Source organism: Tenacibaculum aquimarinum, from assembly GCF_022478115.1.
Classification (GTDB): Bacteria; Bacteroidota; Bacteroidia; order Flavobacteriales; family Flavobacteriaceae; genus Polaribacter; species Polaribacter aquimarinum_A.
On sequence record NZ_JAKGSC010000001.1, the window covers coordinates 865,072 to 922,484 of the forward strand.

At 29.1% G+C, this 57,413-nt stretch carries 62 protein-coding genes (2 of these 62 only partly in view); 21 read left to right on the plus strand and 41 right to left on the minus strand.

Translation table 11 applies throughout. The features are described 5' to 3' along the window. Together L1S33_RS04055 and L1S33_RS04060 are read left to right on the plus strand one after the other, a co-directional pair. A protein-coding gene (locus L1S33_RS04055) for a hypothetical protein (RefSeq protein ID WP_240550841.1) crosses the window boundary here: on the plus strand, window positions 1-102 show its final stretch. It extends 288 nt beyond the left edge of the window; 102 of the gene's 390 nt are visible here — the last part of the coding sequence; its start codon lies off the left edge, out of view; its stop codon occupies window positions 100-102. Between the two features lie 161 nt (window positions 103-263). Beyond that, window positions 264-1,004 carry a M50 family metallopeptidase gene (locus tag L1S33_RS04060; RefSeq protein WP_240561325.1) on the plus strand — a complete coding sequence of 247 codons (741 nt, stop codon included), beginning with the start codon at window positions 264-266 and terminating at the stop codon, window positions 1,002-1,004. A gap of 67 nt (window positions 1,005-1,071) precedes the next feature. Here L1S33_RS04060 and L1S33_RS04065 read toward each other — a convergent pair whose 3' ends face one another. Further along, window positions 1,072-1,668 (minus strand): hypothetical protein, encoded by a 597-nt coding sequence (locus tag L1S33_RS04065; RefSeq protein WP_240561326.1) that lies wholly within the window; start codon window positions 1,666-1,668, stop codon window positions 1,072-1,074. Between the two features lie 201 nt (window positions 1,669-1,869). Between L1S33_RS04065 and L1S33_RS04070 the strand changes: the two genes are divergently transcribed. Continuing rightward, window positions 1,870-2,742 carry an AraC family transcriptional regulator gene (locus tag L1S33_RS04070; RefSeq protein ID WP_240561635.1) on the plus strand — a complete coding sequence of 291 codons (873 nt, stop codon included), beginning with the start codon at window positions 1,870-1,872 and terminating at the stop codon, window positions 2,740-2,742. Window positions 2,743-2,746: 4 nt separating this feature from the next. Here the strand turns inward: L1S33_RS04070 and L1S33_RS04075 are convergent, their stop codons facing one another. Further along, window positions 2,747-3,403, minus strand: a complete 657-nt coding sequence (locus L1S33_RS04075; protein ID WP_240550838.1) for an HD domain-containing protein — start codon at window positions 3,401-3,403, stop codon at window positions 2,747-2,749. Beyond that, the gene (locus tag L1S33_RS04080; RefSeq protein WP_240550837.1) at window positions 3,390-3,641 is read right to left on the minus strand and encodes a hypothetical protein; all 252 of its coding nucleotides are present in this window, start codon (window positions 3,639-3,641) and stop codon (window positions 3,390-3,392) included. Before L1S33_RS04080 ends, L1S33_RS04075 begins: the two co-directional genes overlap by 14 nt. A 51-nt stretch (window positions 3,642-3,692) precedes the next feature. On the opposite strand from L1S33_RS04080, the gene L1S33_RS04085 reads away from it, so the two are divergent. From L1S33_RS04085 to L1S33_RS04100, 4 genes are all read left to right on the plus strand, one after another. Then, entirely contained in the window at window positions 3,693-4,952 is a 1,260-nt protein-coding gene (locus L1S33_RS04085; RefSeq protein ID WP_240550836.1) for a Y-family DNA polymerase, read from the plus strand. Further along, entirely contained in the window at window positions 4,949-5,389 is a 441-nt protein-coding gene (locus tag L1S33_RS04090) for a LexA family protein (RefSeq protein WP_240550835.1), read from the plus strand. The genes L1S33_RS04085 and L1S33_RS04090 overlap by 4 nt, the downstream gene beginning before the upstream one ends. A 225-nt stretch (window positions 5,390-5,614) precedes the next feature. After that, window positions 5,615-5,899: a hypothetical protein gene (locus tag L1S33_RS04095; RefSeq protein ID WP_240561327.1), complete on the plus strand. Its 285-nt coding sequence runs from the start codon at window positions 5,615-5,617 to the stop codon at window positions 5,897-5,899. Window positions 5,900-5,971: 72 nt separating this feature from the next. After that, on the plus strand, window positions 5,972-6,904 hold the full coding sequence (locus L1S33_RS04100; protein ID WP_240561328.1) for a hypothetical protein: 933 nt from the start codon (window positions 5,972-5,974) through the stop codon (window positions 6,902-6,904). Between the two features lie 83 nt (window positions 6,905-6,987). Here the strand turns inward: L1S33_RS04100 and L1S33_RS04105 are convergent, their stop codons facing one another. Next, window positions 6,988-7,323: a single-stranded DNA-binding protein gene (locus L1S33_RS04105; protein WP_240561329.1), complete on the minus strand. Its 336-nt coding sequence runs from the start codon at window positions 7,321-7,323 to the stop codon at window positions 6,988-6,990. A 188-nt stretch (window positions 7,324-7,511) separates the two neighbouring features. Between L1S33_RS04105 and L1S33_RS04110 the strand changes: the two genes are divergently transcribed. Both L1S33_RS04110 and L1S33_RS04115 read left to right on the plus strand, forming a co-directional pair. After that, window positions 7,512-8,054, plus strand: coding sequence for a GNAT family N-acetyltransferase (locus L1S33_RS04110; RefSeq protein WP_240561330.1), 543 nt, complete (start codon window positions 7,512-7,514; stop codon window positions 8,052-8,054). Then, window positions 8,044-8,394, plus strand: coding sequence for a hypothetical protein (locus L1S33_RS04115; RefSeq protein ID WP_240550831.1), 351 nt, complete (start codon window positions 8,044-8,046; stop codon window positions 8,392-8,394). Before L1S33_RS04110 ends, L1S33_RS04115 begins: the two co-directional genes overlap by 11 nt. Here the strand turns inward: L1S33_RS04115 and L1S33_RS04120 are convergent. Next, window positions 8,391-8,861, minus strand: a complete 471-nt coding sequence (locus L1S33_RS04120; RefSeq protein ID WP_240561331.1) for a CBS domain-containing protein — start codon at window positions 8,859-8,861, stop codon at window positions 8,391-8,393. The genes L1S33_RS04115 and L1S33_RS04120 overlap by 4 nt on opposite strands. A 427-nt stretch (window positions 8,862-9,288) precedes the next feature. On the opposite strand from L1S33_RS04120, the gene L1S33_RS04125 reads away from it, so the two are divergent. Continuing rightward, window positions 9,289-9,993 (plus strand): sulfotransferase, encoded by a 705-nt coding sequence (locus L1S33_RS04125; RefSeq protein WP_240561332.1) that lies wholly within the window; start codon window positions 9,289-9,291, stop codon window positions 9,991-9,993. A 24-nt stretch (window positions 9,994-10,017) separates the two neighbouring features. Here L1S33_RS04125 and L1S33_RS04130 read toward each other — a convergent pair whose 3' ends face one another. Genes L1S33_RS04130 through L1S33_RS04160 form a run of 7 tightly spaced genes read right to left on the minus strand, consistent with a single transcriptional unit; the run spans window position 10,018 to window position 17,273 of the window. Next, entirely contained in the window at window positions 10,018-10,833 is an 816-nt protein-coding gene (locus L1S33_RS04130) for a TauD/TfdA family dioxygenase (RefSeq protein WP_240561333.1), read from the minus strand. Between the two features lie 2 nt (window positions 10,834-10,835). After that, window positions 10,836-11,858, minus strand: a complete 1,023-nt coding sequence (locus L1S33_RS04135; RefSeq protein WP_240561334.1) for a glycosyltransferase family 2 protein — start codon at window positions 11,856-11,858, stop codon at window positions 10,836-10,838. Further along, a complete protein-coding gene (locus L1S33_RS04140; protein ID WP_240561335.1) occupies window positions 11,858-12,757 on the minus strand; it encodes a phytanoyl-CoA dioxygenase family protein in 900 nt (299 codons plus the stop codon). Before L1S33_RS04140 ends, L1S33_RS04135 begins: the two co-directional genes overlap by 1 nt. A gap of 3 nt (window positions 12,758-12,760) precedes the next feature. After that, window positions 12,761-13,972, minus strand: coding sequence for a hypothetical protein (locus L1S33_RS04145; protein WP_240561336.1), 1,212 nt, complete (start codon window positions 13,970-13,972; stop codon window positions 12,761-12,763). A gap of 9 nt (window positions 13,973-13,981) precedes the next feature. Continuing rightward, on the minus strand, window positions 13,982-14,722 hold the full coding sequence (locus tag L1S33_RS04150) for a WbqC family protein (protein WP_240561337.1): 741 nt from the start codon (window positions 14,720-14,722) through the stop codon (window positions 13,982-13,984). 4 nt (window positions 14,723-14,726) lie between these two features. Continuing rightward, on the minus strand, window positions 14,727-16,175 hold the full coding sequence (locus L1S33_RS04155; protein ID WP_240561338.1) for a lipopolysaccharide biosynthesis protein: 1,449 nt from the start codon (window positions 16,173-16,175) through the stop codon (window positions 14,727-14,729). A gap of 3 nt (window positions 16,176-16,178) precedes the next feature. Then, on the minus strand, window positions 16,179-17,273 hold the full coding sequence (locus tag L1S33_RS04160; RefSeq protein ID WP_240561339.1) for a DegT/DnrJ/EryC1/StrS family aminotransferase: 1,095 nt from the start codon (window positions 17,271-17,273) through the stop codon (window positions 16,179-16,181). Between the two features lie 129 nt (window positions 17,274-17,402). Between L1S33_RS04160 and L1S33_RS04165 the strand changes: the two genes are divergently transcribed. Then, window positions 17,403-19,706: a M20/M25/M40 family metallo-hydrolase gene (locus L1S33_RS04165; RefSeq protein ID WP_240561340.1), complete on the plus strand. Its 2,304-nt coding sequence runs from the start codon at window positions 17,403-17,405 to the stop codon at window positions 19,704-19,706. A 14-nt stretch (window positions 19,707-19,720) separates the two neighbouring features. Here the strand turns inward: L1S33_RS04165 and L1S33_RS04170 are convergent, their stop codons facing one another. The 6 genes from L1S33_RS04170 to L1S33_RS04195 all read right to left on the minus strand — a co-directional run bounded on the left by L1S33_RS04170 (window position 19,721) and on the right by L1S33_RS04195 (window position 25,031). After that, window positions 19,721-22,357 carry a TonB-dependent receptor gene (locus tag L1S33_RS04170; RefSeq protein WP_240561341.1) on the minus strand — a complete coding sequence of 879 codons (2,637 nt, stop codon included), beginning with the start codon at window positions 22,355-22,357 and terminating at the stop codon, window positions 19,721-19,723. 9 nt (window positions 22,358-22,366) lie between these two features. After that, window positions 22,367-22,834 (minus strand): GLPGLI family protein, encoded by a 468-nt coding sequence (locus L1S33_RS04175; RefSeq protein WP_240561342.1) that lies wholly within the window; start codon window positions 22,832-22,834, stop codon window positions 22,367-22,369. A gap of 96 nt (window positions 22,835-22,930) precedes the next feature. Beyond that, complete coding sequence (locus L1S33_RS04180; RefSeq protein WP_240561343.1) at window positions 22,931-23,614, minus strand: GLPGLI family protein; 684 nt, start codon at window positions 23,612-23,614, stop codon at window positions 22,931-22,933. A 59-nt stretch (window positions 23,615-23,673) separates the two neighbouring features. Then, on the minus strand, window positions 23,674-23,877 hold the full coding sequence (locus tag L1S33_RS04185) for a hypothetical protein (protein WP_240561344.1): 204 nt from the start codon (window positions 23,875-23,877) through the stop codon (window positions 23,674-23,676). 211 nt (window positions 23,878-24,088) lie between these two features. Next, window positions 24,089-24,766 carry a GLPGLI family protein gene (locus L1S33_RS04190; RefSeq protein ID WP_240561345.1) on the minus strand — a complete coding sequence of 226 codons (678 nt, stop codon included), beginning with the start codon at window positions 24,764-24,766 and terminating at the stop codon, window positions 24,089-24,091. A gap of 55 nt (window positions 24,767-24,821) precedes the next feature. After that, window positions 24,822-25,031 (minus strand): hypothetical protein, encoded by a 210-nt coding sequence (locus tag L1S33_RS04195; RefSeq protein WP_240561346.1) that lies wholly within the window; start codon window positions 25,029-25,031, stop codon window positions 24,822-24,824. A gap of 434 nt (window positions 25,032-25,465) precedes the next feature. Here L1S33_RS04195 and L1S33_RS04200 point away from each other — a divergent pair, with 434 nt between their 5' ends. Continuing rightward, window positions 25,466-25,693 (plus strand): helix-turn-helix domain-containing protein, encoded by a 228-nt coding sequence (locus L1S33_RS04200; protein ID WP_240561347.1) that lies wholly within the window; start codon window positions 25,466-25,468, stop codon window positions 25,691-25,693. 143 nt (window positions 25,694-25,836) lie between these two features. Here the strand turns inward: L1S33_RS04200 and pyk are convergent, their stop codons facing one another. From pyk to L1S33_RS04225, 5 genes are all read right to left on the minus strand, one after another. Then, on the minus strand, window positions 25,837-27,264 hold the full coding sequence (pyk, locus tag L1S33_RS04205) for a pyruvate kinase (protein WP_240561348.1): 1,428 nt from the start codon (window positions 27,262-27,264) through the stop codon (window positions 25,837-25,839). A gap of 2 nt (window positions 27,265-27,266) precedes the next feature. Then, complete coding sequence (locus L1S33_RS04210; protein WP_240561349.1) at window positions 27,267-27,737, minus strand: IPExxxVDY family protein; 471 nt, start codon at window positions 27,735-27,737, stop codon at window positions 27,267-27,269. A gap of 66 nt (window positions 27,738-27,803) precedes the next feature. Next, entirely contained in the window at window positions 27,804-28,541 is a 738-nt protein-coding gene (gene rnc / locus L1S33_RS04215) for a ribonuclease III (protein ID WP_240550826.1), read from the minus strand. Window positions 28,542-28,545: 4 nt separating this feature from the next. Further along, entirely contained in the window at window positions 28,546-29,796 is a 1,251-nt protein-coding gene (gene fabF, locus L1S33_RS04220) for a beta-ketoacyl-ACP synthase II (RefSeq protein ID WP_240561350.1), read from the minus strand. A gap of 7 nt (window positions 29,797-29,803) precedes the next feature. Continuing rightward, entirely contained in the window at window positions 29,804-30,040 is a 237-nt protein-coding gene (locus L1S33_RS04225) for an acyl carrier protein (protein ID WP_004569249.1), read from the minus strand. Between the two features lie 178 nt (window positions 30,041-30,218). On the opposite strand from L1S33_RS04225, the gene purN reads away from it, so the two are divergent. Next, the gene (gene purN / locus L1S33_RS04230) at window positions 30,219-30,788 is read left to right on the plus strand and encodes a phosphoribosylglycinamide formyltransferase (RefSeq protein WP_240561351.1); all 570 of its coding nucleotides are present in this window, start codon (window positions 30,219-30,221) and stop codon (window positions 30,786-30,788) included. Beyond that, on the plus strand, window positions 30,781-31,419 hold the full coding sequence (locus tag L1S33_RS04235; protein ID WP_240561352.1) for a ribonuclease H1 domain-containing protein: 639 nt from the start codon (window positions 30,781-30,783) through the stop codon (window positions 31,417-31,419). Before purN ends, L1S33_RS04235 begins: the two co-directional genes overlap by 8 nt. A gap of 71 nt (window positions 31,420-31,490) precedes the next feature. On the opposite strand, the gene L1S33_RS04240 is transcribed toward L1S33_RS04235, so the two are convergent. From L1S33_RS04240 to L1S33_RS04260, 5 genes are all read right to left on the minus strand, one after another. After that, window positions 31,491-34,139: a carboxypeptidase-like regulatory domain-containing protein gene (locus tag L1S33_RS04240; protein WP_240561353.1), complete on the minus strand. Its 2,649-nt coding sequence runs from the start codon at window positions 34,137-34,139 to the stop codon at window positions 31,491-31,493. 3 nt (window positions 34,140-34,142) lie between these two features. Continuing rightward, window positions 34,143-34,889, minus strand: coding sequence for a GLPGLI family protein (locus L1S33_RS04245; RefSeq protein WP_240561354.1), 747 nt, complete (start codon window positions 34,887-34,889; stop codon window positions 34,143-34,145). 74 nt (window positions 34,890-34,963) lie between these two features. Beyond that, the gene (locus L1S33_RS04250; protein WP_240561355.1) at window positions 34,964-35,191 is read right to left on the minus strand and encodes a hypothetical protein; all 228 of its coding nucleotides are present in this window, start codon (window positions 35,189-35,191) and stop codon (window positions 34,964-34,966) included. A 254-nt stretch (window positions 35,192-35,445) separates the two neighbouring features. Continuing rightward, entirely contained in the window at window positions 35,446-36,198 is a 753-nt protein-coding gene (locus tag L1S33_RS04255) for a GLPGLI family protein (RefSeq protein WP_240561356.1), read from the minus strand. 65 nt (window positions 36,199-36,263) lie between these two features. Beyond that, complete coding sequence (locus tag L1S33_RS04260; protein WP_240561357.1) at window positions 36,264-36,575, minus strand: hypothetical protein; 312 nt, start codon at window positions 36,573-36,575, stop codon at window positions 36,264-36,266. A gap of 431 nt (window positions 36,576-37,006) precedes the next feature. Between L1S33_RS04260 and L1S33_RS04265 the strand changes: the two genes are divergently transcribed. Continuing rightward, window positions 37,007-37,234, plus strand: coding sequence for a helix-turn-helix domain-containing protein (locus tag L1S33_RS04265; protein WP_240561358.1), 228 nt, complete (start codon window positions 37,007-37,009; stop codon window positions 37,232-37,234). 6 nt (window positions 37,235-37,240) lie between these two features. Here the strand turns inward: L1S33_RS04265 and L1S33_RS04270 are convergent, their stop codons facing one another. From L1S33_RS04270 to metG, 9 genes are all read right to left on the minus strand, one after another. After that, window positions 37,241-38,044: an AfsR/SARP family transcriptional regulator gene (locus L1S33_RS04270; protein ID WP_240561359.1), complete on the minus strand. Its 804-nt coding sequence runs from the start codon at window positions 38,042-38,044 to the stop codon at window positions 37,241-37,243. Window positions 38,045-38,050: 6 nt separating this feature from the next. Continuing rightward, window positions 38,051-38,563 carry a hypothetical protein gene (locus L1S33_RS04275; protein WP_240550822.1) on the minus strand — a complete coding sequence of 171 codons (513 nt, stop codon included), beginning with the start codon at window positions 38,561-38,563 and terminating at the stop codon, window positions 38,051-38,053. Between the two features lie 4 nt (window positions 38,564-38,567). Beyond that, a complete protein-coding gene (locus tag L1S33_RS04280; protein WP_240561360.1) occupies window positions 38,568-39,095 on the minus strand; it encodes a hypothetical protein in 528 nt (175 codons plus the stop codon). Between the two features lie 12 nt (window positions 39,096-39,107). Continuing rightward, on the minus strand, window positions 39,108-40,109 hold the full coding sequence (locus tag L1S33_RS04285; RefSeq protein WP_240561361.1) for an NAD(P)H-dependent glycerol-3-phosphate dehydrogenase: 1,002 nt from the start codon (window positions 40,107-40,109) through the stop codon (window positions 39,108-39,110). 138 nt (window positions 40,110-40,247) lie between these two features. Then, a complete protein-coding gene (locus L1S33_RS04290) occupies window positions 40,248-43,484 on the minus strand; it encodes an HAD-IB family hydrolase (protein ID WP_240561362.1) in 3,237 nt (1,078 codons plus the stop codon). Between the two features lie 16 nt (window positions 43,485-43,500). Continuing rightward, entirely contained in the window at window positions 43,501-44,673 is a 1,173-nt protein-coding gene (locus L1S33_RS04295) for an alpha/beta fold hydrolase (RefSeq protein WP_240561363.1), read from the minus strand. A gap of 6 nt (window positions 44,674-44,679) precedes the next feature. Continuing rightward, window positions 44,680-45,618, minus strand: a complete 939-nt coding sequence (locus L1S33_RS04300) for an alpha/beta hydrolase (RefSeq protein ID WP_240550819.1) — start codon at window positions 45,616-45,618, stop codon at window positions 44,680-44,682. Further along, window positions 45,618-47,453, minus strand: coding sequence for a wax ester/triacylglycerol synthase family O-acyltransferase (locus L1S33_RS04305; protein ID WP_240550818.1), 1,836 nt, complete (start codon window positions 47,451-47,453; stop codon window positions 45,618-45,620). Before L1S33_RS04305 ends, L1S33_RS04300 begins: the two co-directional genes overlap by 1 nt. Before the next feature lie 181 nt (window positions 47,454-47,634). Further along, entirely contained in the window at window positions 47,635-49,704 is a 2,070-nt protein-coding gene (metG, locus tag L1S33_RS04310; protein WP_240550817.1) for a methionine--tRNA ligase, read from the minus strand. A 178-nt stretch (window positions 49,705-49,882) separates the two neighbouring features. On the opposite strand from metG, the gene L1S33_RS04315 reads away from it, so the two are divergent. Further along, window positions 49,883-50,797 (plus strand): S66 peptidase family protein, encoded by a 915-nt coding sequence (locus tag L1S33_RS04315; RefSeq protein WP_240561364.1) that lies wholly within the window; start codon window positions 49,883-49,885, stop codon window positions 50,795-50,797. On the opposite strand, the gene L1S33_RS04320 is transcribed toward L1S33_RS04315, so the two are convergent. Continuing rightward, the gene (locus L1S33_RS04320; protein ID WP_240561365.1) at window positions 50,790-51,140 is read right to left on the minus strand and encodes a hypothetical protein; all 351 of its coding nucleotides are present in this window, start codon (window positions 51,138-51,140) and stop codon (window positions 50,790-50,792) included. The two genes, L1S33_RS04315 and L1S33_RS04320, sit on opposite strands and share 8 nt — an antisense overlap. A 38-nt stretch (window positions 51,141-51,178) precedes the next feature. Between L1S33_RS04320 and L1S33_RS04325 the strand changes: the two genes are divergently transcribed. After that, the gene (locus L1S33_RS04325; protein ID WP_240561366.1) at window positions 51,179-51,538 is read left to right on the plus strand and encodes a YraN family protein; all 360 of its coding nucleotides are present in this window, start codon (window positions 51,179-51,181) and stop codon (window positions 51,536-51,538) included. Window positions 51,539-51,906: 368 nt separating this feature from the next. Here the strand turns inward: L1S33_RS04325 and L1S33_RS04330 are convergent, their stop codons facing one another. Then, on the minus strand, window positions 51,907-52,404 hold the full coding sequence (locus tag L1S33_RS04330) for a TlpA family protein disulfide reductase (protein ID WP_240561367.1): 498 nt from the start codon (window positions 52,402-52,404) through the stop codon (window positions 51,907-51,909). Window positions 52,405-52,406: 2 nt separating this feature from the next. Next, window positions 52,407-53,831: a TlpA family protein disulfide reductase gene (locus L1S33_RS04335; protein WP_240561368.1), complete on the minus strand. Its 1,425-nt coding sequence runs from the start codon at window positions 53,829-53,831 to the stop codon at window positions 52,407-52,409. A gap of 162 nt (window positions 53,832-53,993) precedes the next feature. Between L1S33_RS04335 and L1S33_RS04340 the strand changes: the two genes are divergently transcribed. Continuing rightward, a complete protein-coding gene (locus L1S33_RS04340; protein WP_240561369.1) occupies window positions 53,994-54,788 on the plus strand; it encodes an SDR family oxidoreductase in 795 nt (264 codons plus the stop codon). Between the two features lie 230 nt (window positions 54,789-55,018). Here L1S33_RS04340 and L1S33_RS04345 read toward each other — a convergent pair whose 3' ends face one another. Then, window positions 55,019-55,375, minus strand: a complete 357-nt coding sequence (locus tag L1S33_RS04345) for a hypothetical protein (protein ID WP_240561370.1) — start codon at window positions 55,373-55,375, stop codon at window positions 55,019-55,021. A 114-nt stretch (window positions 55,376-55,489) separates the two neighbouring features. On the opposite strand from L1S33_RS04345, the gene L1S33_RS04350 reads away from it, so the two are divergent. From L1S33_RS04350 to L1S33_RS04360, 3 genes are all read left to right on the plus strand, one after another. After that, window positions 55,490-56,020, plus strand: coding sequence for a CvpA family protein (locus L1S33_RS04350; RefSeq protein WP_240550810.1), 531 nt, complete (start codon window positions 55,490-55,492; stop codon window positions 56,018-56,020). A gap of 33 nt (window positions 56,021-56,053) precedes the next feature. Then, on the plus strand, window positions 56,054-56,659 hold the full coding sequence (locus L1S33_RS04355; protein WP_240561371.1) for a hypothetical protein: 606 nt from the start codon (window positions 56,054-56,056) through the stop codon (window positions 56,657-56,659). Between the two features lie 155 nt (window positions 56,660-56,814). Beyond that, a protein-coding gene (locus tag L1S33_RS04360) for a DNA cytosine methyltransferase (RefSeq protein WP_240561372.1) crosses the window boundary here: on the plus strand, window positions 56,815-57,413 show its 5' end (the start). 1,117 nt of this gene lie beyond the right edge of the window; only the first 599 of its 1,716 coding nucleotides appear in the window; its start codon is at window positions 56,815-56,817; its stop codon lies beyond the right edge, outside the window.

The following is a 57,413-nucleotide window of genomic DNA, read 5'->3' on the forward strand; positions in this document are numbered from 1 at the left end:
TCTAATGTTAAAGATTTTGATAAAGTAGATTTATTAGAATTAGAATTTGTGAACAAAGAAAAATCTGAAACTGTAATAATAAAAAAAGGTAAAATCCAATAATCATGATAACAATTATAATAAAAATTATTTTAGAAGCATTAGAATTAGTTGCAGACTTAATAGCAACAATTTTTTAAGGAATAAGCGTACAAAATTTATAAACATCTAATTAAACTTTACCTAATATTTTTAATGAGAATTAGATTAAAACTTAAGAAATTATGGAAAGTAATATTGTAGAATTTATAGGCGTTATCTTCACAATACTTTTTGTATTAGGTATACATGAACTTGGTCACTTGGTAACAGGTTTAATACAAGGATTTCGATTTGAATTATTTGTTGTAGGGCCTCTTGGAATTAAGAGAGAAGACAACAGAATTAAGGTGTATTTTAATAAAAATTTAGCCTATTATGGTGGTGTAGCTGCCGTTTTACCTGTTGATGATAATCCTAAAAATATTAAAAAATTTGCAAATGTAATTTTAGCAGGTCCTATTGCATCAATAGTGTTGTCAGTTAGTTGTTTTTTATGTGCATATTTTTTTGACTTTCCAGGAGAATTTTTTACGTTCATGGCTGGGTTTACTTCATTCGGAATATTTTTAGCAACTACAGTTCCTTCAAAAACTGGAACCTTTTTTACTGACAGAAAACGTTATCAAAGACTAATGTCTAATGGGGAAGAAAGAGATACAGAAATAGCGTTATTAAGGATAATCGGAATTTATAGTAGAGATAATTCTTATAAAAATGTAAACATTGAGGATATAGACTTAGTAATTCAAGATACACATCACCAATATTTTGGAATTTTCTGCAAATTAAGTTTTCAACATGAAACAACGGGTAGTTTTGATATTAAAACAAAGACTGAGTTTGATGAGTTAACAGCTACAATGCCTAAATCATTTGTAAAAGTAATTGCTAAAGAATTAGATAAGGTTAATGTGGGTAGCTAATTAATTTTTAATACCAAACAAGAAAAGACGCTATAAAGCGTCTTTTCTTGTTTGGTATTAATATTTATTAAATATTAATTAAAGTAGTAAAAGTTCTTCCGTTAAGCGTAACAATTACTTTGTACTCTTCTTTTTCATTCTTTAATAATTTAAATTCTTTAGCTATTAAAGAAGTATTACTAGTGTTTTCTGAGTAAATTGTTTCAAAAGTGGTATCAATAACATTGTATTGTAATTCAACTTTAGATGGAGTCATATCTGAATTTAGTGCTCTAACATAAATAGTGTTATCTTTATATTCAACCTTTGGTTTAAATATAATTTTTAAACTTTCCTTATCAAATTTTACTGTATTAGAAGTTACTGAAAAAGGATACACTTTTATTTTTGTTTTCTTATCTAATTCAAAAATGTAATTACCATCTGGTAACGTTGTTAAATCAAAAGTTTTAGTATATTCTCCGCTTTTTAAAAGTGTTTCATTGTAAAGAACAACTCCAAAACCATCTTTAATTATAAGCTTTTCACCTTGAACAACATCCTTTAAAATTAAAGTTGTTTTTCCATTTTCTTCATTATTTAATGAAGTTTTTTCTGTTGCGTTGCTGCTTAGTGTAGCAAATACGATTGCTAGGACTAAAATGTTTTTCATAAAGTTTTTCATAATCTAATAGTTTTAATGATTATGGGGACAAAGTTACGTCAGAAGTACAGTTAGGAAAACAAGAATTTTTGCAGGTTTATATGCTATATTAACCAAATTGAATTTAGTTAACCTCGAGTAAGTTAATTTAGCATATATTTAAGGTAAATTACCATACAAACTAAATATATTAATTATGTATATTTAATTAAAGTTTTAATTATTTTGAATACAAAGCCAACATTAAAAAAAATAAAGTTAACCTTTGGTAGTTCTATAGTAGCTATACAAGAAACAAAGAAGCGCAAAAGAAGTGAAGCATTTTGGCATTTTCATCCAGAAGTAGAAATGGTTTATGTTAATAAAGGAAAAGGACGTAGACATATTGGTAACCATTTATCTTATTTTAATAATAGTCAATTAATTTTAATTGGTTCTAATTTACCTCATAATGGTTTTGTAGATCGTTTAACTTCTAAGGGAAAAGAGACTTTAGTACAATTTCATCCTGAGCTTTTAGGAAACACTTTAAATTCTATACCTGAAATGAAAAATATATTGCAGCTTTTAGAGCGTGCAAAAAATGGTATTTTATTTAAATCTGAAATTAAAAAAGTTGTAGGCCCAAAAATTGAAAAATTACCCAAACACGAAGGGATAAAAAGGTTTACAAAATTATTAGAAATATTAGAGCTCTTAGCTTTAACTGATGATTATACTTTATTGAATGAAAATGGATATGTTTTTGAAATACAACCTCAAGACACAGACAAAATAGATGAGATTTTTAAATACGTTAATAAGAATTTTCAAAGTCAAATTACTTTAGATCAAATTGCAGACGTTGCAAATATGACTGTACCAGCTTTTTGTCGTTACTTTAAAAAAGTTACAGGAAAAACATTTACACAGTTTGTAAATGAATATCGTGTGTTTTATGCTTCAAAATTGTTAACCGAAAGCCAAAGTAGTGTTACTGATATTTGTTTTGAATGTGGTTTTAATAATTTTTCGCACTTTAATAAAGTCTTTAATGATGTAATTGGTAAAAGCGCTTCAAAATATAGAAATGAAATAAAATCGTTAGTACAATAACTTATTATTTCTTACCATTCCATTCATTATAGAATTGCTGTAAAAAACCTTCCATATAGTTGTGTCTGTTAGCAGCAATTCGTTTTCCAGAAGTTGTATTCATTTTATCTTTTAGCAACAATAATTTCTCGTAAAAATGATTAATTGTTGGTGCATCAGATTTTTTATATTCTTCTTTAGACATGTTTAAATTCGGTGTAATATCTGGATTGTATAAGGCTCTGTTTTTAAATCCACCATAATTAAAACAACGCGCAATACCAATAGCGCCAATTGCATCTAATCTATCTGCATCTTGGATAACTTCTAATTCGGGTGAAGTAAATTTTTCACCAGAAGACAAACTTGTTTTAAAAGAAATAAAGTTGATTATATTTTCAATATGAATAATAATTTCTTCGGAAACGTTTTCACTTTCTAAAAATTTACGTGCCATTTTAGGGCCAACAGTTTCATCTCCGTCATAAAATTTTGCATCGGCAATATCGTGTAATAAAGCTCCGAGCGAAACAATAAACTCGTCTACATTTTCATCTTTTGCAATTAATAAAGCGTTTTTATAGACACGTTCTATATGAAACCAATCGTGACCGCCTTCTGCGCCTTTTAGTGTTTCTTTTACGAACTTTATGGTGTTATTTATGATGTTATTCTTGTTCATTTCTTCTTTTCATTTCCTTCTTAAAATGCCTCATTTGTAAAACGCCAGCAATAATCATTGGTGTAAAAATTAATGGTAAAAATGTAAACGGATTTACGCCGTTATCTATAGTCATTAATACGGCAAAAACAAGCATAATAAACACCAGTATTGCTTGAATTACAGTTAGTGTTTTAGCTCGTGTGTACGCTCTGTTTAATTCAATATCTGAGATATATTCTAAAGATTTTTTTGCCATTCTTAAAAAGTTTAACACCAATTATTAATGCAAAAATAGTACTTTTATGCCATGTTTGCACTGGTAGATTGTAACAACTTTTATGCGTCTTGTGAGCGGGTTTTTAATCCGAATTTGCAAGGAAAACCTGTAGCTATTCTTAGCAATAATGACGGTTGTGTTATTTCTATGAGCGACGAAGCCAAGAAAATAGGATTACCATTTGGCGCGCCAATTTTTAAATGGGACAAGTTTTGTAAACAACACAATATCTCAGTTTTATCTTCTAATTATCCCTTGTACGGAGACATGAGCGAACGTGTTATGAAAATTCTTGCGCAATTTTCTCCAGACATAGAAGTGTATTCTGTAGACGAGTCTTTTTTAGAGTTAAAAGGATTTGATAACATCAATTTAGAAGAGTACGCAACAAAAATTAGAAGTAGAATTTTACAGTGGACTGGAATTCCGGTTTGTGTTGGTATTGCGCCAACAAAAGCATTGAGTAAAGTTGCTAATAAAATTGCACGTTCTAATATTAAACAATCTAAAGGAATTTGCATTATAGATTCTGAAGAGAAAAGAGTTTTAGCTTTAAAATGGACCAAAATTGGTAAAGTTTGGGGAATTGGAAGGCGTTTAAAAAAACGATTAGAAACTAAAGGAATTGTAACTGCATATGATTTTACACAATTACAAAGTAATTCAGTTTTAAAAGAATTTTCTATTGTAGAATGGCGTTTGCAGAAAGATTTACAAGGAATTTCTAAAATTTTATTAGAAGAAAAAGTTTCTTCCAAAAAAATGATTGCAACTACGCGTAGTTTTGAATATACTTTTTCTGACATTGATAACATAAAAGAACGTGTTTCTACTTTTGCAACAAGTTGTGCAGAGAAATTACGCAAACAAAACTCTAGTTGTTATATGCTAATTGTTATGTTGCGTAGCGATAGAAATAAAAAAGAATTAGAACAACATAGTGTAAGTAAAACGGTTGTTTTTTCGCATCCAACAAGTTCAACTTTAGTAATTAGCAAAGCCGCAGTTAATGCCGTTTCAACCATTTTTAAAAAAGGAATAAAATATAAACGCGCAGGCGTTATTGTAACAGGTATTGTGCCTGAAGATAATTATCAAATAGATATGTTTTCTGCTGAAAATCCAAAACATAAACCGCTAATGCAAACTATTGATAAATTAAATCGTACTTTTAAAGCGGATAAAATAAAATTGGCAAACCAAGATTTAAAACGAACTTGGAAAATGCGTCAAGAACGTTTATCGCCTAAATACACCACAAATATTAACGACGTAATTACTGTAAAATGACTGTAGAAACCCCGAAGAATTTAACTTTTTTCACTCCTGAATTTTCAAAAAATGAAGGAACTATTTTTATTGATACAGGTATTTCTGCTGGTTTTCCATCACCTGCAGACGATTTTAGAGAAACACGTATTTCTTTAGATGATGAGTTAATTAGCAATAGAGAAGCTACTTTTTTTGCAAAAGTTAGCGGACAATCTATGATTGGCGCTGGTTTAGATGATAAAGATTTATTGGTTATTGATCGAAGTATTGAGCCAACTAATAATAAAATTGCTGTTTGTTTTTTAGATGGTGAGTTTACTGTAAAACGTTTACGTGTTCAAGGAGAAGAGGTTTGGTTACAACCAGAAAATCCTGATTATCCTATTATAAAAATTACAGAAGATAATAACTTTGTTATCTGGGGAATTGTTACCAGCGTAATTAAAAAAGTGTAAGTGTACACGTATTAATTTACTTCATAAATAAGCTTAGCCCTGATTAAACGGCTTGTTTGAGCTCGTTGAGGAACGAAACAGCGAGTAGTGAAAGCAGGAAATTGCTTCAAAATAAAATTGTTAAAACACTACAAACCAAATTTGTAACTCATTTGTAACTTTGTAATTGTACGTTTGCATCGTAAATATTGAAAAACTGTTTATTAACGATATAAAAATATAATTATGATTACTAAAAACATTAACAAAATTAAAGAAAGCTTAACTTTAGAAAACGTTTCAGATGCTTTTTCTATGGTAAATACATTTGCATTATCTACTACAGAGAGTGTTGCGGTTAAAGGAATTAATAAAGTTTCTAAATTACAAAATACACTTGATAAGGCTATTAAAAACGGATTAGCATTTAATGCACAAAAACAAGAAGTAATTTTTGATGCTTTAGATTCTGGAAAAGTTATTTTGGTGAAAAACGTAAGTAAAGTAACTAAGAAATTTAGCAAAAAGTAAATTGCAACTCATTTGTAACTTATTGATTGTAAGTTTGCAACACAAAATTTGAATTAATTAAAAAAATATAAAATGGCATCTAAGAAAACAAATAAGATTAGTAAAGCTAGAAAAATAGTAAAAAGAATAAATGCAGATTTAATTGATGCATCTTTTGACGCATTAGAAAATACAGTTAAAACTGGTAAGAAATGGCAAAAATTAGCTGAGAAATTAGTTAAGAAAGCAGAGCCAATTTCTGCTAAACAAAAAGAAATGGTTTTAGAAACTGCTGAAACTATTAAAGGACAATTAGAAACTGGTACAGATCGTTTAAAAACATTAGTTGGTTACGACCCAAAAATGTTAGACATGGTTAAGAAAATGGTTGTTGAGCACCCTTTAGTTGAAAAAGCAGACGAAGTAAAAAACCGTATAGAGAAAGAAGTTTCTAATAATAAAATGGTTAAAAAGGCAGAAAAAATGTCTGCTAAATTAAGTAAAAAACTTACTGATACTATTGAAGACGTTAAAGAAAAAATTGAAGATTATACTGAAGATTTAGTTGACGAGGTTAAAGATAGAGTAGAAGATGTTGTAGAAAAAGTTGAGGATATTGTTGATGGAAAAAAAGCTAAGAAGACAGCAAAGAAAACAGCTAAAAAAGTAACAAAGAAAGTAACAAAAACTGTTGCTGCAAAGAAAACAACTGCAAAGAAAACAGTTGCTGCTAAAAAGGAAGTTGCTAAAAAAGTTGTTGAAAAAGTTGTTACTGTTTTAAAATCTGATAAAAAAGATGACTTAAAAGTAATTAAAGGTATTGGACCAAAATTAGAGGAAACTTTAAATGAAATTGGTTTTACTGCTTATGAGCAATTAGCTAAAATGACTATTAAAGACATTACAAAGTTATTAGCTGATGCAGGTGTAAATACTAAAATTTACGATATTTCTGGTTGGAAAGCACAATCTAAATTAGCTGTAAAAGGTGATATGGAAGCTGTAAAAAACTGGACTAAGAAATAAAATTTAATTTTATAATTAAATAGATTAATAGTTGTTTGAAAACTCCGCACTCATTATGAGTGCGGAGTTTTTTTTGATAAAGCTTATTTTCCACCTAACATTAAAAGTTCATTACAAACAACTTCTGTTATGTATCTTTTTTCACCTTCTTTGTTATCGTAACTTCTAGAAGTTAATTTTCCTTCTATAGCAACTTCACTTCCTTTTTCTAAATATCTTTCAATAATTTCTGCAGTTTTGTTCCAGGCCACAACATTGTGCCACTGTGTATCCGTTATTTTTTCACCTTGAGCATTTTTATAACTCTCATTAGTAGCAATAGAAAATTTTGCTAATTTTTTACCACTCTCTAAAGTGATGATTTCTGGGTTGTTTCCTAAGTTTCCAATTAACTGTACTTTGTTTCTTAACGTATTCATAAGATAAGTTTTATTGCACGTTTATTTTAGTGCATGTTTATAATTTGTTTTTGTCAATTCGTTTTGACACTGCAAAGATGAAACACTATGCAAATTAAAAATGGTTATTAAACGTTTGTTTTCGTTAGTAAATGAATGTTGTCGTTTATTTTTTATTTAATATATTTGTAATCAGTAATTTACATTAAATGAAATTTTATTTAGAAACAGAAAGATTAATTCTTAGAGAGATTAAAGAAACCGATTTAGATGGAATTTTTGCATTAGATGCTAATCCTAAAGTACATTTGTATTTAGGAAATAGACCTATTTCAAGTAAAAAACAAGCTTTAGAAAACATTAAGTTTATACAAGAACAATATCAAAAAAGAGGTATTGGGCGTTTTGCTTGTATAGAAAAAGCTACAGGAGAATTTATTGGCTGGAGTGGTTTAAAGTTTAATAAGGGTGAAAAAGAAGCCGTTAATGGTATTCAAAATTTTATTGATATTGGATATCGTTTTATTCCGAAGTATTGGAAAAAAGGATACGGATTTGAAAGTGCAACTGCTTGTTTAAAGTTTGGTTTTAATCAAATGAATTATAACATTATTAACGCAGCAGCTTTAGAAGGTAATATAGGTTCAAACAAAATTTTAACCAAAATTGGGTTGCAGTTAGTAAGTAAGTTTAACTATGAAGATGTAAAAGCAAATTGGTATGAATTAAAGAAAGAAGATTATGGAAACTAAAAATTGTTTAGAATGTGGTGAGAAAGTTGTGGGTAGAATTGATAAAAAATTCTGTTCAGATTATTGCCGAAATACCTTCAATAATAAAGTAAATAAAGAGAGTAAAAACTTAATTAGAAATACCAATAATAGATTACGTAAAAACTATAAAATCTTAACTGAATTAAATCTTTCAGGAAAAACAAAAACTACAAGAAGAAAGTTGTTTGACAGAGGTTTCGATTTTAGATTATTAACATCTATATACACCACAAAAACAGGAAATGTCTATTTTTACGTGTATGACCAAGGTTACTTAGAACTAGAAAACGAGATGTATTTACTGGTTAAACAAGATTAATCGTTCCAGGTATTTCCTTGAATTTTTAAAGCAGCTTTTAAAACATCTTTTTGGCTTAGTTGCCCAATCAATTTACCGTTTTCTACCACAGGAAACCTTCTTCTACGTGAACTAAGAAACTTAAAAGCTGCATCAAAAATATTCATGTTTTTATCAATAGTATCTACATCAGTAACCATATTATTACCAACCGTATTGTTATTGTCTGTAGGCATGTTATAGTATTTACTTTCCGAAATATGTTTTATACAATCTGTTTCCGAAATAATGCCAATTAGTTCATTTTTATCATTAACAACTGGGCCTCCAGAAATTTTGTTGGTAATTAGTAAATTAATGACATGGTCTAAAGAATCATCTGCTTTAAAAGTGATAAGTTTTTTTGTCATATAATCACCCACTAAAATAGGCACATTCTGCTCGTTTTGCTCATTACTTCTTTTACCTTGAAAATTAATTATACCCATAATTGTTAGTTTTAAAACTAAAAATACTGATTTTTAATTAGTTATGGTAATTTTTTAAGGCGAATTCTTAAAAGATGCCTTTCTTTATCAGAAAACAAACTTCTTCCATGTAATGTGGTTTTGTTATTAATAAAGATTAAATCCCTTTCCTCAAGTAAAAATTGTTCAATTTTAAGGCTTTTTAAAATAACCTTTTTTAATTCTTTATACGCAAAAACTTGTTCTTTAGTACACAAGGTTGGGTTTAGTAGGATTGCCTTTTCAAAAGTATCTATCCTAAATCTAATTTCGTTGTTACTTAGAATTGGGCCATTTTATATTGAGTTTAAAGCCAAAACATAAAATATGTATTACTATATTTACATAAAGATTATTTTGTTTTAGGAGATGAAATGTTTCAGCTAATTAAGAAAGTAATAAAAATTATATGAAAAAAATAGTTCTAAGTTTTACAATGAAATTAGTAAGTATTTATAGCAAGCTTAAGAGACTTGTTTTTGCTTCGCATTACTCAAGAAGTAGAAAGATTTTTTGTATAGGTAGGAACAAAACTGGTACGACCTCAATGGCTAAAATATTTCGTAAAATGGGGTTGTCAGTTGGTCCACAACGTCCTGCGGAATTATTAGTTAAAGATTGGGGGAAGAATGATTTTACTAGAATAATAAAATATGTAAAATATAGCGGAATAGCTTTTCAAGATATCCCATTCAGTTTCCCAAACACTTTTAAAGTTCTTGATAAGGAATTTCCAGACAGTAAATTTATATTAACAATACGTGATTCTCCTGAAATTTGGTATAAATCGTTGATTTCATTTCACTCAAAAAGATTTGGTAATGGGTGTTTGCCAACCAAACAAGATTTAAAAAAAGCTAAATACATTTACCCAGGATATGCTTGGGAAGTAAATAGACTATTACACAATACTCCAGAGGAAGATATATATAATAAACAAATGTTAATTCAGCATTATATTGATTATAATGATTCAGTAATAAAATATTTTAAAAATAAACCAGAACAACTGTTGGTTGTAAATTTAAAAGAACCAGATTCATTGGTAAAAATAAGTAAGTTTCTTGGCATTAGTAAAAACATTGGTAAAGTTCCATGGGAAAACAAGACATAAACTAAATAAAATTAGATTTTAAAGCTAATTATGTGGAATTTTATTTAATCTAATTCTTAAAAGATGACGTTTTTCATCTGTAAATAGACTTCTCCCATGCAATGTTGTTTTGTTATTTATAAAAATTAAATCGCCTTCTTCAAGATAAAAGCTTTCTGTTTCAGAATTATTTAAAATTATTGTTTTTAATTCGTTATATGCTGTAATTTGTTCTTCTGTAACTAAATTAGGTTTTAATTTAATTGCTTTTTCAAAAGTATCTATTCTAAATCTAATTTCATTGTCTCTTAAAATAGGACCAAAATTAAATGAAGGTTTATTAGATTTGTCTTTTTTAAATACATTAGGAACAATAAATGGGTAATTTGTCTCTCTTAATATTGACTCTATTTCTTTACCTTTTTTTAAGCCTCGTAAATCTTTTAAAATGTCTTCTAGTTTTAAGATATAAGAGATGCCTCCACCACAATTTGCTTTTTTTAAAGTTAATAAATTAAAGTAATCTTCAGGGTATTTACTGTATTGACTATCTGTATGTAATTCCGCTTCATGTGAATGCTCGGAATATGTTTTAATAAAACTGTTTGAAGTTGAGTTATATTTTATGTCCCAGATTATTTTATTGTTTACATCATGTCCTATAGGGGTTCCAATAATTTTTGATAACTCTAAAAATTTAGCTTTTGTTTCTTCAAGGTTGGTTCTTTCTTCAAAATTTTTAATGACAACATAGCCTGTTGAATTTAATTCTAATAAAACCTTTTCAGCTAATTTATTATAATCTTCCTTGTAGTTTTTATATGCAATTGTATTAACACTTTTTTTTGACGTAACTTTCATAGTTAATAATTTACAATTTTTCTTTTTCTATTATTCAAAGCATATTTAAAAATTGAAAATAAAGAGGTCTTACTTTTACGAGAATAATGTAAACCTTTAAATAAGTAACCAATAGTAACCTTTTTATCTTTTTTTAACTGTATTAAGAAAAACCAAAAATAATAAACAGCTAAGCTTTCATTTACTGGGTTAACATCCCATTTTTTCTTTTTATAATGGTCTAACAAGTAAAATCTTGCATTAAGTGCTCCTTCTTTAATTTCTTTAAAACTTTTTTCATAACTTATTCCACCAGCATGAACTCTGTATACAGAAGGTTTTATTTCATGTATATATCTAGCTTTACCAAAGTTTGCTAATTTTCCTCTTAAAATAGTGTCTCCAGATATAATATTGGTCATTTTTTCATCAAAAACATCTACCAAACCATTTCTGTACAGTAAAGTAAGGGTAGTAATATTAGAATTTAAGATTTGGTGTTTTTCTAAGCTTACAGATTTAAAAAAAGGTGATTTAAATTTGTCATGGAACTTATGTGAGCTCTGATGATAGATTTTTGCATTGTGAAAACATAGAACATATTCTTTATTCTTTTCTAAAAAATCTACTCTTTTTTGTAGCGAATGTTTATCAGTCCAATAATCGTCACCTTCAATCATTGTTATATACTTTGAATGTATACTGAAGTTCGCATAAACACTATTAAAAGTACCTGAAGGATTTCCGTTAATTGGAATATTATTTTCTCTTGAGTTTAATAGGAGTCTAATTCTGTCAGGATGTTTTTTAGCGTACTCTATGCATATTTCTCTAGTACCATCATTAGATTGGTCTTCAGCAATTAAAATTTCAAAATCAAAATTTGTTTCTTGCATTAAAATAGCATCTAAACATTCTTTTATGAATTTAGCATGATTATATGTAATTACTTTGATTGTAACCAAAGCAGTCTTGCCTTCTCTGTTATTAGGATACTCTTCTATAGGTACTTTTAAATATTTATGTTTAAACTCTTTGAAATTCATTATAAACCTTCTCTGAAAATTACAGGAAACAAATCTACATCTTTATAATCAGGATTCCCAAAAGTATCTTTCTTACAAATTTTATCATACCCAATTTCTATAAGTTCCCCAGTTTCTTTATATGCTTTTTTATATGTATTACTTTTATCTTGAAGATGTATAGCTAATGCTAGTCTATCTTTATTACTTGTATTAGGGAAGCTACCATGTATTGTATTACAATTATGAAAACTTACTTGACCTCTTTTTAAAGTCATCAATGTTTTAATATAATTAGGCTTTTGAGTTTTTAGATAATTTTCAAATTTTGAAAGGTCTTGATTATTAAAAGAAAAAAAAGGTTTCAATTCTTTTTCATCTTTCCAAAGATGACTTTTATTAATATGAATTAATGGCCCCATATTTTTAGTGCAATCTTGTAAAGGAACCCAGGCAGTTATTAGGTTGTCTGAAGAACATGTCGGCCAATATGCTTTATCTGAATGCCAACCAATAATCCCTTTGTTTGTAGGCTTTTCAGGTGATTTATTTATTAAAGAATCTGAAAACAAACGTATTTCTGTTGTTCTTGCTAACGCTGCTGCAATAGCACTTATCATTGGGTAAAAGCCTAGAGCATGTAATTCTTTTTTTTGTAGCGTAACAAATTCATTATTTCGAATAGCTATAGAAGAGTTATAGTTGTCATTTACTATGCCTTTGTTGTTTTTTAATGTAAAATCAATTTTTCCTATATAAAATTCTTCAGCTCCTTTTTTAGCATCATCTAAAATGTTGTCAGGTATTATTTTATCACTGATATACCACCCATTCTGTTCATAGAATCTAATGTCTTTTTCTTTTGGTAACATTAATTTTTGTAGATCTGATAAATCGTCTAAACTATAAATAATATTCATAAATTAGTTTATATAATTTTTTATTGTTGGTAAATCTTTTTTTTCTTCTGATCTAATCAACGAACATGCTTTTCTATGGTCTACTATGTTTGTAACTGGGTGAGAAGAAGTTCTAAAATCACCCATTCCAAAATAATTATTATCAAAAAACAAAAGAGTACCAGTTATAAAGTCTTCAAATTTTTCTGATCCTATTTCTCCTAAAATTCTTTTTTGAGGCACCCATTTTTGTAAAATCATGTCTTTTTTTTCTGGGTCAGAAAATAAAGTTTCCCACTCTTTTTGTTCAGTTAGACTTCCTGCATATACTTTTTTACTTTTCCCTAATGCTCTATGTTTTAAAATCCACTTGTTCTTGTCTTTTTTTGCTTCTTCCCAAATTTTTTTTGCTTCATTTGAAGTATATGTTGGAATATAAAAATTATTAAAAAAATGAATTTCTTCCTTTGTTAAAACTGCATTTAGTAATATCTTTTTTCCTAGTACAGAGAAAAATCTTTTATCATGAATTAAAAATATTGTTCTAAAATCATTTATAATATTTAAAGACATTAATTGTTCTATTGTTTCATCTGAAAACGATTTAATTTCATCAAAAGATAGTTCACTAATAATCCAACTGTTTTTTAATGAGTTAATGTCTTGTTTTATGTTTTTATAATTAATCTCTTTCACATCCAGACCCATTCTTAAAAAAATGTCTTTGTAGATTTTGGATTCGTTTCTTATATCACTGCCTTTTAAGATAACGATTGAATTTACATTTTTTAAATAACCTTCCAGGTGTTTGTAAATTGGGTTATATAAATTTTCTACTTCTAAATATCTTACTTCTTTAGATTTATAATCTTGTGCTACACTATTAATTAAGGCTGGTAAAAAGACACCGTTTAATGCAAATCTACAAGTTATTTCTATAAGTTTAACTTGGTTGTTTTTATCATAAACAAAATCTGTTCTGTAGGTACCTATTTTATACTTTTTTTGATTAAAAAGAGTTATAATCTTATTAACTTTATCATCTACAGGCATTAAATGTTTATATTTATCGTAAGAAGTTACAAACTCATAAATCAATTTATGCATAATTTTCTGAAGCCTAATTAACTTATCGTTGTGACTTTTACTTATGATGATAGGTTCGTTAAACATCCACTGTTTGTAGTATTCTTTTCTATCTAGAACAAATTTTTCTACAGACTCTTTTAAATTCACTCTTATTTTTTAAATTAACGTATATTTTTTTATCATCTCTTTTGTTTTTTCAACTCCTACATGCATTAATAGGTCTATTATAGATAAATAAGGAATGAAGTTTTTATTAAATTGAGGATAATCAAACATTCCAGTTTTAGTAAATAGAAGATTTATATTATTTATTGCAAAATAATCTTTATCATAAAGCTCTGTGCCTCCTATCGGGTTTATATAGGTAGTTGCATTATATTTATTACATAACCTTAAAATTCTTTCTGACTTCTTATTTTCTTTTAATATTTTAGTATCTTCCTGCAAATCAAATTCGATATCTTCTGTTATCGAATTTTTAAAAATTATGGTTGTTTTTATATCTAAAAACTCACATAATTTAATTATAATTTTGGAATTATATACATGTAAGCTGTCTTCGTTTATTTTTATTAACTTTTCTAAAAATGGATAAATTTCATTAAAATGTTTTGCTTTTTTATAATTAAAATAAATTAAATCTAAATTTTTTTTCTTCCATTTAATATTCTTTTCTAGAAGAATATCTTTTATTAATTTGTTAGAACTTTGCTTAATTACTTGTACATTTATATTAACAGGTTCACCTTTTCCTTTATCTAAAATTCTATTACGTGTTACCCAAGATTTTTTTCTAAAAGAAACATATTCATAGATAATAAAAGTGTCAACACTATCTATTAATTGGAAATAACTAATATAAGGAAAGAAATAAGATTGCATGATCCCAATTTTCATTTACTTATCCTTTTTTATTTATTAGCGATAATATAAGGTATTTTACCTCTAAAAAAGACTTTTTATTTAAAAAATATGATAAAATAAGGTATGTAATACCAAATAATATTCCGATTATTATTATAATTAATATATTATGGAGTTCTTTTAATTCAATCAATAAAAAATAACAAAAAGCACTTGAAACAATTCCTATTAAAAAAATTGGAGACATATCCTTTAATTGACTTAATGTATTGTAGTTTATTAATTTTCCGCTATAATATGTATTTACAAGTAGTGCTAAAAACGAAGTCATTACCATAGTAGTTAATAACCCGTAAATGCCAAATTTTATTCCTAAAAACACAGAAATGGTAACCATGAATAACTTTACTATTGCTAATTTTAAAAACAAATCTGTTCTATTATAAATTTTAAAAACATTGATGTTAAATGAATGGATAGGTATTAACATTCCTGAAATAACTAAAATTTGAAAATAAGGCACAGCAGGTAACCATTTTTCTGTAAATAAAACAATAAATAACGGTTTTGCTATTATCATTAAATAAAACATAATTGGACATATAGTAAAAAAAAGATTCTTTAGTATTGAACGATAAACCTGAGAAACTTTTTTACTATCATTTTGAATTTTAGATAATAATGGATATGTTACTCTTGATATTGTGCTAGAAATTAAATTTACAGGGTAACCTCTTAATGCCTTTGCTTGGCTGTAATAACCTAATATATTTATAGAGAAAAATTTTCCTATTATAAAAGGATATACTTCTTTCATTGTTAAACTTAAAAGAGAAGAAATCATTAATTTGTAACCAAACAAAAAATGTTTTTTTAACTTTTTAAAGCAGATTTTAAATTCAGGTATCCAATCTGAATTAATCCAATAGATAATAGCATTAATTGCCTGAGTACTTAAATGCATCCAAACTAAACTCCAAACACCATAACCTAAATATGCTAAAATTAATCCAATAAAAGATCCCAAAATTACACCAGGTAAATTAAATAAAGTAATTTTTTTAAATTTCATTTCTTTTATTAACACACTTTGTTGAATGCTAAAAAAAGCAGATAGAATAAAACTAATACTATAAACTCGTATTAAATTTACAAGCTGTATTTCGTTAAAATAAATGGCAATATATGGAGCTGTTATATATAAGATTGGATAGATAATAAAGCTAAGTATCAGGTTTCCATAAAAGACAGAAGTATAATCAGTTTTATTAGATGTGTTGTCTCTAATAATAGAATTCCCCATTCCTCCTTCAATAATTGCAGTGCCAATCACTATAAAAATAGAAATGATTCCTATTAAGCCAAAGTCTTTTGGAGAAAGTAATCTTGCTAAACCAAGCAATATAATAAAAGTGAAACCTCTTAAAAAAACGTTATCAATAAAGGTCCAAACTAAGCCTTTTTTAAAATGATTTTTTAAAGTCATTTTTTATAAAGCTTTGTCGTTAATTGTTTTTACAAGAATACCAGAAATTAATTTGACATCTTTTTTATCTAAATCATAAAAAAGAGGAAGGCATAAAATTCTACTAGAAATGTCTTCAGCTATTGGTAATTCTTTTTTTTCTTTAATGTAATTCAAGGACGAAGAAAGTGAAGGATAAAAATATCTTCGGGCAAAAATTTGTTCTTTTTCTAGTTCTTTTACACAGGATAATAATTTTTTTTCACTGTCTAAAAGAATAGGATAAAATGAGTAGTTTTTATTAATTCTTTGCTCTATTTTTTGATAAACTAAATTTAAGTTTTTTAATGATTTATCATATAGTTGCGTTAATTCCTTTCTTCTATCTAGAATATTGTTGAAGTATTTTAAATTTAAAATCCCCATTGCTGCATGGAATTCAGAATTTTTTGCATTAATACCAAGATGAGAAAAAGAAACAGAATCTTTAAAGCCAAAATTTCGCATTGACTTTAGTTTTTTAAATAGTGTGATGTTTTTTGTTACTAAAAAACCGCCTTCAATTGTATGGAAAATTTTTGTTGCATGTGTGCTACAAATACTTATATCTCCATAGTCAAAAATTGATTTTCCATTTACTTTAATTCCAAAAGCATGTGCACCGTCATAAATTACTTTTATATTGTGTTTTTTTGCTATTATTTCTATAGCTTCTACATCACAGGGATTTCCAAAAACATGTGTTGCTAAAATAGCAGATGTTTTACTTGTAATTGCTGCCTCTATTTTTATTGGGTCTATATTTAGAGTTTCGTTATTTATATCAACAAAAATAGGCTTACAGTTTTCCCAAACGATAGAAGATGTAGTTGCAACAAAAGAAAAAGGTGTTGTAATAATTTCCCCTCTTAAATCTAAAGCTTTTATAGCTAATTGTAGTGCAGTTGTACCATTGTTAACAAATAAAAGGTTATTAGTTTTTAGGTGATTGGTTAAATCTAATTCTAATTTTTTTACTAGCGAACCGTTATTTGTTAACCATTGAGTTTCCCAAATTTTAGAAATAAGGTTATTGTATTCTTTTTGAGGAGGTAAGAATGGCTTATTTACAGGAGTCAACGTTTTTTTTGTAAATATAAATATAATTACCCAATAGCAGAAATCTGTTTTTATAAAGAATTATGTTTTCCGTTTTAATTAGATTTGTTAGTGTTTTTTATTCTTTATCTTTAGAAAAAATAATTTTAAATGAATGCAATAAGTAAACTATTATATCTTCTACTAATTATAGGAACAATTTACTGGTCTTTTTTAGCATTAAAACCAAGTGTCTCAACAGCTCAGAAATTAGAAAAAACTACAGGTTTTTCAACAGAAAATGCACTTGGACATTTAAAAGAAATTTCTAAAGAAAGTCATTTTCCAGGAACAAAAGCACATAAAGCTGTACAAAACTATCTTGCTAGTGAATTTGAAAAATTAGGTTTAGAAACTGAAATTCAAACCCAAGTAGCTTTTAGAGCAAAGTGGTTTGTTGGCTCAACAACAGAAAATATAATTGCAAAAATAAAAGGAACTGAAGAAGGAAAAGCTTTATTGTTATTATCGCATTACGATAGCAATCCGCACTCTGCAATTGGTTCTAGTGATGCTGGTTCTGGAGTTGTAACAATTTTAGAAGCAGTACGCGCTTTTTTAGCTAAAAATAAACAACCTAAAAACGACATTATAATTTTACTTTCTGATGCTGAAGAGATTGGTTTATTAGGCGCACAAGCATTTGTAGATTTTCATCCGTGGACAAAAAACGTTGGTTTGGTTTTAAATTTTGAAGCACGTGGAAGTGGTGGTCCAAGTTACATGTTAATGGAAACCAACGGAAAAAATAGTAAGTTACTTGCCGAATTTAAAAAAGCGAAACCCAATTTTATAGCAGCAAATTCTTTAATGTACAGCATTTATAAAATGTTGCCAAATGATACAGATTTAACTGTTTTTAGAGAAGATGCCAATATAAACGGATTCAATTTTGCATTTATTGGAGATCATTTTGATTATCATACTGCACAAGATAATTACGAGCGTTTAGACAGAGAATCGTTAATACAACAAGCAGATTATTTAATGGCAACGTTACCATATTTTGCCAATTCCGATTTATCTAATTTAGATTCCGATAAAGATTTAGTGTATATAAATTTTCCGTTTTTAAAGTTATTAACCTATCCTTTTTCATGGGTTTTACCAATGTTACTTATTGCATTAGGCATTTTTATTGTTTTAGTTTTCTTAGGAATCTCTTATGGGAAATTAACCTTTAAAGGTCTTTTTAAAGGCTTTATTCCGTTTTTATCTTCATTAATAATTGCTCCTTTAATTGCTTTTGGTTTGTGGAAATTACTACTGATAATTCATCCACATTATAATGATATGTTACATGGTTTTACCTACAACGGTTATCAATACATAATAGCATTTGCTATGCTAACTTTTTGGATACTTTTTAAAATCTACAATTACTTTTTTAAAGATATTTCTCAAGCAGATTTATTAATTGCGCCAATTACCTTTTGGTTAGTAATTAACGGACTTGTATATCAATATTTACAAGGAGCTGCGTTTTTTATATTACCTGTTTTTATTGCCTTATTAATACTTGCTGCTCTACTATTTATGGATGTTCGTAAAAAATCGAAACCGGTTTTATTTGCGTTATTATCAATTCCTACAATTTATATATTTGCACCTTTGGTAAAAATGTTTCCGGTTGGTTTAGGGTTAAAAATGTTGTTTATTTCAGCGTTATTTATTGTGTTGTTATTCGGATTAATGGTACCAATTTTTCATCAGGAGAAAAAGAAAAATAACTTACAACGTTCTTTTGGGTTTTTAGCAATTTTATTCTTTGGAGTTGCAACTTTTAATAGCGGATTTTCTACAGACAAGAAACGCCCAAACAGTTTGGTGTATTTTCAGAATGAAGAAACAAAAATGGCCTATTTTGGAACTTACAATACTACTTTTGATGCTTATATTTCACGAAAATTAGGAGATAATTATTCTGAAGGAAATATTAAAAATGCAATTACATCAAGTAAATATGGATCTACTTTTAAATACCATACAAGAACTGATAACAAGCAAATAAAATCTTCAGAAATTAGTATGAATTCGGACACCGTTTTCAACGGAAAAAGGCACCTTAATTTTACCATAAAACCACAAAGAGAATTAACCAAAGTAGAAATTTTATCTAAAAAAGGAAGTATGATTGATAGCTTGTTTGTTAATAATGTACTAACTAAAGATAGAGATAAAGCAAAAGCAAAAAACGGTACTTTTTTAATCTATTATTTTGCAAATCAAGACAAGGATTTGAACTTAAAGTTTCAAGTTGAAGAAAATAAAAGTTTAGAATTTATTTTAAACGAAGTTTCTAATGATTTATTAACGCATCCTAAATTTAATATTATACCAAGAGACAGCATAATGATGCCTATGCCTTTTGTTACTAATGATGCTATTATTACTTCTAAAATGTTGAGGTTATAAAAGTAAAAAGAGAATTAAATTTTATAAATAACCTTAAACATAATAGTTCTTGGGAAAACAAAAGTTTTAGTTTCGTTAAATAAAACATTTGACAAATTTGAGTTTATTTTATTGGTGTTATTTAACAAATTCTTTGCTTTGATTTCAAAGCCCCAAGAGCTATCTTCTTTCTGATAAAAAATTGAAGAATTTATTTCATTGAACGAATTTGAGGTTTTACTAACTCTGTTTTTAAAGTAATTATATAAAAACTCTCCTTTAAACTGCCAATCACCTTTTTCATAGTCTATCGTAAAATCCACATTTGTTCTATCGGATGTGCTATTAAAAAATGAGTTTGTATTATCATTATAACTTTGGCTTAAAGAAAAATCTACATTTGGGCCATTAATATAAACAGACCTAAAACCAATTCTTGAAAGAATATTATTATTAGTTGCATTTACTTCTAAGTTATTTAATAAAGTTGAATAATTCATATTACGGTATTCTGTAAATAATAAAGCTTTCCAGTACTTATAATTGTATACAACTCTAATACTACTTGTAAGTTCTTTTACAGGTTCGTTTATATTAATAGGTGATAGGGAATTATAAATTGTATTAGATTGAAAAGTATTTTGAACTGTATTATTCTTTAAACGATAACTAATTCTTGGATAAAAACTCCAACCATAATTTTGATATTTTCTAAAGTTTAATCTAAAAGTATGATAAAAACTCTCCTTAAGGTTAATATTTCCTAAATAAATGGAGTTAAAACTTCTTAAAGAATTATTTATTGCTAGTTCTTTTGTGTCTGGGAAATTGTTAGTGATAGCATAATTAAATGTTAATTTTCTTTTCCTATCAATATCCCATTGAAAATTAACTTCAGGCAAAATAAAGTTTTGATAACGCGTATAAATAGCGTCTTGTTGTTTGTTTACTCTATTGTAGTTTTGATATTTTAATTTTAACGTTAAAAAGGCTTCTCCAATTAATCGTTTGTATTCCACATCTAAATCTGATATAATTTTATTATTTGAAAAAGAGTTATTAAAACCTTGAAAATCATTCACTCGAGATGTTAGTACTTGTTGACTATAATTGTCATAATCATCAAGTAAAATTTGATTTGATATTTTTAAGTATAAATGATTTTTAGGGTTTATAATCCAAAAATGTTTTAGAGAGGTATTAAATTCAAACAATTTATTTTTCGAATTTTGTAAAACGTCATAATTGTCAGTGTTAATAATTGGAAGCGAATTAGAAAATATATTTTGATCACTATTCCAAGCTATATTATCTTCACTTTTAATTGCTTTTAAGCCAAATTTAGCTTGTGAAGTATGAAAAATTGAAAACTTTTTTTCTATTTTTAAATCTGTTTTCACTGAAAACTGTTTGACCTTTTCTTCTGTCAAAAAATCTAAACTGTTTGTAGATAAAACACTATTATTTATCTCGTCAGAATTTGCAGATGAGAAATCTATTTTTGTTTCAAATTTTAAGCGAGTATTTTTATTTGGTTTAGCTTTGAGTTGAATTTTACCAAGCAATATATTTTGCTTTTGTTTCCCTAGAGTAATTCTATTTTCAAAAATATTATCTATTAAGTAATTTTGAGATTGTTCAACTCTAGAGCTGCTTTTATCAGATAATGCAATTACAAAAGTACTCCAATCGTTTTTCTCATTTTGATTCCATTGCACATTAAAACCTCCAAATAAATGTTTGCTGGTTGTAAAATCTTTGTCTCTCAATAATTTTACAATTGGTGATTTATAAATGGATGAAAAAGAGTTTACATCAAAACCACCTTCATAATTTATATATTCTTTTAAAGTGAACGATTTATCGTTTGTATTATTAAAATCTCCAATAAAATTATAATTTACTTTTGGGGAATACTTAAATAAAGTTGGATGCACTACATATCTATCCTTTATTCCTCCTCCCACTTCAATATTTCCAAAAGCAAATTTCTTTTTATCTTCTTTTAAATTAATGTTTAAAGCCACCTCTTCAGACGTTTCTAATCCTTTTAACAAAGAACTTTCATGGTAATCTTCAATTACTTGAATTTCAGCAATTACATCAGCAGGAATATTATTTACAGCTAACTTTGTATCACCAGTAAAAAACTTTTTATTTTCTACCAAAACAGTGGTTACTTTTTTACCTTTTACAGTAACATTTCCTTTTCTGTCTACTTCAACTCCAGGAAGTTTTTTTAAAACCTGACGTAATTTACGCTCTTTACCATTTGTAAAAGCATCAGTACGATACGTTGTTGTATCTTTTTTTACTACAATAGGTTCTTTATAAGTTATTATAACCTCTTCTAGCTCATTTGGATCTTCTTTTAATATAAAAGATTTTAAGACATCTTTTTCAAGAGTAAATATATTTTCTTTTAAAGTAATAAAACCTATATGACTAATTGTAATTTTATAAGAAGCATTTTTGGTAAGTTTTAACTCAAAAGAGCCATCTTCTGTTGTCGTCGAGTAGGAAAATTTCCCTTCTTTCCCTATAGGTGAAGCAATTATGTTTGTATTATATAAAGCATCTCCTTTTTGATTATAAACGGTACCTCTTATTGTGATTTGTGCATAACCCCAAAAAGTAGACAACAAGAAAAATATTATTATTTTTTTTTTCATATTTAGCTATTAATCCTTTGTAACTTTTCTTGCTTCTCTTAACAGTTTTATTTTTTCTCTTATACTAATTTTTTTTCCTTCTTTCGGGCTTTTAACTTTTGTTTTTTTTGGATTTAAGGTAATTTTATTAACTGTATAAATAACCGCTTTATGCTTATGTAATTGTAGAATTAATCCAGGTAAACCCCCATTACCAATAGGTCCATAGGGTACAGGTATTTCTGGTGTATGCCAAGCTGTGAAAAAAACATCTATGCCCGCTCTATTATTAAATTCTTTTCTTTCAGCTTTATAGCAAGTATAGCCATCTATTATTTTTACACCTGCTGTTAATTTCCAATCTTTCATTTTAAAGTCATGGTTTACCCAATAATTCTCACCCTTAATCTCTTTTGTGTAAAAAGCTTCTCTTTTTTGAGAATTTTGATACCAATTAAAATATGAACTAATAATAACTAAAGCTAAATTAGATTGCATTTTATTAATTGGGATATGATTTTCTTTTTGAAAAAAAGCTTTTTATTATATTTTAAGGAAAAACTCATTAAACCAACTTCTTTTTCATAATTAATTTTAATCTGGAGTTACTTTTCTGGCATCCCTCATTAATTTAACTAATTCATCTGAAGTTATTAACTCCCCATTTATTAGTTTGGGTGTTTTTTTAATTCTTTTTGGGTTAAGAGTTATTTTTTTAGTAGTTAAAGAAACTAAATTTGGGCGTATTAATTGTAGTATTAGTCCAGGTAATCCTCCATTTCCAAGAGGACCATATGGGACTGGTATATCAGGAGTATACCATGCAATTGTTTCAACATATTTATTAGTTCTTTTATTTAATTCAGTTCTAACAGCTTTATAGCAAGTAAAACCATCAATTATTTTAGCATCCTCCTTTAATACCCAATTAATCATTTTTTTATATTGTACCTGATATACTTTATCTTTAACTTCTCTGTTTACAATCGATTTAAGTCCATCTGAGTATTGAAACCAATCAGAATCTGAACGTATTAAGATTCTTGCTAGTTTTGAATATCTTTGGTCTTTTGGGAGATTGTTTTCTTTTTTAAAATAAGAACTCTTTTTAGAGTAAGATAATGTAAAAGTCATAATATCTATTTCTTCGCTTATAGCTTTTATTTTCAAATTATCTTTAACATAATTTTTAAGAGACTCTGCTTTATAAATTACAATACCAGTTTGAGAATATACCATTTTTGTAATTAAACATAGAATTAGAAGTGTTTTTTTCATTTTGAACTCTTTAAATTTTAAAGAAAGGGAGATTATCTCCCTTTCATATTTCTATCTTTCTAACCTTCACATTCAGATAAAAAGAATTGATAAATTCCTTCATAATCTGCTTGAGTTAAATCGTCTCCAAATGCATCTTCAAATCCACCCATTTCAACGCAAGCATATTCGTGACAATTTTTTTTATCTAGGTTCTTTTCAACGGCATTTGCAGAAAAAGTAAATGCTCCTAATAATACGAATGTTAATATTAATCTTTTCATAATGTAAAAATTTAAAATGTTAATTAAAGTCTTTAGTATAAAGACTTGTCAAAATGTTTTTTAATTTCTACGAGGTATGTTACTTTTGTAACACTTTCCTCTGTTTGTGTTTTGTCAATTGATAGGCACTAATTTTTAAGTTAAACATTTATTTGCAAGATTTTTTGTTCTTAAATTTATAAGCAGAGGATTTTTCTTTTTCATAGATTATTTAATCTACTGTATATTTTCGAGCGTCCCTTGATTTTTTAATAACTTCCTTAATAGTTACCTTTTCTCCTTTGGGTATTTTAGGTATAGTTATTTTTTTTGGATTTAAAATAATTTTATTAACGGTATAAGTAACTCTTTTATGACGTTTTAATTGGAGTATTAAACCTGGTAAACCTCCATTTCCGATAGGGCCATAAGGGTATGGAATATCAGGGCTAAACCAGGCGGTAATTAAAATGTTTTTACCAGATCTACTGTTAAATTCTTTTCTTTCTGCCTTATAACAAGTATAACCGTCTATAATTTTACTTTTATTAGTCAATACCCAATCTGACATTTTACTGTCATGATTTACTAAATATGATTCACTTTTTATTTCCTTTTTATAAAAAGATTCTTTTTTAATTGCATTTTGAAACCAATTATTTTTAGCTTCAATAAGGACAGATGCGTAGGAAGCCATCATATTATTTAAAGGAATGTTTTTGCTTTTTTTAAAATGAGAAATAAGGTTATTGTATTTTAGTGTAAAGCTCATTAACTTTATTTCATCTGAAATAGCTTTTGCTTGAGGATTTGTTTGTTCAAAATCTACTTTTGCATTATAAGTTATTATGCCAGATTGTGATATAACTTGAAAACTAATAATGAAAAATAAGTATGTAATTTTTTTCATATTTTTTTAAAATTAAAATAATTAGGTAGATTAAACCTACCTAATTATATACTCTTTATTCTTCTAAAGTTCCTGAACATCCTCTGAAGGCTAAGTCGTATATTTGATCGACTTGTTCTTCACTTAGTTCCATCCATGTTTCAAAAGCGGCTACAGTTTCGCAGGCTTCAACGAAACAATCTTTTTTAGCTTCTATTAAATTATCAGCATTTACTAAACTACTACTAGCAAAAACAAACACTAATACTAAAATTATTTTTTTCATAATTTCCAAAATTTATAACCTATTTAAAGGTTAGTTGATAAAATATTCTTTTAGAATTCTATATGAGTAAACAAGTTTACAATTCTTAAGAAACTTGTAGGAAAAGCTTTACTTTTGCAAAACTTCCTCTGCTTAGTTTTGTTTATTTACATAGGCAATTATTTTTAAGTTAAACATTTATTTACAAGATTTTTGTTTTCTGAAATTTAAAGGCAGAGGATTTTTTTTTCATAGCAATCTCATTCTTATTAATCTAAGTTCTCCAAAGTTTAAAAAGTATTTTGGAGTTTCAAAATATTCTTAATTCCTTTTTCGCTCCGTAGTTTTACGAAGATCTTCGTAAAACTACGGAGCGAAAAAGGACGTATTATATGTTTTAATTATTTGTATATTCGTTTTGAAGAAAAAAATACTATTCCCAAAAATTACTATTAATGGAGTACATAAACCCAGCAGAAGTTTTAAAAACTAAATTACTGCAACGTATTAGAAAAGAAAGAGAAGAGAAAGGTTTAACGCAATATGATCTTGCTCGTAAAATAGGTTTAAGTCAAACTGCGTATCATAAAATAGAAAGAGGAGGTACAAGATTAGATATGTTTAGGTTTTTTAAAATTGCAATTATTTTAGAAATTTCGCCATCTAAATTAATGGATAATTAAGTAACCTTAAGTAAGAAAAAACCTTTATAAACAAGCCAGACGAAAACAAAAAAGTGCAACTATTTTCAGTTGCACTTTTTTGTTTTGGTAACGCTCAAAGTAAAGGAAATGAGAAGCTGAAACAAGTTCAGCTTTACAGGTTTCTAATCTATCTCTGAAACACGTAAGGTATTTACCATTCCTTTAGCTTCAACAGGCATAGAAGTAAGGTTAATCATATAATCTCCTTGTTTTACAAAGCCTTTTGCTTTTGATATTTTGTTGATGTCTTCTACGGTGTCATCTGTACTTCCGTTTTTGTCATAAAAGAATGCTCTAACACCCCAAAGTAAGTTTAAACGGGCTAAAATTCTTTTTTCAGATGAGAAAACTAATACATGCGATTTTGGTCTCCAAGCTGAAATTTGAAACGCCGTATAACCACTATTAGTTAAAGTTGAAATAGCTTTAGCTTCTATATCATTTGCCATTAATGCTGCATGATGACAAACCGATTTTGTGATAAATCTATTGGTTCTAATATGTGGTGGTGCAGATGGAACTTGAATTAAATCTGAATACTCTACACTTCCAATAATTTCAGTCATTTTTTGGATAACCTTAATTGGGTGTTTACCAACAGAAGTTTCTCCAGAAAGCATAACAGCATCGGCTCCGTCCATAATTGAGTTGGCAACGTCGTTAACTTCTGCACGTGTTGGTACAGCGTTTTCGATCATTGTTTCCATCATTTGTGTGGCAATAATTACTGGTATTCTTGCCAACTTAGCTCTACGCACTAACATTTTTTGAATAATTGGTACGTCTTGCATTGGTATTTCTACACCTAAATCTCCACGAGCAACCATTAAGCCATCACAATAAGGTATTAATGAGTCTATATTTTCTACTGCTTCTGGTTTTTCAATTTTAGCAATTACAGGAACTCTAAAGTCTGAATTTTGCTTAATTAAATCGCGTAACATTCTTAAATCTTCTGGATTTCTTACAAATGATAATGCAATCCAATCTACTTCTAGTTTTAATGCAAAAATTGCATCTTTTTTATCTTTTTCTGTTAAAGCAGGAAGTGAAATATCTGTATTTGGTAAGTTTACACCTTTTTTAGAGTTTAAAGGACCTCCTACAATTACTTTTGTTGTTACTGCTGATTTTTTATCAGTTGCAGTTACTTCAAATAATAATTTACCGTCGTCTACTAAGATTTTTTCACCAACTTTTACGTCTTTTGGAAAACGACCATAAGTCATAAAAGCTTTTTCTTTGGTTCCAATACATTCTTCTGTAGTAAAAGTAAAGGTATCTCCGTCTTCTAACATAACGCCTTCTTCCATAACTCCCACACGAAGTTTTGGGCCTTGTAAATCTGCTAAAATGGCAACATTGTAACCGTTTTCTTCATTAATATCTCTAATGGTTTTTACAGTCTTTTTAACATTTTCATATTCAGCATGTGAAAAGTTAATACGAAATACGTTTACACCTTCTTTGGCTAATCTCGTTAAAATTTCTTTACTATTTGTTGCAGGTCCTAGTGTTGCAACTATTTTTGTTTTTTTATTATGTGGCATAGTTAAAAAATTAAAGAATCTTTAGATTTTAATGTTGTTTGGTCTATTTTGTAAGAAGTTATTACTTCTGGTATAGTTTTTATTTTTGTTAATGCATCTTGTACATCAGCATAATTTGTATCCCCAGTTATTTTTAAGAAGAAATCAACTTTTTTCTTTTCTGGGATTAAATAATTTTTGGTTTCACTTGTAAATAATACATTTTCCGAAGATATATTGGTATTGTTGGAAAAGATGTTGGAAATTAAAAACCAATCAAAATCGTATTTAGAATCTGTAAATTTGTAAACAGGAAAAGAAGCGTTGCTATTTTTTCCTTCAAAATCTAAATCGTAAGCTGCTCTAGAAAAAGTAGTTTTAAGTTCTTTGTTAAGCAAATATGCTAACTTATAATCTTCTAAAGTAGTATGAATTCCTAATAACGTGTAATTATCTTCGCAAAAATCATCAAAATTTAACGAGTGTACTTGCATAAAACAAAGTTAAGCATTGTTATGTTAGGTTACAGTAAAACTTACGAAAACGTTATAGGCAATTGTTTAACCTGTAATAGAATCTTGCATAGCATAATATACTCTTTTTGAAGCTTGCTCTTCAGCTTTCTTTTTAGAAGTGGCTCTTCCTTTAGCTACAAAATTACCATCAATGCTAATCTTTACACTAAAGTGCTTTATATTTTGATTACCAGTGTCTTCGTACGTGTCAAAAGAGTACTTTTTCTTTTGTTTTTGGCACCATTCTATAATTAACCCTTTGTAACTTGTAATCTTTCCTTCTAAGCGCTCAATATCTACATAAGGTTCTATAACTTTATCGTAAATAAATTGATTGCAATAATTGTAACCTCTATCTAAATAAATAGCGCCAATTAATGCTTCAAAGATATTACCATGAATATTATCTCCAATATGATCGTTAGAAATGTTACTTTTTACAAAATTAATGAGTTCCAAATCTTTACCTAGCTCATTTAAATGTTCTCTACTTACAATTTTAGAGCGCATTTGTGTAAGATAACCTTCGTCTCCAGACGGAACTTTTTTGTATAAATAAGAAGCAATTACAGAGCCCAACATAGAATCGCCTAAAAACTCTAAGCGTTCGTAATTTATAGGATTTCCTTTACTATCCGTTTCTTTTATAGAGCGATGTGTAAATGCTTTTTTGTAATGAAAAAGCTTTATTGGTTTAAAATTGAGTAATTCTTTCATTTCATAATAAAAGTCCTCATCTTCTTTGTTTTGAGGTTTTACTATTCTACGAAGGAAATTATTCATATAGTTAGTCTATTTTTTTAAACGCAACACATGCATTATGACCTCCAAAACCAAAAGTATTACTTAAAGCAATTTTTATGTCTCTTTTTTGAGACTTGTTTAAAGTAAGATTTAATTCTGGGTTAATATTCTCATCAACAGTAGTATGATTTATTGTTGGAGGAACAATACCATGTTTCATTGCTAAAATAGAAGCAATAGATTCAATAGCACCTGCGGCTCCTAATAAATGACCTGTCATTGATTTGGTAGAATTGATATTAATATTCTTAGCATGCTCTCCAAACACTTCAGAAATTGCTTTTAATTCAGCAACATCTCCAAGTGGAGTAGAAGTTCCATGTGTATTAATATGATCTACGTCTTCAGGTTTAATTCCTGAATTTTCTAAACAGTTTTTCATCACAGCAATTACACCAATTCCTTCTGGATGTGGTGCTGTCATGTGATGTGCATCAGAAGACATACCGCCTCCAATAACTTCTGCATAAATAGTTGCGCCACGTGCTTTAGCATGTTCGTATTCTTCTAAAACAAGTGCTCCTGCTCCTTCACCTAAAACAAAACCATCTCTGGATCCGTCAAAAGGTCTAGATGCTGTTTCTGGACTTTCGTTTCTTGTAGATAATGCGTGCATGGCGTTAAAACCACCAACACCAGAAATTACAACTGCAGCTTCAGAGCCACCAGTTACAATAACATCACAAGTACCTAAACGAATGTAATTTAAAGCATCTATCATTGCGTTAGCAGAAGATGCACATGCAGAAACTGTAGTATAATTTGGTCCCATAAATCCATTTTTAATAGAAATATTTCCGGGAGCAATATCTGCAATCATTTTAGGAATAAAGAATGGGTTAAATCTTGGTGTACCGTCTCCAGCGCCAAAATTTATAGCTTCATTTTGAAATGTTTCTAAGCCACCAATTCCTGCTCCCCAAATTACACCAACGCGTAATTTGTTTAATTTTTCTAGATCAAAATTTGCATCTGCAATAGCTTCGTCAGAAGCTACCATTGCATATTGCGTAAATGGATCCATTTTACGTGCGTCCTTTCTGTTAATAAAGTCCGTTACTTCAAAGTTTTTAATTTCACATGCAAAACGAGTTTTGAACTTGGCAGCATCAAATCTTGTGATAGGCGCTGCACCGCTAACTCCGTTAACTAATGCGTTCCAATATTCTTCAATATTATTACCAATAGGCGTTAATGCGCCAAGTCCAGTTACTACAACTCGTTTTAATTGCATATAAAAATTACTTTTTTGCTTCTTCTATATAACTTACTGCTTGACCAACTGTACCGATGTTCTCAGCTTGATCGTCTGGTATTTGAATATCAAATTCTTTTTCGAATTCCATAATTAATTCTACAGTATCTAAAGAATCTGCTCCTAAATCGTTTGTAAAGCTAGCTTCTGTTGTTACTTCGTTATCGTCTACTCCTAATTTGTCTACGATAATAGCTTTTACTCTTGATGCAATGTCTGACATAATGTTCTAATTTTTTAAATTTAAAATCGAGGCAAAAATACTATTTTTATTAATTCAATCTAATTTTTGCTCGAAAAATGAGTTCTAAAGTAAATAAAATTATAATCTTATCCAATAGAAATCACATTTGTTAATATTTATTCTTTTTTTTGCAGTAACATCACAACCTTATAAATAAATGAAACGTATTGTTATTTTTGCCTCTGGGTCTGGTACTAATGCAGAAAATATTATTAATTATTTTCAGTTAAATAAAACTGCGGAAGTTACTCATGTGCTGTCTAACAATGAGCATGCCAAAGTGTTTGAAAGGGCTGAACGCCTTGGTATAATGGCTTCTTTGTTCGATAAAGATGCCTTTAGAAAAGATAAAACTGTCCTAAATTTTTTATTGCAAGAAGCAGATTTTATTATTTTAGCTGGTTTTCTTTGGAGAATTCCTTCAGAGATTGTTAAAGCATTTCCAAATAAAATTATAAATATTCATCCTGCATTATTGCCAAAATATGGCGGAAAAGGAATGTATGGAATGAATGTTCATAAAGCTGTAAAAATGAATAATGAGACAGAAACTGGAATCACAATTCACTATGTAAACGAAAATTATGACGAAGGAGCGATCATTTTTCAGGCAAAAACGTCAGTTTTAAGAGAAGATTCTCCAGAAGATATTGCAAATAACATTCATAAATTAGAACAAATACATTTTCCGAAGGTTATAGAAAGTGTTATTTTACAGCATGAGTAAGAAAAAAAAATACTACGTTGTTTGGAAGGGAAAAAAAACGGGCGTTTTTACTTCTTGGAAAGTTTGTAAAACACAAATTGATGGTTTTGAAGGTGCGCAATACAAAGCTTTTATAAGTTTAGATGAAGCTGAAAAAGCTTTCAAAGGAAGGTATGAAGATTACAAGGGTAAAAACACAAAGAAACCTACACTTTCTACTGCTGAAAAAGCAAAGTACGGTTCTCCAATTTTAGAAAGTTTAGCTGTTGATGCTGCTTGTGCTGGAAATCCAGGAAAAATGGAATATAGAGGTGTTTTAACCAAATCTAAAAAACAAGTTTTTATTCAAGGTCCTTTTAAAAAAGGAACTAATAACATTGGTGAGTTTCTTGCACTAGTTCATGGATTAGCATTATTAAAGTCGAAAAAATTAGACGATTTACCCATTTATTCCGATTCTAAAATTGCCATGTCTTGGGTTAAAAAAAAGCAATGTAGAACTAATGTTGTTTTTGATGCTTCTAATAAAGAGGTGTTAGAATTGATAAAACGTGCAGAGAAATGGCTTAAAGAAAACTCTTTTAAAAACCCAATTTTAAAGTGGGAAACCAAAGCTTGGGGAGAAATTCCTGCAGATTTTGGTAGGAAGTAAATGAGTTGGCAGTACTCAGTTGCAGTATTCAGTTAACAATAGACTACTACTGTGAACTGACTACTGAGCCTTTACAAATTATAACCAACAGAAAACATAATTATTCTCGGTAAAATATGTGTTTTTGTATCAGAAATCAAATAATCAGAAAATCGATTGTTTTGTTTAAAAGTGGTATTGAATAAATTTTGCGCAGTTATTTTGTAACTCCAAGCGCTATCATCATTTTTATAAGACAATGTTGTATTTGCAATTTCATAGCTATTTTCTATTCCTTGCACTTTGTTTTGATAGTTATAATGTGTGTAATCAAAATTAAAAATAAAGCCTTTTAAGAAGTCGTAATCTACATTTAAATAAGGCTCATCGGTTGTAAATTTTGACATGGAATTATTGGATGTAAAATTACCAATACTTCTTTTAAAACCTACTTCTATGGTTGGAAAATTATCAAACAAGGTTTCTGCACCAACATCAAAAGAATAGTTTTCATTTTTATTGGTTGTAAAACTGTTATTTACATTTTGTAAATAACTTGAATTGGTATATCTACCCGATACTTTATATCTAATTTTTTTAATTCGTTTTCTAATCGAAGAATTAAAACCCCAATTTTCTGACGGATTTTCCAATAATTGAATCGTTAAAAATTGATTTATACCATCAAATTCCACCGCATTTCTAAATCCGTTGAGTTTTTTACTGTAATTTGCGCTTGCATTAAACATTAAGCCACGGTACAAACTAAAACGGCTGTATCTAATTCTTGCGGAATGATATAACTCGTTTTCTAAATTATCATTTCCCTTAAAAACCGAGTTATACGATTGTAAATAAAAACGATTTGCTAATTTTGAGGCGTCTGTAAAATTGGATTTTAAATTATAGTTTACTTGAATTTTTTTGGATTTATTGAATTCAATTTTCATCAAAAAATCAGGCAAAACAACCCACTTATTTTTATCAGTTTGTGTTTGTTGGTTTACTTGCCAATTGTAGTTGTGTAAATATGCACCCTGTTTAAAAGTGAAAATTCCTGTTTTAAATTTATAATGAAGACCTGCAAAAAAATCGTTGTGCTTAAAAACTGTTGTATTGTTAAAACCTGCGGAAGTAAAGTTATTGTGAGAACCATTATCTAAAATTTGGCTATCTGTATTCACAAATTTTTCTTGTTGATGTGTATTACCAACTGTTGTATAAATATGATTGCTATTATTTAACACCCAAAAATCTTTAAAAACGGTGTGTAAATGATGCTTTTTGTTTTCTTTAAGTTGTTGTAGTCTGTTCTCGTTTTGAGTATCATCAAACGGAATTAAGCCTTGTAAAATAGGATTTGTAGTGTTCCAAAAAGTGGTTGGGTTATTTGCGTCAAAAGTATAATTTGCCGTTGCTGAAAATGTATGTTTTTCAGATTGTTTTTTATGCCATTCAATATTCTGATTTATATACCAAGCTCCATTTGTATTGTCTGTTAAAATGCTGTTGTTAGCACCATTTACTAAAGAAATAATACTATTATTTTTATAATTATTGGTTTTTTTAATTTGAGTTCTTGCATACCATTGTTCCGTATCATTTGGCGCATATTCTAAAGATAATTTACCAATACCTAACACATTTTTCTGACTGTTTTCATTGGTTTTTTGTTCCGTAAATGAAGAATATTCATTTAACGTCTCTATAAAATTTTGTGTATTGGTGTGCGAAAAAATAACGTAGCCAGAAACGTCTAATTTGTCGGAAGTTGTTTTAGTTATGTTTAATGCACCAAAACGCTGGCGACTGCTTACCAAATCGTTGCTTTCTAAAAATTGACTAAAATCGCCACCTCTAAAATTAAAATTGCCATTAAAAACGGCATTTACACCACCAGAAAAACTTAAGTAATCTTTAAATGTAAATGTTTTTTCACCTGTATTGTTAAGGTTTCCAATAAAATTAACATTGGTTTTAGGCGAATAATAAAATAAGTTTGCGTGTGTTTTATAATAATTTTTATTGCCTTTTCCTGCTTCAATATCACCAAAAAGAAAACGTTTTTTATCTTCTTTTAGCTGAATGTTCATAGCCATTTCATCAGAATCGGAAACATTTTTTAAAAAAGCAACTTCGTTATAATTGTCTAAAACTTGTACTTTGTCTATAGCATCTGCTGGTATATTATCTACCGCTAATTTTGTGCCACCGCCAAAAAACTTTTTGCCATCTACCAACATGGTCGTTACTTTTTTACCTTGTACGGTAACGCCGCCATCTTTGGTAACCTCAACACCTGGTAATTTTTTAAGTACGTTTTTTAACTTACGTTCTTCTCCTGTTACAAAGTGCTCCGTATTATAGGTTGTGGTATCTCCTTTTACAGAAATGGGTAATTCTATAACCACTTCATCTAATTGGTTTTTAGCTTCTTTTAATACAAAGTTTTTGGTTGTGTCTTCTCTAGGAGTTATAACATAATTTAAGGCTTCAAAACCTAAATAACTTATGCTAATTGTATAAGCGTTGTCTTTCTTTAAAGTTAAAGAAAATCTACCTTCTTCATCTGTAATAGCAAAAGTTAAGTTTTGACTTACATCTTTTGGTTTTGCAATTACATTGGCAAAAGATAACGGATTTTGCAAACTATCTTTTACTGTACCTTTTAATTTTATGTTTTGGGCATTTGCAAAAAGACTAAAAATTAAGGCAATTACAAGTAGTAGTTTCTTTAACATGGTTTAAAAAGCTTTCTTTTCTCTAAAATAATCTGAAGAAGCTTTTCTCATTAATTCATAATGTTTTTTTAAAGTTACTTTTTCACCTTTTATTGGTTTAATAATATCAATTTTAGTTTTCGAATTTAATTCAACTTTAATAGCCTTAAAAATCAATTTTCCTTCATGTAATTCTAAAATTAATCCAGGAAGACCACTAAACTCTTTTGGTCCAAAACCTATAGAGATTTCAGAAGTATACCAAGCTATTATTTCTTTTTCTATTATTCCTTTTTTATTTTCTATGATTTTAATTCCAATAGCTTTATTACAATTGTAATTACCTATTTTTTTTGTCTCTTTGGTTAGCTCCCATTTTGTTTTAGGATATGTAATTAAAAATGGTTCTCCAAAAGATTCCTTTTGATGTAGAATTAATTCATTTTTTTCTGTATAAAAAATTCCTTTTCCTGCTATTATTTCTGTTATACTTGTTTGTCTTTTCCCATCATTATTCATTTTTTTATCTTTAGAAAAGAAAGATTTATTGTTGTTGAATACAAGAGTATATTCTATATCACCTTTGCTTTTAGTTAGTTGATTTAAAAAATGTTGACTTTTTTTTGATAAATCATTTTTTTGTAAAGACTTTTTAAATCCATTATTATCTAAACTTGCTATATAAGTAATTTTATGACTTGCGTTCTCATTTTGAGAGTAACTGTTACTTATTGTTAATAAAGTTATTAATATTGTATAAAGGTATTTCATTTTATGGGTTTTAATACCCTACCATAACATTGTTTTTTTAAACAGTTACAATAGGGTTAAATTAATTTTTCAATTTAAAACAGTTGATCCAAGCATTGACTGTATACATTGTTAAAAATTTCACTTCTAGTTTCATCACTTAAGTTGTAAAATGAAGCAAACGCTCTTGAATGAGAGTATGCTATATCAAAACAAGAAGTAACAGTTTCTGTCGATGTTTTATTATTTAATTCTTTAGAATTCGCATTAACTAAACTTCCAGTAGCAAATACAAATGCTAGTACTAAAATTATTTTTTTCATAATGTAAAAATTTAAATTGTTAATTAAAGCCTTTATTATAAAGCCTTGTTAAAATGTTTTTTAATTTCTACGAGGTGTATTACTTTTGCAACACTTTCCTCTGTTTGTGTTTTTGTCAATTGATAGGCACTAATTTTTAAGTTAAACATTTATTTGCAAGATTTTTGTTCTTAAATTTATAAGCAGAGGATTTTTCCTTTTCATATAGCAATCTCATTCTTATTGTATTAAGTTTAAAAAAATATTTTTAATTTCTATCTTCTTTTTTGGGAAAGAAATCTCTTTGAACTTTCTTTAACAATACTGTCAAACTCTCTTTGGGTCACATTTATGCCTTTTTTATGAATAAACACATTTTCTTTTTTTGACTTTAAAAACTCAATCTTTGAAGCATACATATTCATTTTACTATTATCAAGTTCTAATATTAAACCTGGTAATCCAAAATATCCAGCAGGACCAAAAAAACTTGGTAAATCAGGACTGAACCAAGCAGTTACTTTCTTTTTAAATATGCCAGCAGGGTTAGAAACTATATCTTCTGAAATTGCTTTATAACATTTAAAGTTATTAATAACTTTAAAATCGTCAGTTATTTTCCATTTTTTAACCTCTATTTTAACTAAAAATAGATCACTTAAGAAATCTTTTTCGTGAAGATAAATCTCCTTTTCTCTATTTACATAAAATCTCCCATTAGTCCCTGTAATTATTGTTGCTATTTTTTTTAAATCGTTTTTAGATTCACTCATTTTAGATTCATTTACAATAAATAATGATTGTTGGTTTTCTATTGTTAATTGATATGAAATATCTTTCGAAGACTTAATTATTAATGAGTTTAATTTACTTATTTCTTTTTTATAAGACTTTGTTTTACTCGAATCAAGTTTAGAACGATAATCTATATTGTAAGTAATTTTTAAAGATTTGTACTTTTGCGAAAAAGCATTTTTAGAATTACTAAAAAAAAATAATGTTATAAAAAAAGGGATGAAAATTTTCATTATAATGTATGTAAAATTAAAAATAGAGGTTAATTATTAAATTTTGATAGAGAACCTAATTATTATTAAAGTTCATCAGCTACCATCAATAATGCCTGACAAGCATTATAAACAACATACACTACTGAAGTTGCTTCATAGACAGTTGCACCTTCGGCTACTACTGCATCATATGCAGCTCCAGCCACTGCCATACAATTAATATATTCTTCATAAGTATTAAGAGATTCTAAAAATATATAATTGTTTGAACTATCATTTTCTATGAAACAGTCAAAAAGAGTGTTTTCATTATTAATTTCGATTTCATTTGAATCAAACCCAAAACTTAAATTAAATGTTAAAAGTAAAGTTAGTGTTAATAGTATTTTTTTCATAATGTAAAAATTTAAATTGTTAATTAAAGCCTTTCCTATAAAGACTTGTTAAAATGTTTTTTAATTTCTACGAGGAGTATTACTTTTGCAACACTTTCCTCTGTTTGTGTTTTGTCAATTCATTGGCACTAATTTTTAAGTTAAACATTTATTTGCAAGATTTTTGTTCTTAAATTTATAAGCAGAGGATTTTCTTTTTCATAGCAATCTCATTCTTATTAATTCAAGTTTACCAAAGTTTAAAAAGTATTTTGAGCTTTCCAAATATTTTTAATTCTTATTTGGCTATGGTATTTTTACGATGCCAAAAAAGCTATATGGATTTAAGTGTCTTTTTTGTATCTTTGATTTAAAGAAAAAATTACTATTCCAAAAATTACTATTCCAAAAATTACTATTCCAAAAATTACTATTCCAAAAATTACTATTTAATGTTTTTATTTAAAACTACTGAAGAGTTAGAAAGTAACTTATTAAAAAGAATTAAAGAAGAAAGAGAAAAAATGGGGTTGTCACAATATGAGCTTGCTAAACGAATTGGTTTAGGGCAAAGTGCGTATCAAAAAATTGAAAAAGGAAAAACACGTTTAGATATGTTTCGTTTTTTGAAAATTACGCAAGCTTTAGGTGTTTACCCAAAAGATTTCTTTGACAATTAAAGTAAATTACCCAATCGCTTCAATTTCTTGTAATAATTGTTTGGTTTCTGGAAGTGGTGCAATTCCGTATTCTTTTTCTAGAATAACTTCGCATTTCATGTAGGTTTTTATAGCTTGCGGTCTGTTTCCTTTTGCTAAATAACCACGCATTTGTAATCTGTATGCATCTTCCCAAGTATTATCAATTGCTAAAGCAGCTTGCGCTAATCGGATACTTTCTAATGGATTTTCATCTAACACAATTTCTGCCAACGTAATATAAGTGCCTAAAATTAAAAGCTGCGTTTTCTCACGCTCTTCAGAAGACCAATCTTCATAAATTCTATTCGGTAAAAAGACACCTTGGTACAATTCAATTGCTTTTTTATAGGCTTTTTCTGCAGTCTTTTTTTCTTTGGAAAGCGCTTCGTTTCCAATAATAATGTATTTTTCTAAAGCATCAATATCTATCCAAACCGAATCTGTTGCTAGTTGATAACTTACGCCTTGTCTCAATATAAATTGCGGTTCTGTACGTGAAGGTCTGTTGGGTTCTAAAGCTTTATGTATTCCGTGTAAGGCAACTTTAAAATCGCGATCATTCCAATCTTCCCAAAGATTGTCCATAATTTTTTCTTTGTGAAGTGCGTGTCTATGTCTGTTGGAAATTAAATATTGTAAAAGCTGAATTGTTTTATCACGACCAAACTCTTTTGAAGAAATTTTTTCTTCATTTCTCCATACCGAAAACTGTCCCAACGTTTTAATTTTGATAGGAGCTTGCTCGTAAAAAGTAGTGAGTTGTTGTAGTTTGTCGGATAATTCAGACATAAAAAATTATTTTTTACTGATTTTATCTACCTTAGAACTCAGTTTTTTAATTTCTTTTGCCAATGAACTTATAGACGTTTGAAGCTCATGATAATCTGCTCTTGAAGCTTTTTTCCATTGATCGAAGTGTACTTTTTCGCTAATTTCTTCGCCTAAATTTTCAATTTGATCTTGTATTTGTTCTTGAATATTAGAAAATTGTTTTTTAGGGTTTTTAATAGTTTCCTTTAAAAATTGAGGAGCAACATTTCTTACTGTTTTAAACATAGAAAAGCTTTTTTGCAAAATACTTTCACGTTCTTCAGTTGGTTCGTTTTTAGTTGCTTCAATAGTTAAATCTGCTAATTTTTCTTGCATAAAAACAAGTGCATCATTAAAATCTGAAAATCGTTTTTCATCACCATCTTGCACATGGCTTATTTTTCCGCGCCATTGTACTTTTGCATCACCATCTTCTTTATATATCTGTTGGTTAAAACGCACCATAAAAGACGCGTTTTGGTCTTGTTTTTTTGTCATGATTTCAATTATTAATTGGTTCCCATTTCCTTTTTTTAAAATACATATTATGATATTTAGAGGATTTAAAGACCATGATAAAACTCCATACTCCTCGATATATAGTTGGGTTTGAGTTAATCACATGGTGTGATGGCTTTAATGTGTTTATTTTTAATCTTTCAGATTGATAAGGTTTTACAGTTGAAATATATCCTGTATGTGTGTTAATAATTCTATTTTTATCTGTAACATAAAAATAGATGCTATCATTTTCTTTTATTTCAAATCTAAAATTATTGTACTGCCAATCTGCTTGTTTTCCTGGAAAATAGTCTCTATCAATTACATATTGACCATAAAAATCTTCTTTATCTAATATTTTTTTAGTGTAAAAAGGTTTTAATAAACTGCCAATAATCAAAAAGAAAATCATTCCTCCCCAAACAAAAGCTACTATATATGCAAAAACTTTTTCCTCCGTTAAGCCTGCTATTATTAATAGCAAAAAGCTTAATGGAATTATTACAAAAATTAAAAATATTCCACTCACTTCTAATTTATCTTATCCAGGTTCTTTTTCAGAACCAATTTCAATTTGAAGTAAACCAAGAAAAGCATCTTGTATGGTATTTCCTTCGTATAAAACCTTATATACTTCTTCAGAAATTGGCATTGGAACTTTATAGTCTTTTGCTAATTCCATAACTACCTTTGCAGTTTTTACACCTTCAGCAACCTCATTCATTTCTTCAATAATTTGCTGTAAACTTTTTCCTTGCCCTAATTGATAACCAACATGATGGTTTCTACTTTTAGAGCTAGAACAAGTTGCTACTAAATCTCCCATTCCTGCTAAACCAGCAAATGTGCTTTTTTTACCGCCCATTGCAACTCCTAAACGAGTTAATTCTGCCAAACCACGCGTAATTAATGCCGCTCTTGTATTGTCTCCGGCATTTGCGCCATCTCCCATTCCGGTTGCAATTGCCATAATATTTTTTAATGCACCACCAAGTTCGCAACCAATAACATCTCTGTTAGTATAAACTCTAAATAAACCAGAGCTAAAAACAGGTTGTAAACGCTCTGCAATTGTATCATCTACCATTGCAATTACTGCAGCTGCAGCTTTACCAGCGTGAATTTCTTTAGCCAAATTTGGCCCCGTTAAAACGCCTGCAGTATGTCCAGGTAATAATTCTTCAATAATTTCTGTCATTCTCATTTTAGTAGAAATCTCTAAACCTTTTGCTAAACTTACAACAGGTATCCAAGGTCTAATATGAGGTTTTGCTTGTAATAATACTTCTCGAAAATTTTGAGAAGGAATTCCCATTACAATTAAATCGGCGTTTTCTACAGCTTCTTTAATAGTGTTTACAGCTTTTAAAGAGCGCGTTAGTTGCGCATCTGGTAAATATTTTTGATTTGTATGGTGTTCATTTATTTCATCAACAGTTTCTTGTTTTCTTGCCCAAATAGTTGCTTCAGAATTTTTGGCAACAATAGAAGCTACTGTAGTTCCCCAAGAACCGCCACCTAATATGGCTACTTTTAATTTCATAAGTTATGTTTTAAGACACTATAATTGTTACAAAAAATTGTGTCAATTTGTTATTTTCGATGTAAAATCAAAATTAAAGGTACTAATTTTTTTACTAAAAAGTAATTGATAATTTTTTTGGTAAGAATGATAAATTAATTAATCTTCTAACGCATTTCTGTATAAGTTTCTAACTTCTTCAACATAAGTATCTATGTGTTTTGCTTTCCATTCAGAAGTATCAACAGGATCTAAAACCACAACTTCTATATGTGTAGGTTTAAATACAGAACTTCCTTTAGGCATTGCCATATAGGCGTTTTTAATTACAATAGGAATTATTGGAACACCTGCTTTCATTGCTAAATGAAAAGCACCTTTTTTAAATTTACCCAACTCTTTACTACCACTTCTTGTGCCTTCTGGAGCAATTACAACCGAAGTTCCATTTTTAATAACTTCAGCGGCGTTTTTCATTGATTTTAAAGCATTAGTTTTATTTGAACGGTCAATAAAAATTGCACCCATTGCTTTAAATAAAGGTCCAAAAGGAGTCATTTCTAACTCTTTTTTGGCAACACCTGCCACATCTTTTCTTAGTAATTTAGAAATGATAAAAAAGTCTGCTGAAGATTGATGGTTAAAGCAAAATACAGCAGGTCTGTAATCTTCTAAATTGTTTTTCCCTTTTACGGCAATATCCAATCCTGCGAACTTTGTTCCTAAATCTCCAATACTTGCAATAGTTGTATTTATGGCTTCTTTTTTTGATAAAGTAAACGCTCCACGGATAATACCTCTAATTGCTGAAGGATATAAACTTGCGGCTGCTAAACCTGTTCTAAAGCCATTTACTATTGGTTGTCCGCCAGTTTCATCGAAACGTAAAATTGGCCAACCGCTTTCAAAAGCAACTTGAGATAAACGACTGTCTGGATTTACTGCATGTGGTTTTCCTACAATTTCTAACAAAGGATAATCATCAAAACTATCGGTGTAAAAGAAACTTTTAGATAAATCTATGTCGTTTTCTTTGGCAAACTTTTTTCCTGCGGAAGCTTTTCCTTCGCCCCAACACATTTCTTTAATTTGTCCCGTAAATTTACCGCGTTTCACCTCCATTTCTGTACAATAAATATCGGAAATACCTAATTCATCTGCAATTGGTTTTATTTGATAAAAAGTGGCTGCTGAGATAATTACAATTTTATGTCCTTTTTCTAAATGTGAAGCAATTAAAGTACGTGCTTCTGGATAAATAGTATCAACTAAATGCTTTTTATATACTTCTTGTCCAAGTAAAGTAAAATCTTTTTCCTTTATTCCTTTTACACCTAAAGCTGATAATTTTGTTAGTACTTCAAAATCTCTATTTCCACTACCATACAAAAGAATGGTAGCAAATTGAGATAGTAATTCTTTTGTGGTAGTTTTACCACTTAATAAACGAGATTGTAGAAACTTTTTAGCAGAAAAATCGTTGATTAATGTTCTGTCTAAATCGAAAAAAGCTACAATATGATTACCTTCTTCTTGTTCTAAAATTCTATTAGATATCGTGTCTAAATCAGAGCCAGGAACAACTTCTTCTTCTGTTTCTATAGCTGTAATATTCAATAATGACTTTACTTCAAGTTTTTGAAGTTCGTTAAGGCTATTGGTGAATTCATCTAATTCTTGCATCCAACTTTCTAAACCATCATAATCTATTTTTCCTTCAATTGGGATTAGTTTTGCATTTTTTGCAAAACGTAACGAGTTTGTTAAAAATGGTTTTGAAACACTATCTAATCTTGAGATGCGAGATTGCCAATGCAATTCTTTTCCTTTAAATAAGCATAAATCTAAAAATTCAGAATCAATAAAATCATCTTCTAAATCCCAACTATTTAAAGTATGACAAGCAACCTTGTTTGCTTCTAAATAAATTAATAATAATCCTTTAGAAACAAATAATTCTTGCTTCTTTAAAAGTGTATTTATGTCACCTTCTGGATTTGTAATTATTTTTCTCCAATTCTTGTCAAATAGATTTAATTCGTCTTCAATTTCTGTAGAAAATTTTGGTTTATTCGTGTAGAAAAACTCAAATTTAAAAGTATTACGCAAGTGCATAATCTCTTTCCAAAAATGAAGAATTCTGTCAGGAGATTTATTGTCTTTAATTTTTATCAAAGCCATTTCAATAAATGCTCTGTGATATAAATGACTTGCCGACATATTTGCATAATATGTTGCCGATAAGTATTCGTTTGGCGCTAAACTGTATTGCGTTTTTCTTCCGGCTTTACTTTTTTGAATTATGTGTGCTCCAAGTAATAAATTCAATGCTTTTTGTACGGTAACATCTATCTTATTTCCGCGGTCTAACAATACATCTTCTTTGCGTTGTTCTATATAATTCATCAACTTTATAACGTTGATTTCTATTTCTTTTTTAGTAAGTGCAAAGTTGTTTAAAAGTGCATTACACACTAGAGAGACTGTAGTTACTGGCGTAATTGTATTTGCTTTGTGAATTAATTCAAAAGCAAAACGAGGTAAGGTGTTTTTATCTGCATAACTATCTTCTTCCATATCTGGAATTATAGCATTTGTATGCTGAGCGTTTTCTACTGGTTCTCCAAAACGAATGGAAGCTCTACCGTAACGATGACCTAAATTCTTCAAATATTTTCCGAATAAAGCAAGGTTTTCAGACTTTTTATCTCCACCTTTCCCTTCTTCAGTCATTTCTTTAACATCTGGTATTAAATCATAAACAATAGAAACGGGAACATATTTTATGTCTCTAGAACTTGCTTGTTCTCCTTCCATAATATATTTTAAAATTCCCATTTGTGGGTATACAATTTTACCTGTTCTAGAACGAGTTCCTTCTATATTCCACGTTAAGTGATCTCCGTTTTCAATAAAACAAGAAATGTAATGACGTAAGGATGCTTTGTAAACTGCATCATCTTTAAAACTTCTTCTTAAAAAAATTAATCCAGAACTTTTTCCTAATTGTTTTACACCTGGCATTGCTAAATTTATACCGCCAAAAAAGTAAGGAAGTGGCATTCCGTAGCGGTGTAATGTTGTTACTAGAACAACAGTATCTAGATAGGTTTTGTGTGTTAAAATAAATGCGACAGAATTTTTACGCATTAATTTCATTAACTTTTTTATTTCATGGCGGTCTACATCAATTTTATCTTCATAGGCTTTAGAAAGCATGTATTCAAAACCCTTTAATGTAGCCATGTTTGCTATTGGGTTTTGTTCTGCATACATTTCTGTAATACAGTTTTTTGCCTCTTCTAAGACTTCATTTAAAGGTTTTTTTTGTTGTAATGCAATTCCTTTAAGTTCGTCTTGAAACTTTTGTTGGTTAAAGATTTTTTCTATAGACATTCAGACGTTTATTTGACTAATTATAATTGGGTATTGATATTAAATCTTTTACGATATCACCTTTTTTTCGTTCCCAAAATTTTGGAAAAAACATGTTTTCTAATTTTGTAATAAATCCTTTAGGTTTTTTTCCTTGTGTGTTTTCTATTAAGGCATTTGCTACAGTTACTAAAACAGATGCATTTGCTCCCATTCCCATGTGACTTCCGTAAACTTCTAAGTTTTTAATGTTTTTTCGCATTGTTTCAGCTTCTAAACAATGTTTCCATGGAACTAAGCCATCTGTTTTGGTGTAAATACAAGTTACAGGTACTTTAGGTATTTCTTCTAGTTCTTTTAGAAATTTATCGTTTCGTTCACGTAATGTTTTTCCTCTTAAAAACTCTAAAACTCTTACTAACGGTGTTTGCATATTATTAACTCCCCAAACTGGAGAACCAATTGTTACTAATTGTTCTACTTTATCTGGGTAACGATTGGCTATTATTTTAGCAAAAATTCCGCCACCAGACCAGCCAACTAAACTTACTTTTTCTCCATGCTTTTCATATATTTCATCTAAACGCTCTACCAATTTTGGTAAATATTTAGAATTAATCATATTTACACCAAGTTCCCATTTATAGGTTTTAAAACCTACTGATTTTAAGTACTTACGTACAAATTTGGTAGAAGTATCATTGCCTAAATAAGGAGGCATTAACAGCACAGGTTTGTTCTTCCCTTGTTTTTTCTTCGGAATTAAATAGTACAAGCCAAACATAGTACTCCATTCTATTAAAGAACGTGTTTCTAAAAACATGTTGAATGGTGGAGGAGCTGGGATTGTCTTATTTATTTTGATGATTTCTTCTCTAAAATGTGCAACAATTGGAGACGAAATGTCCTTTTTTATTTCTTTAGGAAGTGTTTCTAAATTAATGCTCTCTAAAACTAAAATAAGTGTAATATAATCTCTATCTGGACCAAATTCTTCGCAAATATTTATGCAATTGTTGGTCAGTTTTATTAATGTTTCATTGTTAAATTCATCATTCTTAATAGATTTTAAGATGAATTTTTCAAAAGGATGATCTTCAAACTTTTTTGCTACAAGCGCTTTGGCTTTTTTTAGCGGATACTCATTTATCATAGCAACTTTAATTGCCATTTTAGTAAATGTAGTATAAAGGGTTTTGTTATTTTCCATTTGTTATTATGAATATTCTTTTGATTGAATGTGGGAATTCAACCAGTTTAAAAAATCTTGTTCTACTTCTTTTTTGTTTATTTCATTCAACATTTCATGTCTTCCGCCTTCATATAATTTTAAAGTTAGATCATTAATACCTGCTTTAATGTATTGACTAGCCACTTTTTGAACGCCTTTTCCCATTTCTCCAACGGGATCTTTATCTCCCGAAAAAATATAAATTGGTATGTGTTTTGGAGTCGCTTTAAACGTTTCTAAATCATTAATTTTTTTACTTCCCTTTAAAATATCAATAAACATACTAATTGAAAAATCTTCAATTCGTAAAGGGTCTTCTGCAAATAAATCGACTTCTTTTTCATCTCTACTAATCCAATCTACTTGCGTTCTATTTGGCTTAAATTTCTTGTTAAATTCTGAGAAAAAGACAGATTTTAACGTATTGCTACTTCTTTTTCGACCTTTAAAAAGTTTTACCATATTTGCACCTACAAGTCCAATTGAACCTAAGCTTTTAATGTAACTTCCTGTTCCAGAAAGTATCAATGCTTTTATATTTTCGCCATATTCAGTAATGTATTGGCGGCTTAATAATGAGCCCATACTGTGGCCAAAAAGTATAATTTTTTCCTTCGGATATTCTTGTTGAATAATCTTAGTTAAATCATACATATCATTAACCGCATCTTCAAAATAATTTTCGCCTTCATAAACGCCTAAATATTCTTTTGATTTTATAGAGTTTCCATGAATACGATGGTCGTTTGCATAAACATCATAGTTTTGTTTTTGTAAAATTTCTGCAATACGTTTATATCTTCCAGCATGTTCTCCAACTCCGTGCGCTATTTGTACAATGCCTTTTGGTGAAGCTACCTTCCAACGGTAATAAAATATCTTTTCGCCGTCTTTAGCGCTAAATGTATGTGTACTAAAACTCATTATCTATTTAAAAATTCTGATAAAATTGAAATCAATTTATCTTGGTGTTTTTTATCTCCTTCAAATTTCATTCTTCCTTGTATAACTAATTCTTGTAATAAGAATTTCTGTTGATGTAAAGCAATTAAATTGGTGTCATCAATACTAAATGAAGCCTTTGCTTTTCTTTCTTTCTTCTTTTTTAATATGCCTTCTTTTTGAGTAAAGTCTAAACTCCAAAAATGAGATTCGTTTTTTGAAGTAACTTCAAATTGATACAATCCTTTGTGTTTTTTTACAATTTCAGCATTACTTTTTATAAAGCGTTTAAAAGCAGAGAAAAATGCAGAGCTTGCTAAAGTAACTTTTGCAATTTCTTTTTCTTTTTGCTTTCCTTTTTTCAAAATAACTTTTTCCAATGCATTTGCTTCTTCTCTTATTAGACGAGAGAATTTATCTGCATCGGGCATTGTATTAGCATCAGAAGTTGTGGTTATGCTTACAGTTCCATTATAGCTAAAAGCAGCTATAATCAATCCAAAACCATCTACAACAGGTGTTAAACCAAAAACCCCAACAGTTTTATGTCCTTTTAAATACAATGCTGTTTGTGGTCCAGGAACATTGGTTATTGTAACGTTAAAAGGCGGTCTATGTAATTCTTTAATATTGTATTTGCTATAGATTCCTGAAGCCAAATTAGCTAAGCCAAAAGGTACGATTTCAGCCATTTTCATTAGACTTTTTGCGCCAACGGCTTTGTGGCGAGATTTCCCCATCTCAGTTTGTTCCTGGATATATTCTAATCGCTCAATTGGATCTTCAATATGTGTTCCGATTTGAACCAGCATATTAGAGATTTTATTGTCAAAGTTTTGCTTTTCACCTTTTACACGAATAGATATTGGAACATTTGCAACCAATGGTAAAGATGGTAATTGATCTTTTTCAATTAAATACCTTCTTATAGCTCCTGCACAAATATTTACAATAACGTCGTTAATGGTAACGCCCATTATTTTTCTTAGCATATTTATTCTATCAAAAGATAAAATTGCTGTTCCCCAAGTTCTTTTTGGAGAAATAGAACCATTAAATATAGTTTTTGGTACAGAAAAGGATTTTTTATCAAATGGCTTATTACCAACTACTGCTTTTTTTGCTTTCTGTTGCATAACTGAAACAGCAGCTTCTCCCATTAGTTTTGGTAATTTAAGCGGGTCTTTAAAAAATTTATAGGAACTTTTTAATAATAAACTTAGTTCTTCAGGTAATGGTTCTGGTTCAAAAGGTTTTGGTTTAGGAATAGGTTTAGTGCTATTTTCTTTGTTTTTATCAAACAGCATTCCCATTAAACCGACACCAGAAGCACCATCAATCATCACATGATGTACTTTGGTAAGTATTGCTACAGAACCTTTTGGAATTTGAGAAATAGTATCCAAACCTTCTATAAATGTAATGGACCAAAGTGGTCTTCTTAAATCTAAAGATGCACTAAAAACTGTTGCTGTTGTATCTCTTAATGTTTTCCAGTCTGCAGGATCGGGTAATTTTATTCTGTTTAAATGTAAATCGAGTTCAAAATTTGGATCGTCTACCCAATACGGATAATCTAAATCGAAAGGAACATTTAACAACCGTTGTCTAAACTTAGGCATTAAATGTAATTTTGAAGCAATGGTTTCTTTAAAGTCATCAAATTTTAAAGAATCTTCAACAATAATTAAAGTTCCAATATGCATTGGATTTAATGCACTTTCTGCATATAAAAAAGCGGCATCTTGCCCAGAAATTTGTTTAATAGAGCTATCTAAAGCATCTTCTAATAAATCTTTAATTACTTTTTTTGCCATGCTTGCTGTTTTACTTTTAAAAAGTGATAGAAGTACATAAAAAAAAGAATTCTTTCAAATTCTTTTTGTGTTATGCAATATAAGTAAAATTTACAACTTGCTTATTTGCTGATTAGGCGTTTTTTAGGTGTAAAAAAACCGCAAAGACTTGCGGTTTTTAATATTGATTTATAGAGGTTGATTAACAAACTTCATTTCCGTTTTTTACTTCTTGTTGTGGTTCTACAAAAGCGAGTTTACCATCTGGAGTATCAGTCATTAAGATCATTCCTTGGCTTTCTACACCACGAATTTTTCTTGGTGCTAAGTTGCATAAAACAGAAACTTGTTGTCCAATAATATCTTCAGGAGAAAACGTTTCAGCAATACCAGAAACGATAGTTCTAACGTCGATACCAACATCAACTTTTAATTTTAAAAGCTTTTTTGTTTTTGCTACTTTTTCAGCTTCTAAAATTGTACCAATTCTAATATCTAGTTTAGTAAAATCTTCAAAATCGATAGTTTCTTTTTGAGGTTCTACAACTTTGTTTTCTTGTTCGTTTGCTAATTTAGTAGCTTGTAGTTTTTCAACTTGTGCCTCAATAGTTTTATCTTCAATTTTAGAGAATAATAATTCAGCTGCTCCTATTTGATGATTTGCGGCTAATAATGTTTCTTTTTCAGCTACATCTTTCCAAGATAGAGGTTTCTCACTATCGTTCGAAAGGACATTAAGCATAGATTTCAATTTAGTTGACGTAAACGGTAAAAAAGGCTCACTTAAAACCGATAATGCCGTTGCAATTTGTAAAGCAACATACATAATTGTTTTAACGCGCTCTTCATCAACTTTTATAACTTTCCAAGGCTCTTCATCAGCTAAATACTTGTTTCCAAGTCTTGCTAAATTCATTAATTCTTGAGAAGCTTCTCTAAATCTATATCTTTCAATAGATTTTGCAATTACGTCTGGAAATTGTTGTAAACTTTCTAAAGTTTCTTCGTCAATTTCTGTAAAATCGTTTGGCTCAGGAACAACGCCTCCATAATATTTGTTGGTTAAAACAACTACACGGTTTATAAAGTTTCCAAAAATGGCAACTAACTCATTGTTATTTTTAGCTTGAAAGTCTTTCCAAGTAAAATCGTTGTCTTTATTTTCAGGAGCGTTTGCCGTTAATGTATAACGTAATACGTCTTGCTGATTTGGAAATTCTTCTAAATATTCGTGTAACCAAACTGCCCAGTTTTTAGAAGTTGATAATTTATTTCCTTCTAAATTTAAGAACTCGTTTGCTGGTACATTTTCAGGTAGAATATAATCTCCATGCGCTTTTAACATTGCAGGAAAAATAAGACAGTGAAAAACAATGTTGTCTTTCCCAATAAAATGAACCATTTTGGTGTCATCTTTTTTCCAATAATCTTCCCAGTTTTTACCTTCGCGTGCTGCCCATTCTTTGGTAGCAGAAATATAACCGATTGGCGCATCAAACCAAACATACAACACTTTTCCTTCTGCGTCTTTTAAAGGAACTGGAATTCCCCAATCTAAATCTCTTGTAACGGCTCTTGGACGTAAACCATCGTCTAGCCAAGATTTACATTGCCCTAAAACGTTTGTTTTCCAGTCCTTTTTATGGTCTTCTAAAATCCACTTGCGTAAAAAAGATTCATGCTTATCCAGTGGTAAAAACCAGTGTTTTGTTTCTTTTATTGTTGGTACATTTCCTGTAATTGCCGATTTCGGATTGATTAAATCTGTTGCGTTATGAGAAGTTCCGCAGTTTTCACATTGATCTCCATAACTTTCTTCGAAACCACATTTAGGACACGTTCCAATTACAAAACGATCTGCTAAAAACTGATTTGCTTCCGCATCATACAATTGCGCAGAAACTTCCTCAATAAACTCACCATCGTTATACATCTTTGTAAAAAAATCTGATGCTGTTTTATGATGAATTTCAGCAGAAGTACGTGAGTAATTGTCAAAAGAAATACCAAAATCTACAAACGATTTTTTGATAATTCCATGGTATTTATCAATAATATCTTGTGGAGAAATACCTTCTTTTTTTGCACGCATTGGTATTGCTGCACCGTGTTCGTCTGAACCACAAATGTAGATTACATCATTATCTGTTAAACGCAAGTAACGCGCGTAAATATCTCCTGGAACATAAACACCGGCTAAATGTCCAATATGTATTGGTCCATTTGTATAAGGTAAAGCTGCTGTTATGGTATATCTTTTTGGTGATTTCATTTCTTTTGATTTTTGCCCCACAAAAGTACAAAACACGGTTGATTTTGTTACATTTACATTGCAATAGATTTTTAATCTATTTGAATTAAGAAAAAAAGACATTATTTTGAAGAATAAAATTTACTTTTTATTGATTTTTTTGCTGATGAATTCCTTAGCAAATGCTCAAACCAATCCTATGAAATTAATAACTCCACCATTTTTACAAAAAGGAGATACAATTGCTATTGTTGCGCCTGCTGGAATTTTAAAAAACCGAAAAGCGGTTATTAATTTAGCTAAAAAACAAGCTGAGGTTTGGGGTTTAAAAGTTGTTTTTGGTAAAAACATGTTTAAAACTGATCATCATTTTGCTGGAACGGATGAAGAACGTTGCCAAGATTTTCAAGATGCGTTAGACAATCCGAATATTAAAGCAATTTGGGCTGCTCGTGGCGGTTATGGTTCGGTTCGGATTTTAGATATGTTAGATTTTTCTAATTTTAAAGAGAATCCGAAGTGGATAATTGGCTATTCTGATATTACGGCATTTCACAATCACGTTCATAATTTAGGTGTAGAAACGGTTCACGGAATTATGGGAACTAGTTTTCAAGACACACCAGCAGTAATTGGAAAAAGTGTAGAAAGCTTACGAAAATCGCTTTTTGGGGAAGATTTAAACTATAAAATCACACCTTCTAAATACAACAAAAACGGAACGGTTTCTGGCGAATTAGTTGGTGGAAATATTGCAATTCTAGCTTCAATGTTAGGTTCTGAAAGTGAGATTTCTACAGAAGAAAAAATACTATTTATTGAAGAAATTGGAGAGTACAAATATTCTATTGATAGAATGTTGCAAAGTTTAAAACGCGCTAATTATTTCACGAAAATAAAAGGAATTATTGTTGGAGATATGACAAAGGTTAAGAAAAATTCTACACCTTGGGGAAGTTCTATTGAACAACTTATTTTAGATGTTGTTCCGAAAGATATTCCTGTTTTATTTAATTTTCCTGCTGGTCATGAACCTGATAATAGAGCGTTGATTATGGGAAGAAAGGTTGAGTTGAAAGTTGGCAGTAAGCAGTCTACAGTAGTATTTAATTAAGCTTTAAATCGATAATTAAGCTATCAATGTCATTCGATAGTTTTTCTAATCTATTTTTTCTATTTATTTGTTCGCTATATTCTTTACCATAAAATCCTCCAAAAATTTTTAACCAGGAAAACTTTGGTTTATTATGATTGTTTTCATTTAAATCAAAATTTAATAAATAAACTGTGTTTATTATATAATCGGAGAGTTTGCTTTCTTTGAGTAAGCCTTTAAATTTTTGAATTTCAATTTCTAACTGATTAATCTCGTCTTCATTTATAATTTTATCAGAAGAATGTCTTGAACATTCCACTTTTAAGAAATTTAAATATTTAAATAATGTTTCCTCAGTCATAAGAGTAAAAATACTGAATAAAATTGTAATTTAACAAAATGGCACAACATAACGAACTTGGTAAATTAGGCGAGGAGTTAGCAGTAAAATATCTGCTGAAAAACGACTATAAAATAATCAGGCAAAATTATAGATATTTAAAAGCCGAAGTTGATGTTATTGTTCAAAAAGGAAACTTGCTAATTTGTGTTGAAGTTAAAACACGATCGTCTACTTTTTTCGAGAATCCGCAAGATGCTGTAAATCCGAAGAAAATAAAATTATTGGTTTCCGCAATGAATAATTATGTGGAAGAATATGACTTAGATGTTGAGGTAAGGTTTGATATTATTACCGTTATAAAACACCAAAACGACTTTAAAATTGAGCATATTGAAGATGCTTTTTTGTATTTTTAGTTTGTTTGTAATTCCTGCGAAGGCAGGAATCTATACTTGGTTTATTTCAAAAATTGTCCTTCTTTAGTAATGATTCCTTCTGCTTATTTTCTTGATTTTTATGGATTCCTGCCTACGCAGGAATGACAGCATGTTTATTTAAATTCTGATTTAGAACAAAATTGAGTAAATATAGAATGAAATACTGTTTTAAAGATTGCTTGATTCCTTGTAATGACTGAAGTTAGCAAACAAGTCTAGCCCTGATTGAACGGTTTGTTTGAGCTCTTTTTTACTGTCAGTTCGAGTGAATTTTGAAGTATGAAAAATTTGTATCGAGAACAGCAATAAAAAAAGCGAGTAGTGAAAGCAGGAAATAGCTTCAAAAACTACTCTTCCAGCACCTTTAAAATTGCTTTTTTAAGCGGCATAAAATGAGATTGTTTAGAACCGCTGTCTACATAAGCAAACTTTCCTTTTTTATCGATGACAAAATAAGACGGATACACTTGTTTCTTGTTAAAAACTTCGCTGACATCCATTGAAGAATAGGCAATTTTAAACACAAAAGGATGCTTGTTTAAGAATTCGAAAATTGGTTCTTTTCGGTCCAAAGCAGGTGCAACGAATAAAATATCGTTTCTGTTTTCCATTTCTATAACCAACTCGTTTAATGGCGGAATATCAATAACGCAAGGCAAACAAGCGGTAAACCAAAACTTAAAAACTACTACTTTGTCTTTAATGTCTTCTTGCGTTAAACGCGTTCCGTCGGTTAACCAAAGTTTAAAATTTGGTATAGAATCGCCAACTTTAAAGTTCTCTTCTTGGGCAACAATTGTTGCCGACATCCAAAGAAAACCAAAAAGTAAAAAGATACGTTTCATGTTTATTTTTTCTCTGGAGTTGTTGCTTTTTTAGCGTCCTTTTTAGGTGCGTTAATTGCAGAAATAACTTTCTTAATTTCTTTTAAGTCGTATGGTTTCGAAATAATTTTTTTGTTAGCATCTAACACAAAATAAGATGGAGTTGCGTGTACTTGGTACGTTTCTGTAACCAATTTATTATCCCATTTATCTTTAGGGTTTAAACCAATTACATGGTGCCAACCGTATAGTTGTTTTGTGAATTCGTTCCACTCAAAATCTTCTTTTTCTAAAGCGTACGCAACTACTTCAGTATCTTTTTGCGTTTGCATAAATTTGTACAACTCTGGTACTTCTTTTACACAGTGAGAACAGCTTGTGCTCCAAAAAACAAGTAAGTAGTTTTTACCACCTTTTAAAGTTGATAATCTTTTAGTTTTCCCTTCTTCTTTCCAAGAAAAATCTGGAGCAATACGTCCAATTGCAGCTTGTACTAAAGCTAATTTTTTAGCTTTAAAAGCATTGTCTTGGAAACTTGCCGGAAGTTTGCTGTAATAATCGTTAAAAAGTACATCTACTGTTTCTCCGTTTTGTTGTTTCGCAAACTGAGATACTAAATATTCTATGGTTTCCTTTTTAAGTTTTACATCTGTTATTTTAGACATAACATTTCCAATAGATTCCTTAAAAAGTTTTTGCTGTAATTCTGGTTCAGCAGAATAATTTAGGTAGAAAATATAGTCTGAAACTCTATCAATTAAGAAAGACGAATTGTATAATTCTTTACTGCTAAAATCTATATTATTAAAATAGTTATCTACTATAGAACTAAAATATTCTTGCGGACTTGCAACTGGTTTTGGATCTACGTCTCTTTTTAATGCTTTTATAAAATGATTTGCTAATAAACCTTTAGATCTGTCATCATAAATAGTATACACATCTTGTAGTTTTTTAACTGCCTTTGGAAATTGCTTTGTAACGCTTTCAGAAGCATCTCTTAAATACACAACTTGTAAAGAGTCTACTGTTTTTTGTGTTATTTGTGTAGCTTGTAAAAACTCGTTAAAAATCTGATTTTCTTTAGACTCCATAAAAACTACCGATTGCTCAGGATAATCTGGATGAAAAGACATTTCTACATGCTCTTTATTAAAAAGAAAATCTAAAAATCCGCTTCCGTCTTGTCTATACGTTAATCTGTAAGAACCCGTTTTGGTATCTGCAGGAAGTGTAAACTTAAAAGTACCAACTTGTTGCTCTTTTCCTTCAATAGTTAGTGTTTCAATCTTTGTATTAGTATTGGCAACAAATTTTTGCTTAGCGCCTTCTACCTTATATAAAATAACCCAATCGGTATTGTTTGGAGGTAACATTGTACCTTTTACGCTGTATTGTGCTTGTGCTATAGAAGTTATAAGTACTAATAATAGAAGTAATTTTTTCATCAGAATGTATTCTTTTTACTGTTTTTTAATCTTATTATTTTGACACTTTTTTTGGCTTTTTGTCACACAAAAAAAATGTAAATCGCTAATCTTTTTTCAAGAAGCGTACCAAAATTACTATTTCTTACGCAAATTAGGTACATTGCAGTAAAAATAATTTTTATGAGTGATAAAAATCAGGTAGTTTGGATAACTGGAGCATCTTCTGGAATTGGTAAGTCATTAGCATTGGCGTATGCAAATCAGGGAGTTAAATTAATTTTGTCTTCAAGAAATACAGCAGCGTTAGCAGCAGTTAAAGCTGAATGTAAAAATCCGTCCGAAGTACAAATTTTACAACTCGATTTAGAAGATTACGAAAATTTACAACCAAAAATAACAGCAGCACTTTCTTTCTTCGGAAAAATTGATGTTCTGGTAAATAATGGAGGCGTAAGTCAACGTTCTTTAGCAAAAGACACTTCAATTGCAGTCGATAAAAAACTGATGGACATAAATTATTTGGGAACCGTTGCGCTTACCAAAGCGTTATTGCCTCATTTTATAGAAAATAAAAACGGACACTTTGTAGTAACTACAAGTATTGTTGGTAAAGTTGCCACGCCAATGCGCTCCACTTATTCGGCAAGTAAACACGCTTTACACGGTTTTTTCGATGCCTTAAGAGCAGAACATTATAACGATAATATCTCAGTAACGCTTATTTGTCCTGGTTTTGTGGCAACTGATGTTTCTAAAAACGCTTTAACTGGAGACGGAAGTAAACAGAATAAAATGGACGAATCTACCGCAAACGGAATTCACCCAGATCGTTTTGCAACATTGATGTTAAAAGCCATTAAAAACAAAAAGGAAGAAGCCTATATTGGTGGCGCAAAAGAGCGTTTTAGTGTGTATGTAAAACGATATTACCCAAAATTGGTTTCTCGTTTAATCAGAAAATGGAAAGTGACTTAAAATCAATTATCAATTTGCAATAAAGATTGTTTTTTGAAGCTATTTCCCGCTTTCCGCTATATCTTTTTATTTATGCTGAATTTATTTCAGCATCTGTTACAAGGAAAAAGAATTGATTTTTTAAAAAGAGATACTGAAACGAGTTCAGCATAAAAAGGATGCCGCTGCAATCAGGGCTAAGCGTATTTATGAAAGCTTGGTGTCATTTCGCACTTGATGCGGAATCTAAATTACTTAAAGAAACCCAAAGGTTCAAAATAATTAACAATTGCCTCTTTTATTAAAACCGATTGCTCTCCAGGTTTTAAGCTTGGCAACTCTGTAAGTGTTTTATAATGTGGCCAACCATCTTCATCAAAAAAATCGAATTCGTAATAACCATAAGGTTCTAGCAACTTGCAAATTGCAATGTGCATTAAATTCAGTTTTTCATCTTTTTTAAACTCACGTTGTCCTTGTCCTAATTCTTGTACACCAATTAAGTAGATAATTCCGTCTAAATTTAAAGTGTCGCCTTCAGAAAATTGTGCAGTTAGTTTGGTAACAACAATATCCCATTTTTCTTTTAAGTCGGTATTTTTTTGCATACAAAAAGTTTAAGGCTTCAAAGATACAAATGAGTTCGTTATATTTGGTGCCGAATCGGCACAGAAAATTATTATATTTAGTGCGCTATCTCATTTTTAACACTTTTTATCACCATGAATACATTTGATATTATAATTGCCGCGCTTTTACTTTTTGGATTTGTACGCGGATTAATGAAAGGTTTGTTTGTAGAAGTTGCTTCTTTAGTAGCTTTGGTTGCGGGAGTTTATGGCGCAATTCACTTTTCGTATTTTATTTCAGACTGGTTAAAAGACAGTGTAGCGTGGGACGAGAAATACATTTCGCTAGCTGCCTTTGCAGGAACTTTTGTGGTAATCTTGGTAATAATTTCTTTAGCCGGAAAATTACTAACCAAAATTGCAGATTTTGCTTCGCTTGGTATTTTAAATAAATTATTAGGAGGCGCTTTTGGTGCTTTAAAAATCGGATTAATTTTAAGTGTAGTTTTTATTTTCTTCGGAAAAATGAACGATACCATTCCGTTTGTAGAACAAGAAACCTTAGACGAATCTGTTTTATACAAACCTGTTAAAAAAATTGCTCCAATGATTTTTCCTTCTATTATTAAAGAAGACGGAGAAATGGAAATTCCAGAGATTGAAAGTGGAGAAGAGGATAATTAATAAAAAAAAACTAATACATTAAAAAAGCACAACATGAAAAAGACAATATTCATTCTATTTTTACTTTTAACCAATTTTATTTACGCTCAAGAAAATTTTGAAATAGAAATAAACGGAGAGAAATTCGAAATAAAATTAGACAAAGATTATGAGTTAAAAGTAGATAATAAAGTATTAAAAGTTAATGTAAAACAGAAGGATACCTTATTGTATTATGATAAGGCGTTTAACTTTAAATACCCAAAAGAATATAAAGTTGTAAAATCTGATTTAGGCGATGGAATAGAGCAGTTAATGTTAATGACAGCGGAAGGTTCTGGTTTTATGATTCAAAAGTATTCTACAATTAATCCTAGTATGCTTAACGAATTAATGATTAGCGAAGTAACAAAAGAGAGCGTTAATTATGGTTTTCAATTGAAAAGAGAAGACTATGAAAGAACGTTAACTTCTGGATTAAAACTTAATGTAGATAAAGCTGTGTTAACTTATAAAGGTGATACTAATATTTACGAAATAGCTACCGTTGGAGGAAAAGATTCTGGTGTGCTAATAATGACCATGAAAATGGACGATATAGAAGATTCTTCAGGAGAAAAATTGATAAATTTAATCTGGAATACGTTGGTGGTTAATTAGGGTTTGTAACATATAAAGTTCTAGTTTTTTTTTCTTTTATTTTTAAAGAGGAAGTTGAAATTATTGATATTGATTAAGTGTAACTTAGTTTTATGAGTAAATTTTGTTAAATTTGAAATTAAAAGTGATAGCACTTTAGATTTGACTATATTTTTATGAAAAAGCTTACTGTAATTGATTTTTTTTGTGGAGCTGGAGGGTTTTCTGAAGGGTTTAGACAAAAAGGATTTAAAATTGTAAAAGGTTACGATAATTGGCAACCTGCGATAAATACCTACAATCATAATTTTGAAACTAATTCTGTTGTAAAAAACATTTTAGACTTTAAAAGTTCTACGGAAGAAATAAACCTTTTACCAGATACAGATATAATAATTGGATCACCTCCTTGTGTTTCTTTTTCTAGCTCTAATAATTCTGGAAAAGCTGATAAATCATTAGGTTTAGAATTAACAAAATGTTTTTTAAGAATAGTTGCTGTAAAAAAGCATCAAAAAAACTCCATACTAAAAGCTTGGTATATGGAGAATGTTGTTAATTCTAAAAAATACATTAATCAAATTTATTCTTTTGAAGATTTAAATCTTAGCGAATGGGCTTCGAAAAACAATATAAACCCAAAACAAGAAGCTTTAAATCTTTTAGATAACACAACAATTATCAACTCTGCCGATTACGGCTCTTATCAAGCTCGAAAAAGAGCGATTTCTGGAGAAATAATAAAAGTCAAAAAACTAGTAATACCAAAAACAAC

Bases quoted from the DNA above. Each gene is read 5' to 3' on its own strand.
- L1S33_RS04060 (WP_240561325.1), top strand. From the start codon at position 264: ATGGAAAGTAATATTGTAGAATTTATAGGCGTTATCTTCACAATACTT.
- L1S33_RS04065 (WP_240561326.1), bottom strand. From the start codon at position 1,668: ATGAAAAACTTTATGAAAAACATTTTAGTCCTAGCAATCGTATTTGCT.
- L1S33_RS04075 (WP_240550838.1), bottom strand. From the start codon at position 3,403: ATGAACAAGAATAACATCATAAATAACACCATAAAGTTCGTAAAAGAA.
- L1S33_RS04080 (WP_240550837.1), bottom strand. From the start codon at position 3,641: ATGGCAAAAAAATCTTTAGAATATATCTCAGATATTGAATTAAACAGA.
- L1S33_RS04085 (WP_240550836.1), top strand. From the start codon at position 3,693: ATGTTTGCACTGGTAGATTGTAACAACTTTTATGCGTCTTGTGAGCGG.
- L1S33_RS04090 (WP_240550835.1), top strand. From the start codon at position 4,949: ATGACTGTAGAAACCCCGAAGAATTTAACTTTTTTCACTCCTGAATTT.
- L1S33_RS04095 (WP_240561327.1), top strand. From the start codon at position 5,615: ATGATTACTAAAAACATTAACAAAATTAAAGAAAGCTTAACTTTAGAA.
- L1S33_RS04100 (WP_240561328.1), top strand. From the start codon at position 5,972: ATGGCATCTAAGAAAACAAATAAGATTAGTAAAGCTAGAAAAATAGTA.
- L1S33_RS04105 (WP_240561329.1), bottom strand. From the start codon at position 7,323: ATGAATACGTTAAGAAACAAAGTACAGTTAATTGGAAACTTAGGAAAC.
- L1S33_RS04110 (WP_240561330.1), top strand. From the start codon at position 7,512: ATGAAATTTTATTTAGAAACAGAAAGATTAATTCTTAGAGAGATTAAA.
- L1S33_RS04115 (WP_240550831.1), top strand. From the start codon at position 8,044: ATGGAAACTAAAAATTGTTTAGAATGTGGTGAGAAAGTTGTGGGTAGA.
- L1S33_RS04120 (WP_240561331.1), bottom strand. From the start codon at position 8,861: ATGGGTATAATTAATTTTCAAGGTAAAAGAAGTAATGAGCAAAACGAG.
- L1S33_RS04125 (WP_240561332.1), top strand. From the start codon at position 9,289: ATGAAAAAAATAGTTCTAAGTTTTACAATGAAATTAGTAAGTATTTAT.
- L1S33_RS04130 (WP_240561333.1), bottom strand. From the start codon at position 10,833: ATGAAAGTTACGTCAAAAAAAAGTGTTAATACAATTGCATATAAAAAC.
- L1S33_RS04135 (WP_240561334.1), bottom strand. From the start codon at position 11,858: ATGAATTTCAAAGAGTTTAAACATAAATATTTAAAAGTACCTATAGAA.
- L1S33_RS04140 (WP_240561335.1), bottom strand. From the start codon at position 12,757: ATGAATATTATTTATAGTTTAGACGATTTATCAGATCTACAAAAATTA.
- L1S33_RS04150 (WP_240561337.1), bottom strand. From the start codon at position 14,722: ATGAAAATTGGGATCATGCAATCTTATTTCTTTCCTTATATTAGTTAT.
- L1S33_RS04155 (WP_240561338.1), bottom strand. From the start codon at position 16,175: ATGACTTTAAAAAATCATTTTAAAAAAGGCTTAGTTTGGACCTTTATT.
- L1S33_RS04165 (WP_240561340.1), top strand. From the start codon at position 17,403: ATGAATGCAATAAGTAAACTATTATATCTTCTACTAATTATAGGAACA.
- L1S33_RS04170 (WP_240561341.1), bottom strand. From the start codon at position 22,357: ATGAAAAAAAAAATAATAATATTTTTCTTGTTGTCTACTTTTTGGGGT.
- L1S33_RS04175 (WP_240561342.1), bottom strand. From the start codon at position 22,834: ATGCAATCTAATTTAGCTTTAGTTATTATTAGTTCATATTTTAATTGG.
- L1S33_RS04180 (WP_240561343.1), bottom strand. From the start codon at position 23,614: ATGAAAAAAACACTTCTAATTCTATGTTTAATTACAAAAATGGTATAT.
- L1S33_RS04185 (WP_240561344.1), bottom strand. From the start codon at position 23,877: ATGAAAAGATTAATATTAACATTCGTATTATTAGGAGCATTTACTTTT.
- L1S33_RS04190 (WP_240561345.1), bottom strand. From the start codon at position 24,766: ATGAAAAAAATTACATACTTATTTTTCATTATTAGTTTTCAAGTTATA.
- L1S33_RS04195 (WP_240561346.1), bottom strand. From the start codon at position 25,031: ATGAAAAAAATAATTTTAGTATTAGTGTTTGTTTTTGCTAGTAGTAGT.
- L1S33_RS04200 (WP_240561347.1), top strand. From the start codon at position 25,466: ATGGAGTACATAAACCCAGCAGAAGTTTTAAAAACTAAATTACTGCAA.
- pyk (WP_240561348.1), bottom strand. From the start codon at position 27,264: ATGCCACATAATAAAAAAACAAAAATAGTTGCAACACTAGGACCTGCA.
- L1S33_RS04210 (WP_240561349.1), bottom strand. From the start codon at position 27,737: ATGCAAGTACACTCGTTAAATTTTGATGATTTTTGCGAAGATAATTAC.
- rnc (WP_240550826.1), bottom strand. From the start codon at position 28,541: ATGAATAATTTCCTTCGTAGAATAGTAAAACCTCAAAACAAAGAAGAT.
- fabF (WP_240561350.1), bottom strand. From the start codon at position 29,796: ATGCAATTAAAACGAGTTGTAGTAACTGGACTTGGCGCATTAACGCCT.
- L1S33_RS04225 (WP_004569249.1), bottom strand. From the start codon at position 30,040: ATGTCAGACATTGCATCAAGAGTAAAAGCTATTATCGTAGACAAATTA.
- purN (WP_240561351.1), top strand. From the start codon at position 30,219: ATGAAACGTATTGTTATTTTTGCCTCTGGGTCTGGTACTAATGCAGAA.
- L1S33_RS04235 (WP_240561352.1), top strand. From the start codon at position 30,781: ATGAGTAAGAAAAAAAAATACTACGTTGTTTGGAAGGGAAAAAAAACG.
- L1S33_RS04240 (WP_240561353.1), bottom strand. From the start codon at position 34,139: ATGTTAAAGAAACTACTACTTGTAATTGCCTTAATTTTTAGTCTTTTT.
- L1S33_RS04245 (WP_240561354.1), bottom strand. From the start codon at position 34,889: ATGAAATACCTTTATACAATATTAATAACTTTATTAACAATAAGTAAC.
- L1S33_RS04250 (WP_240561355.1), bottom strand. From the start codon at position 35,191: ATGAAAAAAATAATTTTAGTACTAGCATTTGTATTTGCTACTGGAAGT.
- L1S33_RS04255 (WP_240561356.1), bottom strand. From the start codon at position 36,198: ATGAAAATTTTCATCCCTTTTTTTATAACATTATTTTTTTTTAGTAAT.
- L1S33_RS04260 (WP_240561357.1), bottom strand. From the start codon at position 36,575: ATGAAAAAAATACTATTAACACTAACTTTACTTTTAACATTTAATTTA.
- L1S33_RS04265 (WP_240561358.1), top strand. From the start codon at position 37,007: ATGTTTTTATTTAAAACTACTGAAGAGTTAGAAAGTAACTTATTAAAA.
- L1S33_RS04270 (WP_240561359.1), bottom strand. From the start codon at position 38,044: ATGTCTGAATTATCCGACAAACTACAACAACTCACTACTTTTTACGAG.
- L1S33_RS04275 (WP_240550822.1), bottom strand. From the start codon at position 38,563: ATGACAAAAAAACAAGACCAAAACGCGTCTTTTATGGTGCGTTTTAAC.
- L1S33_RS04285 (WP_240561361.1), bottom strand. From the start codon at position 40,109: ATGAAATTAAAAGTAGCCATATTAGGTGGCGGTTCTTGGGGAACTACA.
- L1S33_RS04290 (WP_240561362.1), bottom strand. From the start codon at position 43,484: ATGTCTATAGAAAAAATCTTTAACCAACAAAAGTTTCAAGACGAACTT.
- L1S33_RS04295 (WP_240561363.1), bottom strand. From the start codon at position 44,673: ATGGAAAATAACAAAACCCTTTATACTACATTTACTAAAATGGCAATT.
- L1S33_RS04300 (WP_240550819.1), bottom strand. From the start codon at position 45,618: ATGAGTTTTAGTACACATACATTTAGCGCTAAAGACGGCGAAAAGATA.
- L1S33_RS04305 (WP_240550818.1), bottom strand. From the start codon at position 47,453: ATGGCAAAAAAAGTAATTAAAGATTTATTAGAAGATGCTTTAGATAGC.
- metG (WP_240550817.1), bottom strand. From the start codon at position 49,704: ATGAAATCACCAAAAAGATATACCATAACAGCAGCTTTACCTTATACA.
- L1S33_RS04315 (WP_240561364.1), top strand. From the start codon at position 49,883: ATGAAATTAATAACTCCACCATTTTTACAAAAAGGAGATACAATTGCT.
- L1S33_RS04320 (WP_240561365.1), bottom strand. From the start codon at position 51,140: ATGACTGAGGAAACATTATTTAAATATTTAAATTTCTTAAAAGTGGAA.
- L1S33_RS04325 (WP_240561366.1), top strand. From the start codon at position 51,179: ATGGCACAACATAACGAACTTGGTAAATTAGGCGAGGAGTTAGCAGTA.
- L1S33_RS04330 (WP_240561367.1), bottom strand. From the start codon at position 52,404: ATGAAACGTATCTTTTTACTTTTTGGTTTTCTTTGGATGTCGGCAACA.
- L1S33_RS04335 (WP_240561368.1), bottom strand. From the start codon at position 53,831: ATGAAAAAATTACTTCTATTATTAGTACTTATAACTTCTATAGCACAA.
- L1S33_RS04340 (WP_240561369.1), top strand. From the start codon at position 53,994: ATGAGTGATAAAAATCAGGTAGTTTGGATAACTGGAGCATCTTCTGGA.
- L1S33_RS04345 (WP_240561370.1), bottom strand. From the start codon at position 55,375: ATGCAAAAAAATACCGACTTAAAAGAAAAATGGGATATTGTTGTTACC.
- L1S33_RS04350 (WP_240550810.1), top strand. From the start codon at position 55,490: ATGAATACATTTGATATTATAATTGCCGCGCTTTTACTTTTTGGATTT.
- L1S33_RS04355 (WP_240561371.1), top strand. From the start codon at position 56,054: ATGAAAAAGACAATATTCATTCTATTTTTACTTTTAACCAATTTTATT.